Origin of the sequence: Tenacibaculum sp. (assembly GCF_048269885.1) — a bacterium.
Lineage (GTDB): Bacteria > Bacteroidota > Bacteroidia > Flavobacteriales > Flavobacteriaceae > Polaribacter.
Map to the genome: position 1 here is coordinate 1 of NZ_JBLWTZ010000009.1, position 57,671 is coordinate 57,671.

At 32.1% G+C, this 57,671-nt stretch carries 58 protein-coding genes and 1 tRNA gene (1 of these 59 running past the window's edge); 31 read left to right on the forward strand and 28 right to left on the reverse strand.

Features of this window, described 5'->3' with window-relative positions:
* From ACN0WY_RS08280 to ACN0WY_RS08310, 7 genes are all read left to right on the forward strand, one after another.
* A partial coding sequence (locus tag ACN0WY_RS08280; protein WP_417800059.1) for a JAB domain-containing protein occupies nucleotides 1–372 on the forward strand: 372 nt, incomplete at its 5' end.
* Between the two features lie 547 nt (nucleotides 373–919).
* Entirely contained in the window at nucleotides 920–1,828 is a 909-nt protein-coding gene (locus ACN0WY_RS08285; protein ID WP_417800060.1) for a hypothetical protein, read from the forward strand.
* 139 nt (nucleotides 1,829–1,967) lie between these two features.
* A complete protein-coding gene (locus ACN0WY_RS08290) occupies nucleotides 1,968–2,363 on the forward strand; it encodes a hypothetical protein (protein WP_417800061.1) in 396 nt (131 codons plus the stop codon).
* A 3-nt stretch (nucleotides 2,364–2,366) separates the two neighbouring features.
* A complete protein-coding gene (locus ACN0WY_RS08295) occupies nucleotides 2,367–3,104 on the forward strand; it encodes a CsgE family curli-type amyloid fiber assembly protein (RefSeq protein WP_099216676.1) in 738 nt (245 codons plus the stop codon).
* Between the two features lie 11 nt (nucleotides 3,105–3,115).
* Nucleotides 3,116–3,532: a curli assembly protein CsgF gene (locus ACN0WY_RS08300; RefSeq protein WP_099216677.1), complete on the forward strand. Its 417-nt coding sequence runs from the start codon at nucleotides 3,116–3,118 to the stop codon at nucleotides 3,530–3,532.
* A gap of 30 nt (nucleotides 3,533–3,562) precedes the next feature.
* Nucleotides 3,563–4,912, forward strand: coding sequence for a CsgG/HfaB family protein (locus tag ACN0WY_RS08305; RefSeq protein ID WP_417800062.1), 1,350 nt, complete (start codon nucleotides 3,563–3,565; stop codon nucleotides 4,910–4,912).
* Between the two features lie 11 nt (nucleotides 4,913–4,923).
* A complete protein-coding gene (locus tag ACN0WY_RS08310) occupies nucleotides 4,924–6,423 on the forward strand; it encodes a carboxypeptidase regulatory-like domain-containing protein (RefSeq protein ID WP_099276387.1) in 1,500 nt (499 codons plus the stop codon).
* A gap of 868 nt (nucleotides 6,424–7,291) precedes the next feature.
* Here the strand turns inward: ACN0WY_RS08310 and ACN0WY_RS08315 are convergent.
* Together ACN0WY_RS08315 and ACN0WY_RS08320 are read right to left on the reverse strand one after the other, a co-directional pair.
* Nucleotides 7,292–7,365: transfer RNA gene (locus ACN0WY_RS08315), tRNA-Ile, on the reverse strand.
* Between the two features lie 53 nt (nucleotides 7,366–7,418).
* Complete coding sequence (locus ACN0WY_RS08320) at nucleotides 7,419–8,390, reverse strand: polyprenyl synthetase family protein (protein ID WP_417800063.1); 972 nt, start codon at nucleotides 8,388–8,390, stop codon at nucleotides 7,419–7,421.
* A 126-nt stretch (nucleotides 8,391–8,516) separates the two neighbouring features.
* Between ACN0WY_RS08320 and ACN0WY_RS08325 the strand changes: the two genes are divergently transcribed.
* The 6 genes from ACN0WY_RS08325 to ACN0WY_RS08350 all read left to right on the forward strand — a co-directional run bounded on the left by ACN0WY_RS08325 (nucleotide 8,517) and on the right by ACN0WY_RS08350 (nucleotide 16,140).
* The gene (locus ACN0WY_RS08325) at nucleotides 8,517–9,125 is read left to right on the forward strand and encodes a TetR/AcrR family transcriptional regulator (protein ID WP_330489325.1); all 609 of its coding nucleotides are present in this window, start codon (nucleotides 8,517–8,519) and stop codon (nucleotides 9,123–9,125) included.
* Between the two features lie 5 nt (nucleotides 9,126–9,130).
* Complete coding sequence (locus ACN0WY_RS08330) at nucleotides 9,131–10,543, forward strand: TolC family protein (protein ID WP_417800064.1); 1,413 nt, start codon at nucleotides 9,131–9,133, stop codon at nucleotides 10,541–10,543.
* A 14-nt stretch (nucleotides 10,544–10,557) separates the two neighbouring features.
* Entirely contained in the window at nucleotides 10,558–11,733 is a 1,176-nt protein-coding gene (locus ACN0WY_RS08335) for an efflux RND transporter periplasmic adaptor subunit (protein ID WP_330489323.1), read from the forward strand.
* Between the two features lie 16 nt (nucleotides 11,734–11,749).
* Nucleotides 11,750–12,121, forward strand: coding sequence for a four helix bundle protein (locus ACN0WY_RS08340; RefSeq protein ID WP_408026266.1), 372 nt, complete (start codon nucleotides 11,750–11,752; stop codon nucleotides 12,119–12,121).
* 13 nt (nucleotides 12,122–12,134) lie between these two features.
* Nucleotides 12,135–15,599: an efflux RND transporter permease subunit gene (locus ACN0WY_RS08345; protein ID WP_417800065.1), complete on the forward strand. Its 3,465-nt coding sequence runs from the start codon at nucleotides 12,135–12,137 to the stop codon at nucleotides 15,597–15,599.
* A 70-nt stretch (nucleotides 15,600–15,669) separates the two neighbouring features.
* Nucleotides 15,670–16,140, forward strand: a complete 471-nt coding sequence (locus ACN0WY_RS08350; RefSeq protein WP_417800066.1) for a regulatory protein RecX — start codon at nucleotides 15,670–15,672, stop codon at nucleotides 16,138–16,140.
* Here ACN0WY_RS08350 and ACN0WY_RS08355 read toward each other — a convergent pair.
* Complete coding sequence (locus ACN0WY_RS08355; protein ID WP_330489319.1) at nucleotides 16,127–16,651, reverse strand: hypothetical protein; 525 nt, start codon at nucleotides 16,649–16,651, stop codon at nucleotides 16,127–16,129. The genes ACN0WY_RS08350 and ACN0WY_RS08355 overlap by 14 nt on opposite strands.
* 183 nt (nucleotides 16,652–16,834) lie before the next feature.
* Here ACN0WY_RS08355 and ACN0WY_RS08360 point away from each other — a divergent pair, with 183 nt between their 5' ends.
* The 3 genes from ACN0WY_RS08360 (at nucleotide 16,835) to ACN0WY_RS08370 (ending at nucleotide 19,074) form a co-directional block, all read left to right on the forward strand.
* On the forward strand, nucleotides 16,835–17,800 hold the full coding sequence (locus ACN0WY_RS08360; RefSeq protein ID WP_417800067.1) for an NAD-dependent epimerase/dehydratase family protein: 966 nt from the start codon (nucleotides 16,835–16,837) through the stop codon (nucleotides 17,798–17,800).
* 112 nt (nucleotides 17,801–17,912) lie between these two features.
* Nucleotides 17,913–18,503: a thioredoxin family protein gene (locus ACN0WY_RS08365; protein ID WP_417800143.1), complete on the forward strand. Its 591-nt coding sequence runs from the start codon at nucleotides 17,913–17,915 to the stop codon at nucleotides 18,501–18,503.
* Between the two features lie 91 nt (nucleotides 18,504–18,594).
* Nucleotides 18,595–19,074 carry an ABC transporter ATPase gene (locus ACN0WY_RS08370; RefSeq protein ID WP_417800068.1) on the forward strand — a complete coding sequence of 160 codons (480 nt, stop codon included), beginning with the start codon at nucleotides 18,595–18,597 and terminating at the stop codon, nucleotides 19,072–19,074.
* Here ACN0WY_RS08370 and truB read toward each other — a convergent pair.
* From truB to ACN0WY_RS08410, 8 genes are read right to left on the reverse strand one after another with little or no spacing between them, the layout of a single operon-like run.
* Complete coding sequence (gene truB / locus ACN0WY_RS08375) at nucleotides 19,069–19,752, reverse strand: tRNA pseudouridine(55) synthase TruB (RefSeq protein ID WP_417800069.1); 684 nt, start codon at nucleotides 19,750–19,752, stop codon at nucleotides 19,069–19,071. The genes ACN0WY_RS08370 and truB overlap by 6 nt on opposite strands.
* Nucleotides 19,753–20,547, reverse strand: a complete 795-nt coding sequence (locus ACN0WY_RS08380; protein ID WP_330489314.1) for an undecaprenyl-diphosphate phosphatase — start codon at nucleotides 20,545–20,547, stop codon at nucleotides 19,753–19,755.
* 2 nt (nucleotides 20,548–20,549) lie between these two features.
* Nucleotides 20,550–20,792 carry a DUF3098 domain-containing protein gene (locus ACN0WY_RS08385; protein WP_330489313.1) on the reverse strand — a complete coding sequence of 81 codons (243 nt, stop codon included), beginning with the start codon at nucleotides 20,790–20,792 and terminating at the stop codon, nucleotides 20,550–20,552.
* A 7-nt stretch (nucleotides 20,793–20,799) separates the two neighbouring features.
* Complete coding sequence (locus ACN0WY_RS08390; RefSeq protein ID WP_417800070.1) at nucleotides 20,800–21,678, reverse strand: cell division protein FtsX; 879 nt, start codon at nucleotides 21,676–21,678, stop codon at nucleotides 20,800–20,802.
* 58 nt (nucleotides 21,679–21,736) lie between these two features.
* On the reverse strand, nucleotides 21,737–22,141 hold the full coding sequence (gene mce / locus ACN0WY_RS08395; protein WP_330489311.1) for a methylmalonyl-CoA epimerase: 405 nt from the start codon (nucleotides 22,139–22,141) through the stop codon (nucleotides 21,737–21,739).
* A gap of 30 nt (nucleotides 22,142–22,171) precedes the next feature.
* Entirely contained in the window at nucleotides 22,172–22,714 is a 543-nt protein-coding gene (locus tag ACN0WY_RS08400) for a hypothetical protein (protein WP_417800071.1), read from the reverse strand.
* A 2-nt stretch (nucleotides 22,715–22,716) separates the two neighbouring features.
* Entirely contained in the window at nucleotides 22,717–23,388 is a 672-nt protein-coding gene (locus ACN0WY_RS08405) for a hypothetical protein (RefSeq protein ID WP_417800072.1), read from the reverse strand.
* Between the two features lie 60 nt (nucleotides 23,389–23,448).
* Nucleotides 23,449–24,069 (reverse strand): DUF2589 domain-containing protein, encoded by a 621-nt coding sequence (locus ACN0WY_RS08410; RefSeq protein ID WP_330489308.1) that lies wholly within the window; start codon nucleotides 24,067–24,069, stop codon nucleotides 23,449–23,451.
* A gap of 597 nt (nucleotides 24,070–24,666) precedes the next feature.
* Here ACN0WY_RS08410 and ACN0WY_RS08415 point away from each other — a divergent pair.
* From ACN0WY_RS08415 to ACN0WY_RS08435, 5 genes are all read left to right on the forward strand, one after another.
* Nucleotides 24,667–25,359 carry a hypothetical protein gene (locus ACN0WY_RS08415; protein ID WP_417800073.1) on the forward strand — a complete coding sequence of 231 codons (693 nt, stop codon included), beginning with the start codon at nucleotides 24,667–24,669 and terminating at the stop codon, nucleotides 25,357–25,359.
* A 596-nt stretch (nucleotides 25,360–25,955) separates the two neighbouring features.
* A complete protein-coding gene (locus ACN0WY_RS08420) occupies nucleotides 25,956–26,705 on the forward strand; it encodes a sensor histidine kinase (RefSeq protein WP_330489306.1) in 750 nt (249 codons plus the stop codon).
* Nucleotides 26,706–26,756: 51 nt separating this feature from the next.
* A complete protein-coding gene (locus ACN0WY_RS08425; protein ID WP_099215718.1) occupies nucleotides 26,757–27,404 on the forward strand; it encodes a response regulator transcription factor in 648 nt (215 codons plus the stop codon).
* A gap of 21 nt (nucleotides 27,405–27,425) precedes the next feature.
* Nucleotides 27,426–27,821, forward strand: coding sequence for a 30S ribosome-binding factor RbfA (gene rbfA, locus ACN0WY_RS08430; RefSeq protein WP_417800074.1), 396 nt, complete (start codon nucleotides 27,426–27,428; stop codon nucleotides 27,819–27,821).
* Between the two features lie 38 nt (nucleotides 27,822–27,859).
* Nucleotides 27,860–29,062, forward strand: coding sequence for an ABC transporter permease (locus ACN0WY_RS08435; protein ID WP_417800075.1), 1,203 nt, complete (start codon nucleotides 27,860–27,862; stop codon nucleotides 29,060–29,062).
* 9 nt (nucleotides 29,063–29,071) lie between these two features.
* Here the strand turns inward: ACN0WY_RS08435 and dusB are convergent, their stop codons facing one another.
* On the reverse strand, nucleotides 29,072–30,073 hold the full coding sequence (gene dusB / locus ACN0WY_RS08440; RefSeq protein WP_417800076.1) for a tRNA dihydrouridine synthase DusB: 1,002 nt from the start codon (nucleotides 30,071–30,073) through the stop codon (nucleotides 29,072–29,074).
* Between the two features lie 65 nt (nucleotides 30,074–30,138).
* On the opposite strand from dusB, the gene ACN0WY_RS08445 reads away from it, so the two are divergent.
* The 4 genes from ACN0WY_RS08445 (at nucleotide 30,139) to lepA (ending at nucleotide 34,444) form a co-directional block, all read left to right on the forward strand.
* Nucleotides 30,139–30,891 (forward strand): prolipoprotein diacylglyceryl transferase, encoded by a 753-nt coding sequence (locus ACN0WY_RS08445; RefSeq protein WP_417800077.1) that lies wholly within the window; start codon nucleotides 30,139–30,141, stop codon nucleotides 30,889–30,891.
* Entirely contained in the window at nucleotides 30,872–32,263 is a 1,392-nt protein-coding gene (locus tag ACN0WY_RS08450) for a radical SAM protein (RefSeq protein ID WP_417800078.1), read from the forward strand. Before ACN0WY_RS08445 ends, ACN0WY_RS08450 begins: the two co-directional genes overlap by 20 nt.
* A gap of 10 nt (nucleotides 32,264–32,273) precedes the next feature.
* Complete coding sequence (locus ACN0WY_RS08455) at nucleotides 32,274–32,471, forward strand: hypothetical protein (protein ID WP_417800079.1); 198 nt, start codon at nucleotides 32,274–32,276, stop codon at nucleotides 32,469–32,471.
* Nucleotides 32,472–32,647: 176 nt separating this feature from the next.
* A complete protein-coding gene (lepA, locus tag ACN0WY_RS08460; protein WP_330489298.1) occupies nucleotides 32,648–34,444 on the forward strand; it encodes a translation elongation factor 4 in 1,797 nt (598 codons plus the stop codon).
* 114 nt (nucleotides 34,445–34,558) lie between these two features.
* Here lepA and ACN0WY_RS08465 read toward each other — a convergent pair whose 3' ends face one another.
* The gene (locus tag ACN0WY_RS08465; protein ID WP_330489297.1) at nucleotides 34,559–35,257 is read right to left on the reverse strand and encodes a zinc metallopeptidase; all 699 of its coding nucleotides are present in this window, start codon (nucleotides 35,255–35,257) and stop codon (nucleotides 34,559–34,561) included.
* A 94-nt stretch (nucleotides 35,258–35,351) separates the two neighbouring features.
* Here ACN0WY_RS08465 and ACN0WY_RS08470 point away from each other — a divergent pair, with 94 nt between their 5' ends.
* From ACN0WY_RS08470 to ACN0WY_RS08495, 6 genes are all read left to right on the forward strand, one after another.
* Entirely contained in the window at nucleotides 35,352–36,383 is a 1,032-nt protein-coding gene (locus ACN0WY_RS08470) for an asparaginase (RefSeq protein ID WP_330489296.1), read from the forward strand.
* Between the two features lie 252 nt (nucleotides 36,384–36,635).
* Nucleotides 36,636–37,349 carry a MotA/TolQ/ExbB proton channel family protein gene (locus ACN0WY_RS08475; protein WP_121146257.1) on the forward strand — a complete coding sequence of 238 codons (714 nt, stop codon included), beginning with the start codon at nucleotides 36,636–36,638 and terminating at the stop codon, nucleotides 37,347–37,349.
* Between the two features lie 9 nt (nucleotides 37,350–37,358).
* Entirely contained in the window at nucleotides 37,359–37,796 is a 438-nt protein-coding gene (locus ACN0WY_RS08480) for a hypothetical protein (RefSeq protein ID WP_099215732.1), read from the forward strand.
* A gap of 6 nt (nucleotides 37,797–37,802) precedes the next feature.
* Nucleotides 37,803–38,429 (forward strand): ExbD/TolR family protein, encoded by a 627-nt coding sequence (locus tag ACN0WY_RS08485; protein ID WP_417800080.1) that lies wholly within the window; start codon nucleotides 37,803–37,805, stop codon nucleotides 38,427–38,429.
* 17 nt (nucleotides 38,430–38,446) lie between these two features.
* The gene (locus tag ACN0WY_RS08490; protein WP_330489294.1) at nucleotides 38,447–38,917 is read left to right on the forward strand and encodes a biopolymer transporter ExbD; all 471 of its coding nucleotides are present in this window, start codon (nucleotides 38,447–38,449) and stop codon (nucleotides 38,915–38,917) included.
* A gap of 86 nt (nucleotides 38,918–39,003) precedes the next feature.
* Nucleotides 39,004–39,672, forward strand: a complete 669-nt coding sequence (locus tag ACN0WY_RS08495; protein WP_330489293.1) for a porin family protein — start codon at nucleotides 39,004–39,006, stop codon at nucleotides 39,670–39,672.
* Here ACN0WY_RS08495 and ACN0WY_RS08500 read toward each other — a convergent pair.
* From ACN0WY_RS08500 to ACN0WY_RS08570, 15 genes are all read right to left on the reverse strand, one after another.
* Nucleotides 39,667–40,266, reverse strand: coding sequence for a hypothetical protein (locus ACN0WY_RS08500; RefSeq protein WP_330489292.1), 600 nt, complete (start codon nucleotides 40,264–40,266; stop codon nucleotides 39,667–39,669). The genes ACN0WY_RS08495 and ACN0WY_RS08500 overlap by 6 nt on opposite strands.
* The gene (gene rpoN, locus ACN0WY_RS08505) at nucleotides 40,266–41,729 is read right to left on the reverse strand and encodes an RNA polymerase factor sigma-54 (RefSeq protein ID WP_330489291.1); all 1,464 of its coding nucleotides are present in this window, start codon (nucleotides 41,727–41,729) and stop codon (nucleotides 40,266–40,268) included. The genes ACN0WY_RS08500 and rpoN overlap by 1 nt, the downstream gene beginning before the upstream one ends.
* 83 nt (nucleotides 41,730–41,812) lie before the next feature.
* Nucleotides 41,813–43,246, reverse strand: coding sequence for an asparagine--tRNA ligase (asnS, locus tag ACN0WY_RS08510; protein ID WP_417800081.1), 1,434 nt, complete (start codon nucleotides 43,244–43,246; stop codon nucleotides 41,813–41,815).
* A gap of 166 nt (nucleotides 43,247–43,412) precedes the next feature.
* Nucleotides 43,413–45,776, reverse strand: coding sequence for an efflux RND transporter permease subunit (locus tag ACN0WY_RS08515; protein ID WP_330489289.1), 2,364 nt, complete (start codon nucleotides 45,774–45,776; stop codon nucleotides 43,413–43,415).
* A 96-nt stretch (nucleotides 45,777–45,872) separates the two neighbouring features.
* Nucleotides 45,873–46,427, reverse strand: coding sequence for a ribosome recycling factor (gene frr, locus ACN0WY_RS08520; protein ID WP_330489288.1), 555 nt, complete (start codon nucleotides 46,425–46,427; stop codon nucleotides 45,873–45,875).
* A gap of 47 nt (nucleotides 46,428–46,474) precedes the next feature.
* Nucleotides 46,475–47,185 carry a UMP kinase gene (gene pyrH, locus ACN0WY_RS08525; protein ID WP_330489287.1) on the reverse strand — a complete coding sequence of 237 codons (711 nt, stop codon included), beginning with the start codon at nucleotides 47,183–47,185 and terminating at the stop codon, nucleotides 46,475–46,477.
* Nucleotides 47,186–47,334: 149 nt separating this feature from the next.
* Entirely contained in the window at nucleotides 47,335–49,404 is a 2,070-nt protein-coding gene (locus ACN0WY_RS08530) for a T9SS type A sorting domain-containing protein (protein ID WP_417800082.1), read from the reverse strand.
* A 117-nt stretch (nucleotides 49,405–49,521) separates the two neighbouring features.
* On the reverse strand, nucleotides 49,522–49,788 hold the full coding sequence (locus ACN0WY_RS08535; protein ID WP_417800083.1) for a hypothetical protein: 267 nt from the start codon (nucleotides 49,786–49,788) through the stop codon (nucleotides 49,522–49,524).
* A gap of 62 nt (nucleotides 49,789–49,850) precedes the next feature.
* Entirely contained in the window at nucleotides 49,851–51,350 is a 1,500-nt protein-coding gene (locus ACN0WY_RS08540) for a T9SS type A sorting domain-containing protein (protein ID WP_417800084.1), read from the reverse strand.
* Between the two features lie 159 nt (nucleotides 51,351–51,509).
* Complete coding sequence (locus tag ACN0WY_RS08545; RefSeq protein ID WP_417800085.1) at nucleotides 51,510–54,095, reverse strand: ligand-binding sensor domain-containing protein; 2,586 nt, start codon at nucleotides 54,093–54,095, stop codon at nucleotides 51,510–51,512.
* Between the two features lie 482 nt (nucleotides 54,096–54,577).
* Nucleotides 54,578–55,546 (reverse strand): translation elongation factor Ts, encoded by a 969-nt coding sequence (gene tsf / locus ACN0WY_RS08550; protein WP_330489283.1) that lies wholly within the window; start codon nucleotides 55,544–55,546, stop codon nucleotides 54,578–54,580.
* 91 nt (nucleotides 55,547–55,637) lie between these two features.
* Complete coding sequence (gene rpsB / locus ACN0WY_RS08555; protein ID WP_330489282.1) at nucleotides 55,638–56,384, reverse strand: 30S ribosomal protein S2; 747 nt, start codon at nucleotides 56,382–56,384, stop codon at nucleotides 55,638–55,640.
* Nucleotides 56,385–56,526: 142 nt separating this feature from the next.
* Nucleotides 56,527–56,913, reverse strand: coding sequence for a 30S ribosomal protein S9 (rpsI, locus tag ACN0WY_RS08560; protein ID WP_047790000.1), 387 nt, complete (start codon nucleotides 56,911–56,913; stop codon nucleotides 56,527–56,529).
* A gap of 2 nt (nucleotides 56,914–56,915) precedes the next feature.
* Complete coding sequence (rplM, locus tag ACN0WY_RS08565) at nucleotides 56,916–57,371, reverse strand: 50S ribosomal protein L13 (RefSeq protein WP_330489281.1); 456 nt, start codon at nucleotides 57,369–57,371, stop codon at nucleotides 56,916–56,918.
* 190 nt (nucleotides 57,372–57,561) lie between these two features.
* Nucleotides 57,562–57,671 carry the final stretch of an OmpA/MotB family protein gene (locus tag ACN0WY_RS08570; RefSeq protein ID WP_330489280.1) on the reverse strand. 739 nt of this gene lie beyond the right edge of the window, so the window shows 110 of its 849 coding nt (coding positions 740–849); its start codon lies off the right edge, out of view; the stop codon is at nucleotides 57,562–57,564.

Consider the following 57,671-nt stretch of genomic DNA (forward strand, 5'->3'; position numbering starts at 1 on the left):
ATATTATGCCATAACCATCCAAGTGGTGAATTAAAACCTTCTGAGGCAGACAAAGATATTTCTGACCGTTTAATACAAGTAGGCATTATTGTGGATACTGAAGTGGTAGACCATCTTATAATATCTGAGAAGAGCTATCTTAGTTTTGGAGATATTGGGTTACTAGATGAACTTAAAAAAAGCACAAAATATGTACCCAAATACGTGTTAGAGCAGCGTCTAAAAAAAGAAGCTACTGAAATAGCTAAACGTAGTGAGAAAATAGAAATAGCTAAAGCTTTTAAAAGAAGTGGTCTTGATAATGAGTTAATCGCTAAAAACACTGGTCTTACGATTGAAGAAGTAAAAAAACTACGAGTGAAAAGGTCGTAAAACAAATTTCTAATTATAAGGTAACAAAATTAATTCGTTAATACTTTTATTTTCCCTAATCAGACTAATCGAATAAAGTAAAGAAGCAAAAAGACAAATACTACTTAACAAGAAATAAAAAACTTTTGTTTATTAGATAAAGTAACTTATTTTAAAGAAGAAAATACATTAAAAAAAAGGGGGATTCTCCCCTTTTTTTTAAATTAAGGATAAAGAAATGTAAAGCTAAAGGCTACGTTTATAGCGTGTTTTTGGCTTCTCTTATTCACTTTTTTTAAAAGTAAAGAAATCTTTATTGGTTTTTGAAACTGAAAAAATCGTATATTAGCTACGTTTAAACAGACAAACTATATATAGTTTCTTACAGTTTTATTTTAAACTGATGGATGTAATCACGGTTATCAAACTAACCTTTGCATTTTACCCCATAATTTTATCTTACCCTTATTTACTAGCATTCTCCCACAATAAGCATCATTACTATTTGTATGCTTGTCGTAGATAGAGTATGCTAAAAATTAACTAACGTATTTTAAAATTATCTATTATGAAAAAATTTTTATTAGCAGCTATTTTTTTAGCTTCAGGAACAGCTTTTGCACAGTTCGCTAATCCATTACCAACACCTAAAGCTAATTGTCTTGGATGTTCAGTTTCGCAAGTAGGACCTTCCTATGGAAATAGAGGAGCCGTAATTAACACAAGTTATGTAGATCAAACAGGACATATGAATGACGCAAGTGTTGTTCAAACCGGAGTTGGAAACCTGTCTAAAATTGATCAAGATGGTCAGAATCAAGGGTTTTCAGGAGGTTTGGGAAATGAAGCTACTGTATATCAAAGAGGAAGAAAGAACGAAACCGACATTAAACAACATGGAGATTATAACTCTGGTTTTGTAAATCAAGTAGGATATAAAAACTATGCACAACAAGATGTTGGTGTAGGTTGGGCAGAAAACAACAGAGCTTATGCTTATCAAACAGGACGTCAAAACACTTCTATTCAAAAACAACGTTATGATAATAATGTAGCTATTGTAGCACAATCAGGTAGAAGAAACTTTGCTCATCAAGATCAAAGCACAGGAACTAATGGTGCGCCAGGAAGTGTAGCGGGTATTTTACAAATTGGTAATTATAATAAAGCTAAACAAGTTCAAAGAGGTAGCTTTAATATAGATGGTATTGCTCAGTTTGGCAACGGAAATGTAGCTTCTACAAATCAATCTTCAAATGGAGGTTTAAATATTTCTGGTATTGCACAAACAGGTTGGGGTAACAAAGCTTGCGTTGATCAAAATGCAGATGCAGGGGTTAACTTAAGTTTAATTAGTCAATTTGGTGTAGAAAATCATGCTTCTGTTATTCAAGATGCACAAGGTTCTGGAAATGCTAGTTTTATTGGACAGGCAGGTTACATGAACAAAGCTTGTATTGAACAAACAGGATTATAAACTTTTAATTAAGCAACAAAGATAAGGGAGAATGGGAGGGTTTTCTTTTCCTCTCCCTTATTAATAAGAAACTAAAGTAATGATGCGAAGGATAAAAATGACATTGTGTATAATCCTATTAATATTTAGTTTAAAAGCTATGACACAACAAAATACATCTACTTACTTTGTGTCTGTACCTCAAATAGGAAGTGATGCTTCTTTTCTGGTTTTAGAAAAAAATATCAACTCATTAAATAATTTACAAGATTATGATAAATCGATTGATAATTATGATTTGTCAGTAAATCAGTTAGGAGTTAATAATGTTGTAGAAGTAAAAAACGGAATGAATGACATACAGTTGATATGGCAAAAAGGTAGAGATAACTATTATAATTTTATAGATTATTATAATAATTCACCAACAAAAATAAATGCTCTTCAAGAAGGTAATGCAAACTCATTGCTTATTTATGGAACAAACTCTTTGATGGAAAATGTAAAAATCATTCAAAAATCTAATTATAAAACAATTATAGTTAGGAATTATTAAAAAATGTTAAGGTTTATTTTTTTTAGAAACGTTTTAAAATATGTCACTCTATTTTTACTGTGTACAACTACAAGCTTTGCACAAGAAATAAGCAATGTTAAAGCTAAAATACTTATTCTTAAAAAAGATAATTTTATAACTGTAAAAGCAGAAGCTGAAAACGAAGGAGTGTTGTTTAAAGATGAGCTTAATTATAACTTATTAGTACTAAAGAAGAATAAAGAAGGAAACTATTCTAACAATAAACAATCGGGAGAATTTTCTTTAAAACCTAACGAGAAAAAAGAGCTTTCAGTAATAAGATTGAGTTTAAACCCTGATGAAGAATTAAGAGCTTATTTATTTATAAAGCACAGGAAAAAATTGATAGATAAAGACACTCTAGTAATAATACCTAAAAAGGTAGGCGTGATAAATAAAGAAAAAATAGATGAGTCTAATTTTGTATTAAAAGGATTGGTTATTGAAGAAGCAATAACAAAAATAGGAAAAGACTTTTATGATTTTTTTTATCAAGAGTATCTGCTCTCAGGCTTAAAATATCCTTTTATCATAAAAATAAAAGAAAAACCAGGATTAAGAAGAACTACAGTTTTAATTATTGAAGCTGATGATAAAAAGATTTTTGAGTTCATGACTATGCCAGGAGAAGATTTTCTTAAGCGAGCTGTTAAAGCATCTTTGGTAAGATTAAGTAGTTATTCAAAACAGAGAAACACATTATTAAGTTATAAAATTTAAAAAAGTGAATTATGAAAATAGCAACCAAACTTATAACAATAGTTTTTTTTTTACTAAGCTCATTTGCTTTTTCACAAGAACTAGTTTATAAACCGGTAAATCCATTTTTTGGAGGAAATAATCCATTTGGATATCAGCAAATTTTGGCTTCAGCTAATGCACAAAACGACTTTCAAGAAGAAGGGCAAGATCCTTTTCAACAACCTTCAGATTTAGAGAATTTTACAAATAGCTTAAACAGGCAATTACTAAATTCATTGTCGCAAGACCTATTTCAAGAACAGTTTGGAGATCAAGGATTAACTGTAGGAACTTACGTGTTTGGATCTTTAGTAGTAGAAGTTACACCTACAAGTGGAGGGTTATCAGTGAATATTTTAAACACACAAACTGGTGAACAAACACAAATAATAATACCAAACAATTAAAATAAAACGATTAACTATAACTTAAATTTTATGAGAAAACTATTACTCAAATTATTGTTCTCTTTATTAAGTTTTATCTTGTTTTCTAGTTGTGGAGCATACCTTAATCAGCCATTTCAAACAACGAATGCTAGAATAGGAGAAAACACCTCTTTTCAAAACGATTTAATTAAAAACATTCAACCTGTCGAAAAAATAATCGTAGGAGTTTATAAATTTAGAGATCAAACAGGACAATACAAGCCTACTGAAAACGGTTCTACATTTAGTACTGCGGTAACGCAAGGAGGTACATCAATTTTATTAAAATCATTAGAAGAATCAAAATGGTTTACTCCAATAGAAAGAGAAAATATCGCTAACTTATTAAATGAACGACAAATAATAAGGTCAACAAGGCAAGAATATCAAGGAGTTAACTCTACAAAAATGCCACCATTACTTTTTGCTGGAATCATTTTAGAAGGAGGTGTGGTTTCTTATGATTCTAATATTATTACAGGAGGTTCAGGAGTTCGATATTTTGGAGCGGGAGCATCTAATCAATATAGACAAGACAGAATAACCGTTTATTTAAGAGCCGTATCTACATCAAACGGACAAATTTTAAAAAATATTTACGTATCAAAAACAGTACTCTCTCAAGGAATTTCAGCAAACTTATATAGATATGTTTCTTTAAGAAGGTTGTTAGAAGTAGAAACTGGAGTAACCAAAAATGAACCTATGCAATTAGCTGTAAAAGAAGCTATAGATAAAGCAGTCGAACAGTTGATTATAGAAGGTGTTGTAGATGGTTTATGGACTCCTCAAGGAGGTAATACGGTTGTTAATCTCTTTAAAAAAGAATATTTAAAAGAAAAAAATGAAGCAGATAATACTTTATTATTTAATAGAAAACAAGAAAAAAGAAGGGCTACCAATTCAATGAGTGTTATGGGAGGAACTTCAATAATTTCTGGTGATTATTCAAATCCAGTTGCAAGGTTTGGGTTTGACTTAAAATATAGGTACTTTTTTAAGGATCCAAGATTTAGTTTCGGAGGAAGTATAGGGAAGTTTTCACTAGAAAATGAAAGGTCTTTTGAAAATACATTTTTAACATCAAGTCTATTTTTAGAATACAATATGTTGCCTTATGATAGGTTAACACCTTATGCGTATGTTGGGGTTGGATCGGTTTTAGAAAAAAACCTAGATAACCCTATGTTTAAATTTCAGTATGGTCTGGGATTAGAGTATTTAATAACCAATAAAATAGGTTTAACTCTTTATGGAGAAAACTATCTTTTAAGCTCAGATAATTTAGATAAGTTAGTTAGAGGAAAAAGAAACGATTTTATTTGGAGAATAGGAGCAGGTATAAATGTTTATTTTTAAGAAAAAAAGTAATGAAAAGCATAATAAAAATAACAATACTTTTAATGTGTGTAACCTTATTTAACTGTAGTGAAGATACTGTGGATTTTGTTGAATTTGGTACTATTAAAGGGCGTGTAGTTAAAAAGAGAAGTTTTGAACCAATAGCTAATGCTAAAATAACATTGTCACCAACCAATAATACAACTTTTACAGATGAAGATGGTTACTTTTTAATGGAGGATGTACCAGCACAAGACTACTCTGTAAGCGCAACTAAAGAAGGGTATTTAACAGGTTTTGAACCTGTAGGTTTAGGAGCAGAAACAGAAATTAATGTAGTTTTTGAATTAGATATCGAAACCGCTTTAAACGACCCGCCAACTGCGCCAGAATTAAGAGCTCCAGTTAATGGGATAGAAGATGTAAATAACACGGTAGAGTTAAGCTTTAAATCAACTGATCCAGATGAAGATGAAATAACATACAGAATAGAAGTTAAAAATGACTTAAATAATGATGTAATATCTTTTGAAAATATAAAAGACACTTTGTATACAGTAACCGATTTAAAATTTGGAGTAAAATATTTTTGGCAAGTTGCTGCTTCAGATAATATTAATGCAGAAGTATTAAGTACTGTAAGTACGTTTAAAGTGACATCAACACCTGATAATAGATACTTTTACACAAAACAAGAAGCAGGAAATAATGTTATTTACTCAGGAGATTATATCAACGAAGCACCAATAAATGAACTTTTGTTAACTTCCCCAACCACAAACTCTTGGAGACCTAGAAAAAATTCAGCAGCGAATTTGGTTGCCTTCTTACGGACAGACAATAACGAAACTCACATTTATACAATGAATACAGATGGTTCAGATGTTCAAAAAGTTACTTCTAATGTTCCTGTAGTTGCGTTTGATTTAAACGAAGTTGATTTCTCTTGGTCTTCAAACGGAGATCGAATCATATATCCGCATTACGATAAATTATATTTGATAAATAAAGATGGAAGCGGTTTACAGCAAATATATCAAACAATAGATGGTAATTACATTACTGAATGCGATTGGAGTAATGATGAATCTAAAATAGCACTGAAAACCAATAATACAAGTGGGTATAATGTACAAATCTATACGATTGATATGACAGGAAATATAATTGACACTGTTTTAACAGGAGTACAAGGTGGTGCAGGAGGAATTAATTTTACAATAGATGGAAGCTCGCTGTTATACACTAGAGATGTTTCTGAATATGAATCGAGTAATTATAGACTACTAAATAGTCATATTTTTTTATATGAGTTTGCTACGGCAGAAGTTACTGATTTATCAGAAGGAAAAGCTAATGGAACAAATGATTTAGACCCACGCTTATCACCTAATGAGGCTGAAATTATCTTTGTGAATACATCCAATGATGGAATTTCCACAAGAACAATTTATAAAGTACCTTTTAGTGAAGGATCTACAACAAGAACAGCATTGTTTGAAAATGCTACAATGCCAGATTGGGAGTAAAAGAGAACTAACAATTACTGAGAGAGCGAGCGTTAAAAACGTTCGCTTTTTTCTTGGTTAAAACTTAATAATAGTAATATTTTATCATTGATTATAAAAAGACATGAAGAATTGATTACTGGTTTTAAAAGAGTTTGGGATAATTATTATTTTAATTGGAGGTGAAATTGCTTTTGCTATTGAAGTTAAGGAGTTTTTTGGGTTTGATAATTAATTTAATGTTAGTATTAGAAAATTAAGGAGAAGTAAAAGCAAATAATTCAATTTAAAAAACATCTATTTTTAACTAATACTTACTTACAACAAATCACCACAAAACTTACCCTTAAAAAAAACAAAACACTATTAATTAGTTGATTAAAATTGCTTTTGTGATCCAGAGAGTTTCCGTTATCAAAGAAAAAAGTGTGTTTGTAGCTCTGCGAAAAAGATATTGACAGACTTTTAATCATGATTTTATAACGATAAAAAATTAGAAGATTGTAGAGATATAGTTATTATTGGTTTTTGGGTAGGTTTAAGAGTCTCTGACTTTCTTAACTTACTTGAAATTAACACGGATGATAAATTTATAACCGTTTAACATAAAAAGACAAAAAAACTCATCAGGGATTAAAGTGGTTATTCGTTTACATCATAAAATCAAAGGAGTAATTAATAAAAGGGGAATACTAAGAGTGATAACAGATGTAAAACCTTAATTTGTGATGTTTTTTGGAAAAAGAATAAAGGATAGGGATGGTTAATTTAAAAAATAAAGAAGCGAAACTAAAAAGGATAAGGTGTTTATTTATATTTTTTCTTTCCCCTCTGCTTTCCTTGTTGAAAAACAAACCCTTGAAAATCAGTGTTTTCAAGGGTTTAAAAGTGGTCCCACATGGGCTCGAACCATGGACCCCCTGATTATGAGTCAGGTGCTCTAACCAACTGAGCTATAGGACCCGTTAAATTTGGATTGCAAAAATAAAAACTTTTTTAAATAAAAACCTATTTTTTTACACTTTTCTGTTCATTAAATTTTTTCCAAAAGCACGTAACCCCTCTTTGTGTTCATTAGAAATGTTAAGGTAATCTAAGCTTTTAAATGACTTATCTGTGTAGTACTCAATAAGTTTGTGTGTCTCCTCTGGAATGTTATTTTCTTTGAAAATAGCCGAAACAGTAGCAACTTTTTCAGGGTTATTTTTTTGTTTTCCGTTGTAAAGATTTAGTAAATTTTCTTTGTCAGCATCACTTGCTATTTCTAAAGCTTTTAAATAAAGAAATGTTTTCTTATTCTCGATGATATCTCCTCCAACTTGTTTTCCAAAAGATTCAGGATCACCAAAAGTGTCTAAGTAATCATCTTGCAATTGAAAAGCAATACCTAGATTTAATCCATAGTTGTATAAATGTTGGGCTTGTTCTTCATTTGCTTTTGCAACAATAGCGCCCATTTTTAAAGCAGCAGCAACTAAAACAGAAGTTTTTAATGTAATCATCTTAATGTATTCATCAATAGTTACATCATTTCTTGTTTCAAAATCAACATCTAATTGCTGACCGTCACAAACCTCCAAAGCAGTTTTGCTAAATAATTGTGCTAGCTTTTGAAAAATTATAGGCTCGTAATTTTCAAAATATTGATAGGCTAAAATAAGCATGGCGTCACCAGACAAAATACCGGTATTGATATTCCATTTTTCATGTACAGTCTCCTTTCCTCTTCTTAAAGGAGCATCGTCCATTATGTCATCATGTACTAAAGTGAAATTATGAAAAACTTCAACAGCAAATGCGGCAGGTAAGGCTTTTTGGTAATCGTTAGAAAAAACATCAGCAGCAATTAAAGTTAACATTGGGCGAATTCTCTTGCCTCCTAATCGTAAGATGTAGTCTACTGGTTCGTAAAGGTTTTTAGGTTCTCTTGTAAATTTTTGAGATTCTAAAAAAGCAATAAAGTCTGATTGATATGATAATATGTCCAAATTTGAAAATTTTTGTAAAAATAAGGTAAACATAAATTTTAGCTACAACCTAATGTTAAAAAAAGATTAAAACTCTGGAAACTTTTTTTGTTTCTAGAGTTTCCTGTTGTACATTTGCAAACAATTATGAGAAATAAAATAATTAATAAAGCAGGAGAAATGTTTTTAACCCTTGGGTTTAAGAGCACAACGATGGATGATATTGCGAAAGAGCTTGGAATGTCCAAAAAAACATTATACAAGTACTTTTCAAATAAAACAGCCTTGGTAGATGCTAGTACAGAGTCGGTTCACAACACAATAAGCGAAACAATTGATACTGTTAAGGGGCAGAATTACAATGCTGTGGAAGAAGAATTTGCAGTAAAAGCAATTTTTAAAGAAATGTTTAAAAATGCAAAAACTTCACCGATGTATCAATTAAAGAAGTACTATCCAGAAACGTACACAAAACTCATAGAACGGGAGGTATGTATGTTTCGAGATTGTAATATAGATAACATAAAAAAAGGAATAGAGCAAGGTTTGTACAGAGCAAACATCAAAGAAGCGCTCTTAGTGAATTTTTATTTTACACTAGTTTTTGGAGTGTTTGAAAGTGAGTTGTACAGTAACGATATGCAAGAGGTTATGGAGATTGAGTATGAAATTTTAGAGTATCATATTAGGGCAATAGCGACTCCTAAAGGAGTACAAGAATTAGAAAAACAATTAAAAAATATAAACAAAAACTAAAAACAATGAGGAAATACATATACGGTGTATTTGTGTTCTTTTTTACAGGGTACCTATCTGCTCAAGAAAAAGAAATGAGTTTATCAATGCAAGAGGCGATTGATTATGCTATAAAAAACAGTTACGACAACAAAGTGTCCTTAAACGATATAGAAGCGGCTAAAAAGAAAAAATGGGAAACAACTACAATAGGTTTACCACAAATTAATGGAAAAGTAGAGTATCAAAATTGGATAAAGCAACAAGTGTCTTTATTACCAGTTGCAGCTTTTGACAATACTCAAAGTACCATAGATATTGTAGAGGAATATTTTGATGGGGCTATAAGAAATGGAAAAGAAGTAACAACGCCAACAGGTTTTATTCCTTTGAGATTTGGAACAAAACAAACAGTGAATGCATCAGTAACATTATCTCAGTTAATTTTTGATGGTTCGTATTTGGTAGGCTTGCAATCAGCAAAAACATATTTAAAAATCTCTGAACAAGCAAAGGAAAAGACAGAATTAACCACTCGTGAAGCCGTTATCAATGCTTATGGAAATGTATTGGTTACTGAAAAATCAATTGAAATTTTAGAAAACAATAAGAAAATATTAGAGAAAAACTTGAATGAAACTCAAAAAACCTACGACAATGGGTTAACCGAGTTAGAAAACGTAGAGCAATTGCAAATTACGTTAGGAAATGTAGAAAGCAACCTAAGAAATGCTGAGCGATTGAAAGAAATTGCATATCAAATGTTAAATGTTTCTTTAGGAAATTCAATAGATACCAAGTTAACATTAACTTCTACCTTAGATAATTTAGTAATCGATAATACCGATTTAAGCTTATTAGCTACTCAATTTAATATCGATAATCATATCGATTTTAAAATAGCTCGAAACGATAGAGAAAGTAAGCGTTTGTTAATGAAGTTAGAACAAAGTAAAGCTCTGCCAAGTTTATCAGCCTTTATCAATTACGGAGCTAATGCCAACTCAGATGATTTTAATTTCTTAGATAGCAATCAAAAGTGGTTTGACTATTCATTATTTGGAGTAAGTTTAAATGTGCCTATTTTCAGTAGTTTCGGAAGAAGTTCAAGAACAGCACAAGCAAAAATAGCATTAGAAAACGCTGATATCCGCTTAGAAGAAGCAAAGCAGAAGTTAAACCTACAAGTAGAAAGAGCTAAAAGTGAGTATCAATTAGGAATTGAAAACTACGAAACAGCTAAGAAAAATTTAGCATTAGCAGAACGAATAGAAAAAAAGCAACAAATAAAGTTTTTTGAAGGAATTTCTTCAAGTTTTGATTTACTACAAGCACAAAATCAGTTATACACACAACAAAATAATTATGTGCAATCAATGTTGAACGTAATTGCTAAAAAGGCACAATTAGAAAACGCATTAAACATACCACTAAAATAAAATCAACTATAATAATGAGAAGAATATATTCACTATTCGCTATTACATTGCTTTTAGCCTCATGTGGAGGTAAAAAAGAACAGTCTGTACAAGACGTAATAGCATCTAATGATTTAACTAAAATTAGAGAGAAAAAAGCATCGTTAGATACACAAATGCAAACACTATCTGATGAAATTAAGGTTTTAAACAACAAGATTTCAGAATTAGATACCAACAAGAAAGTTCCGTTAATTACAGTACTTTCTGCTAAGGAAGAGGTTTTTGATCACTATTTAGAATTACAAGGAGCAGTACAAACAAAACAAAATGTACTTATCTATCCTGAAATGCCAGGGCTTTTAACACGTATTTACGTAAAAGAAGGTCAGTACGTTAAAAAGGGACAAACCTTAGCGAAAATTGACGATGGAGGTTTGGCTAATCAATTAGCGCAAATAGAAGCACAAGCTGCATTAGCAGAAACAACGTATAAACGTCAAAAACGTTTATGGGAACAAAAAATAGGATCTGAAATTCAGTTTTTACAAGCTAAAACTAACTATGAAGCACAAACCAACGCGGTTAGTCAATTAAGAAGACAGTTAGCAAAATCGGTCATCACAGCCCCTTTTTCAGGAGTAATTGATGATGTAATTAAAGAGCAAGGAACAGTAGTAGCACCAGGAATGGGGTCTGAAGTTTTCAGAATTGTAAACTTAAAAAACATGTATATCGAAACAGATGTACCTGAAAGCTATATTACTTCTATTAAGAAAGGAAAAAATGTTGAGGTTGAGTTTCCAGTATTAGGAGAAAAGTTAACTTCTAAAATTCGTCAAGCAGGTAATTTTATTAATCCAGCAAATAGAACGTTTAAGGTAGAAGTAGGTGTGCCTAATCATGAAGGTAAGATTAAACCTAATTTAACAGCTAAGTTGAAAATAAATGATTACTCTAATGAGAAAGCAATTTTAATTCCGCAAAGTATTATTTCAGAAAATGCTAATGGAGAACAATATGTGTATGTGGTAGAAGACTTAAAAGATCAGGTTGGAACCGCTAAACAAACAATTATAACTACAGGAAAAACACAAGGAGATATTATTGAAGTTCTAAGCGGAATCGAAAACGGAACAAAAATTATAGAAGAAGGAGCTCGTAGTGTAAAAAACGGACAAGAGGTTAAGGTGTTAGCTGTTAGTAAATAGTTTTTTAGTCGGTAGAATGAAAGAGATTAAATTCCAGTTCGAAGATTTAAAAGTGTATCAAAAATCACTTGATTTTGTAGATATTGTTTATAAAGTTAGCAATACGTTTCCAAAAGAAGAAAACTATCGATTAACATCACAATTCATAAGGGCAGCCACTTCTGTTGCATTAAATATTGCAGAAGGCTCAGGAGATACAAACCCGCAATTTTCTAGATTTTTGCAAATAGCATTAGGTTCTGTTAAAGAATGTGTGGTTTGTGTAGCAATCGCTAAAAATCAAAAGTATATTTCAATAGAAGAAGAAAATAATTTAAGAGAAAGATTAGAAGAATTATCAAAGATGATAAGCAGTCTTCAAAAGTACCTTAAAAACACTAACGACTAAAAACTAAAGTCTAATGACTGAAAAACAAAAAAAACAAGTAGATAAAGAGTTTGGTTTATCCTCTTGGGCAATAAATAATAAAACAACTATCTACGTAATGATGGTTATGATACTTATAACAGGTATTTCTGCCTTTTTAAGTATGCCAAGAGAAAATTTCCCAGAAATTAGAGAAACCAAAATTTATATAAGTTCTCTGTACCCAGGAAATACAGCTGAAGACATAGAGAAGCTAATTACCGACCCGTTAGAAGATAGACTTAAAACGGTAAGTAATGTAGTAGAAATAACCTCTACATCTCAAGAAGACTACTCAATGGTGGTCGTTGAGTTTGACGAAAACATCTCAGTAGATCAAGCTAAACAAAAGGTAAAAGATGAAATAGATCAAGAAACGTCTGGAGAAGATTGGCCTACGTTTAACGGAGCGAAAGTAGAACCGAATGTTTTTGAATTAAGTATTTCTGAAGAAATGCCAATTCTAAATATCAATATCTCGGGAGATTATCCTGTAGATAAATTAAAAGAATTTGGAGAGTATCTAGAAGATGAAATTGAAGATTTACAAGAAATAAAAAAAGTAGATATCCGCGGTGCTGAAGAAAAAGAAGTTGAGGTAGCTGTTGATATTTACAAAATGATGGCAGCGCAAGTAAGTTTCCAGGATGTAATTAATGCAATTAACGGAGGTAACTTAACAATGTCTGCAGGTAATTTAATTGCTAGTGGACAACGACGTACTGTTAGAATTTTAGGAGAAATTGAGGATCCACAAGAATTACAAGATTTTGTAGTAAAATCAGAAAAAGGGAATTCAATTTACCTTAAAGATATTGCAAAAGTTTCTTTTAAAGATAAAGATAAAACTACGTATGCTCGTGAGTTTGGAGAAGCTGTAGTAATGCTGGATGTAAAAAAACGTTCAGGAAAAAATATGGTAGAGGCTGCTGAAAAAATTCAGAAAATTGTAGAAGATACCAAAGCCAATATATTTCCAAGTAATTTAAAAGTAACCATCGCTAACGATCAATCTTCAAAAACGATTGGTCAAGTAGATGATTTGGTAAATAACATCATTTTTGGGGTTATCCTGGTAGTATTAGTGTTAATGTTCTTCTTAGGGTTTAAAAATGCCTTATTTGTTGGGTTTGCAATACCAATGTCAATGTTTATGTCATTAATGATATTGAGTTGGTTAGGATATACCATGAACACCATGATTCTTTTTGGGTTAATTATGGGGCTAGGAATGTTGGTAGACAATGGTATAGTGGTTGTAGAAAACGTATACCGTTTAATGGATGAAGGAATGCCCAGAATTGAAGCCGCTAAAAAGGGAATTGGAGAAATTGCATTTCCAATTATTATCTCAACATTAACTACGGTGGCAGCCTTTGTTCCATTAGGAATGTGGCCAGGAACCATGGGGCAGTTTATGATTTATTTTCCAGTAACATTATCTGTAGTATTAGGTTCTTCATTATTTGTGGCGATCTTCTTTAACTCAGTATTGGTGTCGCAGTTTATGAGTGTTGAGGATAAAAATATGCCCTTAAGACGTATTATAATTTTATCGTCAGTAATGGCGGTGATAGGGCTATTAATAGCACTTTTAGGAGGAACGTATAGAGCGCTAGGAACGGTAATGATATTTACAGCAATCATGTTGTGGGTGTACCGATTAGCTCTACGTCCTTGGGCAAATCGTTTTCAAAATACGGTGTTACCACGTTGGGAACGTTTTTATGAAAGAATGTTAAGAGCAGCTCTAAGAGGCTGGAGACCATACATTATTTCTTTAGGTACGTTTGTTTTATTATTTATTGCTTTTGGAGGTTTTGGAGCCTCAATAGGAAGTCAACGTACAAAAGTTGAGTTTTTCCCAGACAATACACCAAATCAGATTATTGTGTATATCGAATACCCACAAGGAACGGATATTGAAAAGACAAATCTGATAATGAAAGATTTGGAAGAGCGTGTGTATAAAGTCTTAAATTCACCAGAATATATAGATAACGGATATAATTTCTTAGTAGAAAGTGTAGTGTCTCAAGTAGGAGCAGGATCTGGAAACCCACAAACAGATGGAGGTTCTACAGCAGAAATGCCTCATAGAGGAAAAATTACTGCTTCCATGCGTGAGTACAAATACCGTAGAGGAGCAGACAGTAAAGAGTTACAACGAAAAGTTACCGAAGCCTTAAGAGGAATTTACCCAGGGCTAGAAATTTCTGTAGAAAAAGAAGCGGTAGGTCCACCAGCAGGATATCCTATCAATATTGAGTTGGAAGGAAATGATTATGCTGAATTGATCAATACTGCTGAAAAGATGCGTGACTTTATCAACTCAAAAAGTATTGCAGGAATTGATGAATTAAAGATTGATGTAAATAAATCTAAACCATCAATGTTAGTAAATGTTGATCGTAAAAAAGCTGGAGAATTAGGCGTAAGTTCATCGCAAGTAGGAAACCAATTGCGTAATGCTATTTTTGGTTCGAAAGCGGGTATTTATAAAGAAGATGGGGATGACTATGATATTTATGTTCGTTTTAATAAAGAAAACAGGTATAATAAAAGTGCAATTTTTAACCAAAAAATTACTTTTAGAGACATGTCTTCAGGTACCATTAAAGAAATTCCTGTGTCGGCAGTAGCCAAACAAACAAATACCTCAGGATTTAGTGCCATTAAGCATAAAGATGTAAAAAGAGTGGTAACCGTATATTCAGCGTTAGCTCCAGGATATACAGATGCAGCTGCCATTGTATCACAAATTCAAAATGAAATGAAGACGTTTACTGAACAACCAGATTCAGTAAAAGTTGACTATACAGGACAAATTGAAGAGCAAAACAAACAAATGGCGTTCTTAATGAAAGCATTTTTTGGAGGGTTAGGGTTAATTTTCCTGATTTTAATCTTCCAGTTTAACTCTGTTTCTAAGCCCGCAATAATTATGCTAGCAATCTTCTTGAGTTTAATAGGAGTATTTGGAGGATTAATTATCACGGCAAAACCGTTCGTGATTATGATGACCATGATGGGAATTATTTCGCTGGCAGGTATTGTGGTAAACAACGGGGTAGTACTGCTCGATTATACTCAGTTATTAATTGATCGTAAAAAAGTAGAACATGGATTGTCATCTGATGAGTTTGTAGATGTACATACTTTAGGAGAAGCTATTATTAGAGGAGGAAAAGCACGTTTACGACCAGTACTTTTAACGGCAATCACAACCATTTTAGGGTTAATTCCATTGGCAACAGGTTTAAATATTAATTTCTTTACCTTAGCTAGTGAGTTGAATCCACATATATATGTTGGAGGGGACAATGTAATTTTCTGGGGTCCATTAGCATGGACTGTTATTTACGGATTATTCATAGCAACTTTCTTGACATTAATTGTAGTACCGATATTATTCTACTTAATCACCAAGTTTAAAATGTGGTTACGTAGCGTTTTATAATTGATTTTTTGTTAACTGTAAAAAGGGTTAAAAGTAATTTACTTTTAACCCTTTTTTATATTTTCGTGCTATGAATAAACCGGTTTTTACAGTTGAAGAAATAAAGAGAAAGATAGAGCATTACTGTGTGTATCAAGATCGATGTCATAAGGAGGTAGAAGAAAAACTGAAAGAATACCGTTTAATTCCAGCAGCCAGAGAACATATTTTATTACACTTATTAGAACATAATTTTTTAAATGAAGAACGCTTTGCCAAAAGTTTTGCAAGGGGAAAGTTCCGAATAAAAAAATGGGGAAAAGACCGAATTGTTAGGGAGTTGAAATTTAGAGATATTTCTGTGTATAACATAAAATCAGCTTTAAAAGAAATTGATGAAGAGGAATACATCAAAACCTTATATGAGTTGGTTGAAAAAAAGAATGAGTCCGTATCCGAAACCAATCATTTCAAACGAAAAAAGAAAATTGCAGACTACCTCTTGTACAGAGGGTTTGAAAGTAATTTAATTTACGAAGCCTTAAAAACTATTGATTCTTAAATAAGCTATCAAGGTTTATTTCACTATCAAATTGCTTCTTAGTGTAAACTGTGTTAATCTTATCGTTAACACTGCTAAAAAGCATCATAATTTTTTCAACCTGACTGTTAACTTGTTGCGCAGAGATAGAAGGAATAAAAGTCATGTCTGCTAAACGTAAAGTTTCATTTTCAAAAACATTAATACGAGCTTTAAAAGCAGGTGTTTTTAGCGACTCTATATTCAAACTATCCTTAAATTGCTTGGTAAGTGTTTGTAACTCTAAAGCATTGTTTAAAGCTTCAGTAGGACTTGTATTTTTTAATTCCTGCAAAAAATCTTCAACAATAAAGTATTCTTTCCAAGGTTTGATTTCATCAACGTATTTTTTATTTATTTCAGAGTAATCGGTATGCTTAACCGAAATGTTCATTTCAGTTTTAGTAGGGAATTCTTCTTTTTGCACACTCTTTTTTTTACAAGAAGTAACTAAAATAAATAACGAAGCAATAACCAATAAAAAACGACTCATTTTCATAAAAAAATTAAAGGATAAAAGTACATATTTTACTTGGCATTCTTTACAGAATTCAATTAGAAGTTTGAAATCAATAGATTAGGAGTCTCTTTTGTAGATAGTTAAAAAAGAACAAATGCTTTTTGCGAAATCTTAAATTTAATAACTTTGCAAACATGTATTTTTGAATAATTTAAAATGAGTGAAACGATATTAATTTTAGGAGCTTGCGGGCAAATAGGAACAGAACTAACCCAAAAATTACGCACTATTTATGGCGTAGATAATGTAATAGCTTCCGATATTAGAGAAGGGAATGCAGAAATGATGAGTTCAGGGCCTTTTGAAATCATCGATGCGACCAATCAAGAACAAATTTTAAATGTTGTTCAAAAATATACAGTAACCCAAGTGTATTTAATGGCAGCTATGCTATCGGCAACTGCAGAAAAGTATCCCTTAAAAGGTTGGGATTTAAATATGACTTCGTTATTGGCGGTGTTAGAATTGGCAAAAGAAAAACACATTGAAAAGGTGTATTGGCCTAGCTCAATGGCGGCTTTCGGACCCACTTCACCCAAAATGAATACACCACAACAAACCATTATGGAGCCTTCTACGGTTTATGGAATAAGTAAAGTTGCAGGAGAACATTGGTGTAATTATTACCATGATAAATATGGAGTAGATGTACGAAGCATTCGTTACCCAGGAATTATAAGTTGGAAAACCTTACCAGGTGGAGGAACAACTGATTATGCGGTTGATATTTATTTTGATGCGTTAAAAAAAGGAACTTTTGAATGCTTTTTGTCAGAAAATACACGTCTCCCAATGATGTATATGGACGATGCTATCAATGCAACTATCCAGTTAATGCAAGCAGATGAAGAGAATATTAAAACAAGAACTTCATACAATTTAGCGGCAATTAGTTTTACACCAGCTGAAATAGCTACTGAAATTAAAAAATACCTTCCAGAATTTACCATCACATATCATCCAGATTTTAGACAAGCGATTGCTGATAGTTGGCCTCAAGTAATTGATGATTCAGCAGCAAGAAAAGACTGGGGATGGAGACATCAGTTTGATTTAGCCTCTATGACTAAAGATATCATTACTAATTTACAAGCAAAAACTCAAGAGTCAGCAGAAGTGTAAGGTGTTGTTTTTGTTTTCGTCTATGTTATTCAAGTTTTATAGTGAATGGTAACTTAAGTTACCTATGATTCATTATGAATAAAATACTTGTTGTAATAACAATACATTTATGATGAAAAAAATTATTCAAAATAGCTTAGAAAAAGCGTTTTCTTATCAAGAGTATAGAGAGTTGGTAAGTAATTTGTTGGCTCAAGGAAAATCTACCGGACCCAACCAATCAGATGATTTATTAAATTATAGCAAGTTGAACGATAGGCGTATGAAGCGTTTAGATAAAACGCTACAACTAACCGAAGAAACACTTGCTAAAATTAAAGATGTAAAAGAACCACAAACTTGGTTAGTGTTGACTGAAGGATGGTGTGGTGATGCAGCACAAAACCTACCTGTAATTAATAAAGTAGCAGAAGAAAATCCAAACATCAATTTAAAATTAGTTTTACGAGATGAAAATTTAGAATTGATGGACGAATTTTTAACGAATGGAGGGAGGTCAATTCCTAAGTTAATTGCTTTAAATAAAGAGAATGAAGTAATCAATACGTGGGGACCAAGACCTACCACAGCGACTAAAATGGTTGTTGATTATAAAGAGAAACACGGTAGCTTGGATGCTGATTTTAAAACAGATTTACAAGTTTGGTACAATAAAAACAAAGGAGAAAATACACAAGAAGATTTAGTATCAATGCTTCAGTAATAAAGTACATAAAAAAGCTAGAAATTCCCCTTTTTGACAAAAACAAAAAGGGGAATTGTTTTCTGTATCTTTGTGCCCATAAGGAATAAATATGTTTGTAGAGTTTAGTAGTTTATCAGAAGAAGCAAAGATTTGGGTATATCCATCAAGTCGAAAATTTTACCCGCAAGAAATTGACGGTCTAAAAGAAAAGTTACATCATTTTGTAGATGGGTGGAAGTCTGAAGAGGCTGCTTTCAAAGCTTCTTTTGAGCTGAAATATGACCGTTTCATTATTTTTTCTGTTGAAGAAGGTTCTGCATTAACGAATGCAGACATTGATAAACAAGTAGCATTTATTTTACAACTACAACAAGAATATGAAGTGGAGCTGTTAGATAAGATGAATGTGTGTTTTAAGCAAGGAGAATTTATTCAGTACAAAGAAGTCAAAGAATTTAAAAAGTTGCTTAAAAAGAAGTCTGTATCAGCTAAAACCATCGTTTTTGATAATTTGGTACAAACTAAAATAGAATTAGAAAATTATTGGGAAGTGCCAATTACAGAAAGTTGGTATAGTCGATTTTTATAAGTTTTCTACAAACTCATCAACACTCAACGCATTATCTACAGAAAAGTTTCCAATCTTAGTTCTTCTTAAAACAGCTAAATGTGCTCCAGAATTTAACGCTTCTCCGTAATCATTAGCAATAGAACGAATATAAGTTCCTTTACTACACACAATTCTAAACTCAACATTAGGGAAATCAATTTTGGTAATTTCAAATTCGTTAATTTCTACTTCACGAGCTTTAATTTCGGTGGTTTCACCTTTACGAGCTAATTCATATAAGCGTTTTCCGTCTTTTTTAATGGCAGAAAAAATAGGTGGTTTTTGCTGAATTTTACCAATAAACTGTTCTGTAGTTTTATGTAGTAATTCTTCTGTGATATGTTCTGTAGGAAACGTTTCGTTAATTTCAGTTTCTAAATCGTAACTTGGTGTGGTAGCCCCCACAACAAACGTACCTGTATATTCTTTTACCTGTCCTTGATATTCGTTAATGTTTTTGGTTTGTTTACCAGTACAAATAATTAACAAGCCAGTAGCTAAAGGGTCAAGCGTTCCAGCATGTCCCACTTTAATTTTTTTAATATTAAAATGTTTACGAATATGCCAGCGAAGTTTATTCACTACCTGAAAAGAAGTCCATTCCAAAGGTTTATCAATCAATAAAACCTGTCCGTTTTTGTAATCTTCTGCAGTCATCTAGAAAAATAAAGAGTAGCCAATAGCAATTAAACCTACAATAGCACAGTATAATGAGAAGTATGATAATTTACTCTTTTTAACTAGGGCTATCATCCATGTACACGCTAATAATCCCGAGATAAAAGCTGCAATAAATCCAGCAGACAAAGGAACAATTTCTGAGCTCTGAAAATTAATATCTCCACTTAAAATATCTTTCGCTACTTTTCCTAAAATTAATGGTACCACCATTAAAAAAGAAAAACGAGCAGCTTTGGTTCGGTCTACACCTAACAATACCGACGTTGAAATAGTAGCTCCTGAACGTGAAATTCCAGGTAACATGGCAATTGCTTGAGAGATTCCTATAATTACTGAGCTTTTAAAAGAAACACTTTTGTTCGTATTCTTCGCTTTATCTGCTAATAAAAGCAATACAGCCGTTACTAAAAGCATAAAACCTACTAATAATACTTTCCCTCCAAAAAAACTTTCCAATTCTTTTTCAAAGGCTAAACCAATTACCACAGCAGGAATCATAGACAGCACTATTTTTACAGAAAATTGCATTTCCTCATTCCATTGAAACTGAAATAATCCTCTAAAAATTTCAGCAATTTCTTTTCTAAACACTACAATAGTACTTAATGCTGTTGCAGCATGTAACACTACGGTGAAAGTTAAGCTTTCTTGAGGCACAGAAGTGTCTCCAAATAAAGCTTTAGCTAATTCTAAATGACCACTAGAGGAAACGGGTAAAAATTCAGTAAGACCCTGGATAATTCCAAGGATAATTGCTTCTAATAAATCCATGCTTATTGTTTAGGATTGGCAAAAATAGCATAAATTTCTATACCCAATCCAATAATGACTAAGGTAGGAGCTAAACGAATTCTGCGCCAACTATAGATTTCTGGATTGAACACATTAGGATCATCACTACCGCCACCTGCCATTAAAATAAACCCTAAGGCAATTACAGCAATACCAATAAGCATAATGATATAGTTTCGTTTACCGAATAGAAATTCTTGTTTGGGTGAATTGTCTTTTTTCATAAATATTTTAGTAATACAAATCGTTGGTTTGTAAATTTAAGAATCGTTGTGTAGCAAAGAAGGTACTAATCCACGTAATGAAAAATGCAACCAATATAACTCCTCCAGCTACATATCCTAAAGCAATATAATCTGTAAGTAATTCTAGTGTAGGAATGTATTTGTCTACATAATAAATTAAAATACCTAAGCCACTTATTGCTATAAAAGCTCCTAATAGTCCTAGTTTTATACTTTGCCAAATAAAAGGTTTGCGAATAAAGCTTTTTGTAGCACCTACCATTTGCATGGTTTTGATATTGAATCGTTTTGAGTAAATAGACAATCGGATAGAGCTGTTGATTAAAATAATAGCAACCAACCCGAAAAAACCACTTAACACCAATAACCAAAAGCTAATGCGTTGGATGTTTTTGGTTAGTAGTTGTACTAATGGTTTGTCGTAACTTACTTCAGCAACAAAGTTGTTTTTATCAAAAGATTTTTCAAGTTCACTCATTTTTTCAGGAGTAACATAATCAGCTTTTAGATAAATGTCAATTCCGTTTTTTAACGGATTATCTCCCAAAAACTGTAAAAAATCTTCACCTAAATCTTTTTTATACTCTTTGGCAGCGTCTTCTTTAGGAATATAAACCACCTTATTAACAAACTCTTCTTTTTTAATAGACTCTTTAAGGCTTTTAATGTTTTTATCAGCAACTTCATCTTTTAAGAAAAGTGTCATAACTACTTTTTCCTTAAAGTGATTTGCAACTTTTGTTGATTTTAAAAGGACTAGACCTAAAACACCAATCATAAAAAGTACAAGTGCAATACTTACTACTACAGATATGTATGAAGATTGTAATCGGCGTTTTTGAAAAGAATCAAAAGAGGTTGTCATTAGTAAATACTGATTTTAAGGCGTTGCAAGATACAAATATTTAATTTTTAAATACTTCCTATTCTTCTATCTCTTGACATAACTCAATAAGTACACCATTGGTAGTTTTAGGATGTAAAAAAGCTACTAGTTTATTATCGGCTCCTTTTTTAGGGGTTTCGTTTAAAACTGTAAAACCTTCATCTTGTAAACGCTTAATTTCTTCTTTTATGTTATCAACTGCAAAAGCAATGTGATGAATTCCTTCTCCTTTTTTTTCTATAAACTTGGCTATAGGGCTATCAGGCTTTGTAGCTTCTAACAATTCAATCTTATTAGGGCCAGATTTAAAAAATGAAGTTTTGACTCCTTCGCTAGCAACTTCTTCAATTTTATAATGTGATTCTCCAAAAAGAGAAGCAAATAAAGCATTCGATTTTTCTAAATCTTTAACAGCGATACCAATATGTTCAATTTTGTTCATAAGGTAAAAGTAAAAAATATAGCGAACTATCTATAAACTTTCTAGCGCTATTTTTTCAGCCATTATAATAAGTACATCCGACTGGTTTATCATTGAGAGAATTTGTGAACTAATCCCTTTAAGTTGTTCATGATTGCAACAAAACTTCCAAACTTGTTCTAGGAATTGCGTAAAATCTTCACTTGTATCGTATTTAAATTGTTTGGTTTGATAAATAACAGCTAAAAGTTGTTCTATTAAGGTTGTTGAATTATTTAATACAGTAGCATAGGGAGTGTATACTTCCCATAAATCGTGTTGAGCTTCTGTTAATGTTGATGCTCCTAATTGTAAAACCTCTTTTTTCTTATTTCTACTATTTGGGATGAATGAACTTAACACAGCTCTTTTTACGGCAAACATAGATGACTCTGGTAAGTTAAGCCCCTTTAATACATCTTCTGTGGCTAACAACCAATCGCGAATATTTTTAGTGCTTTGTGTATTTTTTTTCTCAATTTGATTCGCCAACTCATGTATTTCATTCAATTGAGTTTTGAGTTGATTGGTTATTTTGGTAATCGATTTTCTCATGACTATTCTGGTAATAGTTTGGTTTCTCTTACACCGTCTTCATTTTCTGAAGTATACCATTCCATACCTTCTTCATTTAATGTCATTTTAATCTGAACAATATTTTCAGGTTTGATTTCATTTAGTTTATGAGCCTCTACAATAACTTTCGTGTTTTTTTGGGTTATTTGCCTACTTTTAATAGATGGTCTTAATTCTGAGTTAAGCTTTTTAACTAATACATCATAACTGACTTTTTCATTATAAATAGAGATAAATTCTTCAGATAATTGTTGTGAAAATCTTGATAATACAGGGTCGATTTCTCCAGTTGCTTTTATGTTTTTTTCAAGTTCATCTGTTCTTTGTGCTATTATTGAACGAAGTATAGTAGACGTTTTTCTATCAAAAGAAGTAATTTTTGAAGCATCTTTTAAGATTGTATAGGTTTGTGAATTGAAAGCAACATTATCAATAGGTTCGTAATCGGCTTCATAAGTTTCTTCTAATTCTCCAATCGCTACAGGAATGGTGAGTTCAATATTTTGCGCTTTAAAACGAGGAATAGAAAAATGTTTCAAGAGTTCATGACGTGAAAACTTTTCAGCAATTTCTAAAGATTTCAAATCAGACATTAAGCGTGCCTCTGCGATGCTGGTGGCAATTCCACCCAAGTATTCATTTAAATTTACCATAATAAAAAGTTTTTAAAATGAGGTTGTACGGTTTGGTACGGTACAACCTCGTTATAAATGTTAAGCTACAGCAGCAATACTGTCTTCTAACATGTTTAAGATTCTACTCAATCCTTCTGGTAATTCATCGTTTACGGCACGAACTTTTACCCCAAGGTTGTATGTCTTATCTACTTTCACACCTTGAGAGGTGTTTCTTTTGTACGAAGCAGAAGCTTTAAAGTTTACAATTTTGTAATTGATTCCTAATTCTGCACTAGCAGCAAACTCAGAAGACACATTTCTTGTTTCAGTAGAACTCAAACGAGCATTAAAATCAATGTTAATTTCATCAATACGAATTGATGGAATGGTAAGCATCGTTAAAAATGGTACTTTAATTTCAATTTCACTTTCAATAAAATTACTACTTACATCTGTACTTGATGGTAATCCTTCATCAGTCAATTGCTGAGGTGTTTTTCCAAGATGTGGATTGGGAACTGACTTTTTATAGTTAAAATCTACATAACGTAATTCATCTGGAGTAGCAGGGTCATTGTCTTTTTCAAATCCTACTTCTTTAATAAAATTTACAGTGGCCATTGAAGCTGCTGTTTGTGCTTGTATGGCAGCTTGTAAAGGACCTCCAACATATACGTTGAAGTCTAAACTGTTTAATTCTGGAACTAAATTTGGCATATTTTTTATTTTGTCTACCTACTCTGTTTATTATGAGGCTTTTCGGTGTTCGCCTAGTATTTCGAAATAACTGAAGACAAAATTGAAAGAATTTTAGAGTAGAGTTTCGAGGAGTAGAACTGTAAAAGTGTTGTGATAGCCCTAGGTTTTAAAGGTGGTTTTTCTCCTGCGTATTTTAGGAAATAAAAGTTTTGGTTTTATGTAGTTATTATTATTAGATTTGAAATGCTATGAAAAATTTAATAAAAATCACTTCTCTATAATATTGTATTACAGGTTGTTTATGTGTTTTCGAAAATTACGAGTAAAATTTTAAGAACATTTTTTTAAATATTCCAAGTAAAAACTCTTTTTCTGTAGTGAAATTAGTGTAGAAAGGATGGTTAACTTTTTTTACAAGAAAAAAAACAAGAGTTTATGTCATGAAAAAACAAGAGTTAAAACATTTGTAGAGGCAAGGGGTTTTTCCTGTTTGTGGGTTGTAGAATCTTGAGTAACCAGTTGATAACTTAGGTTTTAAGGGGTTTCTGTACGATTCTGTTTTTTTTATTAAGAAATAAGCCTTTATATTTAGAAAATCAAAAAATCAATTTTATTATGAAAAACACTAACCAACTTAAATTAGTATTGTTAACTCTTGTAATGAGTTTTGCTATTTCATGCGATAAGATCAATGGCAATAAATGTGATTGCGACGATTGGCAATCTCAAGTGCCAGAAGGCACTTTTTGTTACTCTGATGAAGGAAGAACAAAGGAAATGCTAAACTACAAGGAAGTTATTCAAATGCTATCAAGTTATGATAGAACAAGAATAGCTCCGCTAGAAGAAGCCTTAGGGTATGAGGATACACGTGCTAATACATTCGATTTTGTACAGTTTAAAAAGTATTTAGGACACGTAGAAAATCTGAGTAAAAAAGCAAAAATTAAAATTACGGGAATTAGTTTTATCTCTACAGCCAAAGAAAATCATAAGGATACAGGGAAAAATTATAGTAGTTTAATTTACATTCCTACGACTACAATTAATGGAGAACAAATAGCTTTTGATCCTGTGCAATCTGCAAAACAAGGAAAATTAGTAACGTTTAAAGAAATGCTAGAAAAGCATGGGTATAAATGGATATATAATACGAGAGAAGAGTTTGAAAAAGGGAAGAGAGACGATTACAATTATAGAATCAAAACAGTGAGAGAAAATAAAGCTGGATTTATGTTTGCTTCACCTCTATATAATGAGTTGTTAAGTGGAGCAGGAAACTATGGACAACTTTCTCCTCCGTACTAGTTTTATTATTTTATGACTCAGTTTGATATTCCTTTATGCTCACAGTTGGCTGTAGCTACGTTAAGCTTCTTTTTATTATTAAAAAGGAAAACCTATTTTATGAAGTTATTAACGCTTTTGTTAATAGTGACGTTTTTAACAGAAATAATTGGGAGTTATTATATAAAAGCAAGGGAGTCAAGCTTTTTTCTTTATTATGGATATACTTTTTTTCAATATATTGTTATTTATTTTCTGTATAAAAATCTGATTAGGGATAAGAAATGGTTGAAAATACCAGAGTTATTGATGGCTGTTTTTGTAGTTACATGGTTATTTGTTTTTTATTTTAAAAATATATTTTATTACCTAGTAATTATTGGATCGTTTAATGTAGGTGTCTTAGTTTTTTTATACTTAAGAGAATTGCTGCTATCTGATGAAATAATAAACTATAAAAGATTATTACCTTTTTGGGTTTCGGTAGGTTTTTTAGTTTTTCATTTACCGGCGATTCCGTTTTTTAGTTTTTGGACCTACATGAAAAATAGAGATTTATTACCAATTCTACATTCGTTAATTGTTTTAATGAATGTTATTATATCCTTTGGGTTATTATGGAGCAACAAGAAGGTAGAATATTAATAGTCACTACAATAGTAATTGTTATCATTATTGTTTTTTTAGTGACATTATTTACGGTGTTTCAACGCCGTAAGAATAAACTGTTGCAAGAGCGGGATAAAAATAAAAAACGTTACGAACGAGAAATAGCTGAGACTCAAATAGAAATAAGAGAAGAAACGTTAAGAAATATTAGTTGGGAGTTGCACGATAATATAGGACAACTCCTAACTTTAGCTAAAATACAGTTGCAACACGCTTCTCCTGAAAACATGGGAGAAATATCTGAAATTATAGCAAAAAGCTTAACGGAGGTAAGAGCCTTGTCAAAAATAATTAACCCCGATTTTATTAATAATATAAAATTAAAGGACGCATTAAATTTAGAAGTAGAGCGATTTAATAGACTAAATTATATTGATGCTAGGTTAACAATTGCAGGAGAAGAACAGGAGATTAATCAAAAACATGGAATAGTTATTTTTAGAATCCTTCAAGAGTTTTTTTCTAATACAATAAAGCATTCTAAAGGCTCTAAATTAGAAGTTTTTTTAACCTACAGAGACAATTCAATAGAGGTAAAAGCTCAAGATAATGGGGTGGGTTTTGACATGGAAAGAGTGAGGTTGAAAGGCCTAGGTTTACAGAATATAAAAGCTAGAGCTAAGCTTATTAATGCAGAGACAAAGTTTATGTCGGAACCCCAAAAAGGAACAAGTTTAATAATAAATTACTATATTTAAAGAACCTTAGTGTATTTCCCCAACAACTAAATAACCAATATAACTCAAGAAATTATGAAATACTCAGTTGTTGTTGTAGATGATCATACGTTATTATCACAAGCTATAGAAGGTATGGTAAACACTTTTGATAAATTTAAGGTGCTTTACACTTGTAAAAACGGTAAAGAGGTTGAAGAAAAGTTCTTAGCATCACCTAAAAACATACCTGATTTAGTTTTAGTAGATGTCAATATGCCTGTGATGAATGGTATTGAGACTACAGAATGGATAGTAAATAACTATCCACAAGTTCATGTGATGGCATTGTCTGTAGAGGATGCTGATGGAACCATTTTAAAAATGTTAAAAGCCGGCGCTGTAGGGTACTTGCTAAAAGATACCAAAAAAGAAATCTTAGAGAAAGCATTATTAGAAATGATGGATAACGGGTTTTACCACACCAAAAACGTAACCACATTATTGTTAGATTCCGTTTCAGGAAAAAATTCAAGAAACAATTTAGCGTTTAAGGACAATGAAATAACTTTTATGAAATTAGCATGCTCTGAATTGACCTATAAAGAAATAGCAGAAAAAATGTTTTTAAGCCCAAAAACTATTGATGGTTATCGAGACAGCCTGTTTACCAAATTAAATGTAAGAAACAGAGTGGGCTTAGTTATGTATGCCATAAAAAATAAAATTTACACTCCGTAATTTTATGCTTAAATTTGCAACATGGAAGAAACAAATAGACAGCGAAAAATAGCAGGAGTGTTGCAACAAGATTTAGTAGACGTTTTACAACGTGCTGCTCAAGATGGAATGAAGGGAGTGATTATATCGGTTTCTAAAGTTTCGGTTACTGCCGATTTGGGTGTTGCAAAAGTATACTTAAGTGTTTTTCCTTCTGAAAAAAGAGATGAAATTATTGAAGGCGTAAAATCTAATACTCCTTTAATTCGCCATGAATTAGCTCAGCGAACAAAAAATCAATTACGAAGAATGCCAGAATTGCTGTTCTTTGGAGATGATAGTTTGGATTATATTGAAGACATTGACAAGTCTTTAAAAGGAGAAGATATAGACCCTATAAAAAATCCAGATGTTTTACCTCGTCGTCAAAAACGTTAATAATTTTTGTTACTTTGGCTAGCTAAATTCATGAATGCTTGAACTTTCCTTTATACATAGCTAAGAGATACTTGTTTTCAAAAACAAGTACCAATGCAATTAATATAATCACAGCAATTGCTGTTTTTGGTGTTGTAGTTGGTACCTTGGCTTTGTTTGTTGTATTATCTGGTTTTTCAGGATTAAAAACGTTTAGTGATTCATTGCTTAATGCTTCTGATCCAGATATAAAAATTACTGCATCTAAAGGAAAGACTTTTCTGTACTCTCAAAAAATAGATAGTATTTTACAGCAAAATAAAGAGATAGAAGTGGCTTCAAAAGTAGTGGAAGAGCGTGTGTTTTTAAAATACAAAAACAAAGAACACATAGCTCAAATTAAAGGAGTAGACTCTAATTATTCAAAAATTATTCCGATAGATTCTCTGCTAACAGTAGGAACTTGGATTGATGAAGCATATAAGAATACAGCAGTAGTAGGGTACGGAATATCGTATAAATTATCATTAGGGATTTTTAATTTTGGAGAAGCACTTCAAATTTTAGTACCAAAACCAGGAAAAGGATTTATTAATGCTAATAATGCTTTTCGATCTGTTTCAACACAAATAGTAGGTGTATATACAGGGGCAGAAGAATTTCAGAACAAATATGTGTTTACTGAAACTTCACTTGCTCAAGAACTGTTAGGATATAACGATAATGAAATTACAGGTGTTGAGCTTCGCTTAAAAAAAGACGTAGATCTTGATGCATTTCAAAAGGGTTTACAAACTGTTTTAGGAGACGAATTAAAAGTGCAAAATCGTGCGCAGTTAAATACGTTGTATTATAAGGTAATTAATACTGAAAACTTTATCTCGTATTTAATCTTTACATTAATTGTTGCCATTGCTTTGTTTAATGTGATAGGGTCAATCATTATGATGATTATCGATAAACGTCAAAACCTAAAAACCCTTTTTAATTTAGGAAGTAGTATAGACGATATAAAAAGGATATTTGTATTGCAAGGTTTTTTATTAACACTTGTGGGAATGGGGATAGGAATTTTTCTAGGTGTAATCCTAGTAATCATACAACAACGTTTTGAGCTGTTAATGATTACACAAAATTTAGCATACCCAGTAGAGTTTAAGTGGTCAAACTTACTAGTAGTAGTTGTTACAATTTCAGCTTTAGGATATTTAGCAGCAAAAATTGCAAGTTCTAGAATTTCAAAAAGTTTTATTGAACGATAAAACGTTGACTTATCCTATTTCAGGAATTGTTGCATTTCCAAACTTAGTTTGTACCTCGTCAAACGCAGCAAAAACATCTTTAGGATCATCAGAAGTAACCATTTTCATTCTGTGCTCTTTAAAATGTGGAATCCCCTTAAAATAGTTTGTGTAGTGTCTTCTTGTTTCTACAACACCTAAATGTTCACCTTTCCAATCTATAGCCATTTCTAAATGACGGCGTGCCATATCAACACGTTCAGAAATTGTTGGTTTAGATAAATGTTCGCCAGTTTTAAAATAATGTTTCACTTCATTAAAAAACCAAGGATATCCAATAGAAGCACGACCAATCATACAACCATCTAGTCCGTATTTGTCACGCATTTCCATAGCTTTTTCAGGGGAATCAACATCACCATTTCCAAATACTGGAATATGCATTCTAGGATTATTTTTCACTTCAGCAATAGGGGCCCAGTCAGCATTACCTTTATACATTTGAGCACGTGTACGCCCATGGATAGAGATAGCTTTACATCCCACATCTTGTAAGCGTTCGGCAACTTCAATAATTCGAATAGAATCATGGTCCCAACCCAAACGAGTTTTTACAGTAATAGGTAAGTTGGTATGTTTTACCATGGCCTCAGTAAGAGAAACCATTAAGTCAATATCTTTTAAAATTCCAGCCCCAGCTCCTTTAGAAACTACTTTTTTTACTGGACAACCAAAATTGATATCGATAATATCTGGATTCGTTTTTTCAACAATCTCAACCGAACGTAACATAGAGTCTAGATTAGCACCAAAAATTTGAATCCCAACAGGACGTTCTTTTTCGTAAATATCTAGTTTCATTACGCTTTTAGCTGCATCGCGAATTAATCCTTCTGAAGAAATAAATTCAGTATACACTACATCTGCACCGTTTTCTTTACATAAAGCTCTAAACGGTGGATCACTCACATCTTCCATTGGTGCTAACAATAGCGGGAAATCAGGAAGTTCTATGTTACCTATTTTTACCATGCTGCAAAGTTACTTTTTTTTGAGTAATTATGTATATTTCACTTTTTAACTCATAAACTTTTTTATTGGAACTTCCTTTTGAGTCTACTTTATTCGGTTATACAGTTAATATTCATCTTGTTCTAGAATATTTAGCATTTTTTTTAGCCTTTCGTTATTATGTTTTCTTACGTAAGAAAAGGAAAGATTATATTTCTTCCAATAACAGATTGTCAATTATTTTAGGAGCTGCTATAGGAGCTTTTATTGGTTCTCGACTAGTAGGAGTGTTAGAAAATCCCTTAGTAACTTTTTCAGTAAAAAACGTCATTCAATTATTGAATGTAAAAACTATTATGGGAGGTTTGTTTGGCGGTTTAATAGGGGTAGAATTAGCAAAAAAAATAATAGGAGAAACAAAATCATCAGGTGATTTGTTTGTGTTTCCTATAATTGCGGGGATTTTTATAGGGAGAATAGGGTGTTTTCTTTCAGGAATAAATGAGTTTACCTATGGAGTAGAAACTAAATTCTTTTTAGGAATGGATTTAGGGGATGGAGTGTTAAGACATCCAGTTGCACTATATGAGTTGGTGTTTTTAATAATGCTATTCATAAGTTTAAAATACCTACAAAAGGAATACGTTTTACAATCAGGAGAACTTTTTAAGGTTTTTATGTTGGCATACTTTGGTTTTCGCTTTTGTATAGAGTTTTTAAAACCCAATACCTTTTTTGTACTAGGGTTAAGTACTATTCAAATACTATGTATAGTTTGTTATGTATATTACACGAAATTTATAATTCTAAAAATAAAAAATGCCAGAAAGAAAATATAACTACTATGATTTTACATTGAGCTTATGCCCTGAATGTTTAAAAAGAGTAGATGCCAAAATTGTTTTTGAAGATGATAAGGTGTATATGCTTAAACGTTGTAGAGAGCATGGGAACTCAAAAGTGTTGATAGCTGATGATATTGAGTATTATAAAAATATCAGAAACTACAACAAACCCAGTGAGATGCCTTATACGTTTAACACAAAAACAGCTTATGGATGTCCTTACGATTGCGGTTTATGTCCAGATCATGAACAACATTCGTGCTTAACCGTTGTTGAGGTTACTGATAGATGTAATTTAACTTGTCCTACCTGTTATGCTGGTTCATCGCCCACCTACGGACGCCATCGGACCTTAGCAGAAGTAAAAGCGATGTTAGATGCTGTGGTGAAAAATGAAAAAGAACCTGATGTAGTCCAAATTAGTGGAGGAGAGCCAACGATACATCCTGAATTTTGGGAAATTTTAGACTATGCAAAATCACTTCCTATCCGGCATTTAATGTTGAATACTAACGGAATTAAAATAGCGAAAGATCTTGCTTTTGCAGAACGATTGAAAACCTATACGCCAGATTTTGAAGTTTACTTACAGTTTGATTCCTTTGAAGATAGTGTGCTAAGAGAGTTAAGAGGAGCAGACTTGAACAGTATTCGAAAGCAAGCACTTGATAACTTGAATAAGTTAAATTTATCAACAACTTTGGTAGTTACGCTTCAAAAAGGATTAAATGATCACGAAATAGGGAAAATTATCGATTATGCTTTGCAACAAAAGTGTGTGAGAGGGGTTACGTTTCAACCAACACAAATAGCGGGAAGGCTAGAAAGCTTTAATCCTGAAACGGATAGAATGACACTTACTGAAGTTAGAAGAAAAATAATGGAACAAACTGATGTTTTCAATACTGACGATTTAATTCCAGTACCGTGTAATCCTGATGCCTTGGTAATGGGGTATGCTCTTAAATTGGGAGGAGAAGTATTTCCGTTAACTAGATATATCAACCCCAATGATTTGTTAGATAATAGTAAAAATACCATTATTTACGAGCAAGATGAAGCCTTACACGGAAAAATGATAGATTTATTTAGTACAGGGAATTCTGTTGAGGTGGCTGAAGAAAATTTGAAATCAATCATGTGTTGTTTGCCTAATATTGACGCACCAGAGTTAGGGTACGATAATTTATTTAGAGTTATAATCATGCAATTTATTGATGCTTATAATTTTGATGTACGAGCGGTAAAGAAATCATGTGTACATATAGTTGATAAAGACAATAAAATTATTCCTTTTGAGACAATGAATCTATTTTACAGGGATGATAAAAAAGAGTATTTAGAAGCGTTAAGAAAAGAAATATAAGAAAAAAGATATGGTATTTTTAGAAGTAGGTGACCTTTCAGGCTTATTTGTAATTATAGGTTTAATTATGTTTGGACCACCTATATTATTTGCTGTTATTGGCGCAGCTATCAGAAAAAAAAGTAAAACAGCCTCAAAAATTTTTTATATACTAGCTGTTTTGTATCTGATAATTGGACTAGGCATATGTGGTGGTGTACTTAGTTAAATAAGTTAAAAATGATGTTTAATTTTCGCTATTTATTTTGTTTGTAGTAGCCTGCAAATAAAGTATCTTTGCAAATTACAAGTAGTTAGAATTACGACGAATGAATCCATGCTAGATATTGAGTTGACAAAAGTTTATGTTACATGTCTGGCAATGGCTTGAGAAACTTTAGATTGATGAAGAACATTAGAAATTTTTGCATTATTGCACATATAGACCATGGTAAAAGCACCCTTGCAGATAGATTGTTAGACTATACGGGGTCAGTTACTGAGCGTGAAAAACAAAATCAGTTACTTGATAACATGGATTTAGAACGTGAACGTGGAATTACCATTAAGTCACATGCTATTCAAATGGATTATGTGTATGAGGGGGAAAATTATATATTAAACCTAATTGATACGCCAGGTCACGTAGATTTTTCTTACGAAGTTTCTCGATCAATAGCAGCTTGTGAAGGAGCATTATTAATTGTAGATGCGGCACAAAGTATACAAGCACAAACGATTTCTAACTTATACCTAGCGTTAGAAAACGACTTGGAAATTGTTCCAGTATTAAATAAAGTAGATTTACCTTCAGCTAACCCTGAAGAGGTAACAGATGATATTGTTGATTTATTAGGATGTGAGCCCGAAGATGTAATTCACGCAAGTGGAAAAACAGGATTCGGAGTAGATAATATTTTAAAAGCGATTATTGAAAAAATTCCTGCGCCTAGTGGAAATCCTGAAGCCCCTTTAAAAGCCTTGATTTTCGATTCAGTATACAATTCATATAGAGGAATTGAAACTTACTTTAGAGTAATTGATGGTTCCATCAAAAAGAATCAACAAATAAAGTTTATGGCTACTGGTAGACAGTATGGAGCAGATGAGGTAGGAACTTTAAAACTAAGCCAAGTTGTAAAAAACGAGATTAAAACAGGTGATGTAGGGTATTTAATTACAGGGATTAAAGCTGCAAAAGAAGTAAAAGTAGGAGATACTATTACCGATTTTGCCAATCCAACGACTGATAGAATTGAAGGATTTGAAGATGTAAAGCCCATGGTATTCGCAGGAATTTATCCTGTAGATACTGAAGATTATGAAGAGCTTCGTGCTTCGATGGAAAAACTACAGTTAAACGATGCTTCCTTGGTATTTCAACCAGAAAGCTCAGCAGCACTTGGGTTTGGTTTCCGATGTGGATTCTTAGGAATGTTGCACATGGAAATTATTCAAGAGCGTCTAGAACGTGAATTTAATATGACGGTAATTACTACGGTTCCTAACGTAAGTTACCATGCATTTACGAAGAAAAACCCAGATGAAGTTATTATCGTAAATAACCCATCAGATTTACCAGATCCTTCAAAATTAGATAGAGTAGAAGAACCATTCATCAAAGCTTCAATCATTACAAAGGCTGATTTCGTAGGACAAGTAATGTCACTTTGTATTGAAAAAAGAGGACAGATTGTAAATCAAACCTATTTAACTCCAGAGAGAGTGGAGTTGATTTTTGATATGCCATTGGCAGAAATCGTTTTTGATTTCTATGATCGATTAAAAACAGTATCTAAAGGATATGCGTCGTTCGATTACCACCCAATAGGAATGCAAAAATCAAAGTTAGTTCGTGTAGATATGTTACTGAATGGACAAATCGTTGATGCGCTTTCAGCTCTATTACACGATAGCAATGCGTATTCAATAGGGAAACGTATCTGTGAGAAGTTAAAAGAACTGATTCCAAGACAACAATTTGATATTCCTATTCAAGCAGCAATTGGAGCAAAAATCATTGCTCGTGAAACAGTAAAAGCTTTACGTAAAGATGTAACTGCAAAATGTTATGGAGGAGATATTTCTCGTAAACGTAAGCTTTTAGAAAAGCAGAAAAAAGGTAAAAAACGTATGCGTCAAGTAGGAAATGTAGAAATTCCACAGCAAGCGTTTATGGCGGTATTGAAGTTGAATGACTAGTTTTTTAGAAACTAGAATAAAGAAACAAGAACATAGAAAAATCCCCGTTTTGATAAAATCAAAACGGGGATTTTAATTATTGTATTATCAAATTTCCAAATTGGTATATTGAATTTAATCCCTATTCCCTAAGACTTGCAAAGCCCAATATAATAGCATTGCTAAAGATCCTAAAGCAGCTACTAAATAAGTCCTTGCAGCCCATTTTAAAGCATCTTTAGAGCCTGCTAGCTCTTCACGGGTAACCATGTTTTTGTTTTCTAACCAAGCCAAAGCTCTATTACTTGCATCATATTCAACAGGTAAGGTAATAAAACTAAAAATAGTACCTAAAGCCATAAAAGCCAAACCAGCGAGTGCAATATAAAAACCAATACCCGTACTACCAGAAGCAGCTCCGAAAGCAATTCCCCCAATTACCATCCATTGAGAAAAACGTGAGGTAATACTTACCATAGGTACTAGTTTAGAACGCATTTGTAAGTATTGATAAGCTCTGGCATGTTGTACAGCATGTCCAACCTCATGTGCAGCAACAGCAGCCGCGGCAGCATTTCGTTGGTTGTATACAGCTTCACTTAAATTTACAGTTTTGTTTTGTGGATTGTAATGATCTGTTAATCTACCAGGTGTAGAAATTACTTGAACATCAGAAATTCCATGGTCAGCTAGCATTTTTTGAGCAATTTCAGCACCACTCATTCCATTTCGCAAATGAACTTGAGAGTACTTTTTAAACTTGCGTTGTAAGGTATTACTCACTAACCAACTGAAAAGAGATATAATACCAATTAGAATATAAAATCCTATCATAAGCTATATAGTTTTAAAATTTTGTATCATTTTTGTTGGTTAAATTTACAACATAAATTATTCCAAATTATTAACGGTATAAAAAAATGTCAAAATGGCAAATCAACCTAAAATTTTAATAGTTTACACAGGAGGAACTATTGGTATGGTTAAAGACTATAATACAGGAGCATTAAAAGCGTTTGATTTTAGTCAAATATCTAGCAAAATTCCAGAATTACAGCAACTTAATTGTGAAATCAATACGGTATCGTTTGAAGAACCTATCGATTCCTCAAATATGAGTGTGGATTATTATATACAAATAGCAGAAATTATCTCCGATAATTATGACAAGTTTGACGGGTTTGTAGTGTTAACAGGATCAGATACCATGTCATATACATCATCAGCAATAAGTTTTATGTTTGAAAACTTACAAAAACCTGTAATTTTTACAGGGTCACAATTGCCTATTGGAGATTTACGAACAGATGCCAAAGAAAATTTAATTACTTCTATACAAGTTGCATCAGCGTATGAAAAAGGAAAGCCAGTAATTCAAGAAGTAGGATTGTATTTTGAATATAAGCTATACAGAGCAAATAGAACTACAAAAATAAATGCCGAACAATTCGAAGCGTTTGCTTCTATGAATTATCCACCTTTAGCAGAAAGCGGTGTCCATTTAAACTTTAATTATCCGTTACTACTCAAATCTCAGGAAGATCAAAAAGAATTAGTAGTAAGGAAGAACCTTGATAATCATGTAGCTATTTTAAAGTTGTTTCCTGGAATAACAGAATCTGTAGTGAGAAGTTTTATGAACATTCCAGATTTAAAAGGGATTATTTTAGAAACCTACGGATCAGGAAATGCACCAACCGAAAAATGGTTTGTTGATTTGTTAGAAGAATCGGTAAATAAAGGAATTTACATTGTTAATGTAACGCAATGCAAAGGAGGAAGTGTAATCTTAGGGCATTATGAAACAAGTTCAGAATTAAAACGTATTGGCATCGTTGACGGTAAGGATATTACAACCGAAACAGCCATTGCTAAAATGATGTATTTGTTGGGAGAAAAGCTTTCAAAAGAAGAATTTACGCATTATTTTCAAACACCGCTTAGAGGAGAAATGGCTTAGTTTGTAAATAAATCGTTAATTTTGTGTTTGTAACTGCTTGAAATACTATAGAAAAGAGTTAAAAAAGGTGTGGTTAATAGAAATCCTATAGATTTTTTTTAATGTACCAACATTTTTTTGTTACTTGCCACTCTGTAAAATTAAAAGCGTAATAAGTACAAGTAAAGAATTACTTATTTGTAAAAAAATAAGATATTCATAGTAAAATTTGTATTTTTAACCCGTTAACTATTTAAAATTAATTATAACAAAATGAAAAAAGTAGTAAATATCCTAACTATTACAGGATTTATGTTTTTAGGAGCTATTCAATCAACTTATGCTCAAGAAGCTGAGAAAACTTTTCACCAAGAGTTAAAGCAACGTTTTATTGAAGGAGACCCTAAGTTTATGGGAATTGTATTGGTAGCCTTAATTTTAGGTTTAGCTATTGCAATTGAAAGAATTATTTATTTAAACATGGCTACAACTAATACTAAAAAATTAGTAGCTAGCGTTGACGAAGCATTAAGTTCAGGTGGTGTAGAAGCTGCTAAAGAAGTTTGTAGAAATACAAAAGGTCCTGTTGCCTCTATTTTTTATCAAGGTTTAGAAAGAGCTGATGAAGGATTAGATGCTGCTGAAAAAGCTGTAGTAGGATACGGTGGAGTACAAATGGGATTATTAGAGAAAAACGTTTCTTGGTTATCTTTATTTATCGCATTAGCACCAATGTTAGGATTCATGGGAACTGTAATTGGTATGATTGATGCATTCGATAGAATTGCTGTAGCAAATGATATCTCTCCAGCAGTAGTAGCAGGTGGTATTAAAATTGCATTATTAACAACAGTATTTGGTCTTATCGTAGCAATTATTTTACAAATTTTCTATAACTACATTATTTCGAAAATTGATAGTATCGTTAACAACATGGAAGACGCATCAATCTCTTTAATCGATTTATTAGCTAAGTATAAAAAATAATCAATCAATATGAATAGTAAAATATTAACATTACTAGTAGCTGCAATTTCACTTATAGGTGCTGCATTGTTTTTAAATGTAGCAAGAATAGATAAAGAAGATGTAGAAGCAGTATCAAGTGCTGTTTCTCCTTTAGTAACTTATTCTTACTGGTTGTTGATTGGAGTGGTAGTAACAGCTGTTGCAGCCTCAATGTGGGGAATGTTTAAAAACCCTGCAGCATTAAAAAAGGTATTATTAGGTGTTTTAGCATTAGCAGTTCTTTTTGCAGTGTCTTATTTCTTGTCTTCAGATGCACAAGTAATTGGAGCAGATGGAGGAGAATTAGCAGCTCAAGGAAGTACATCTAAATGGGTAGGAACAGGAATTACATATAGCATTATCCTAGGAGGGATTGCTGGTGCATTCTTTGTTTGGGATTTATTAAAAGGAATCGTTAAATCGTAAGTTAATATGGCAAGAAGAGAAAACCCAGAAATTAATGCAGGTTCGATGGCAGATATTGCCTTCTTGCTACTTATCTTTTTCCTTGTAACAACTACAATGGATGTTGATTCAGGTATCCCTAAAAAGTTAGCTGAAAAAACTGATGTACAGCCACCAATTATTAAAGAAAAAAATATTTTTCAAGTTAGTATCAACCGAAATAATCAACTTTTAGTTGAAGATCAGGCAATGGAGTTGAAAGACTTAAAAGATGCGGCTATTAAATTTATTGATAATGGTGGGGGTATTGGGAACCCAATGCCAGGAATGGAAGCAGGAACTACTTGTAATTACTGTAAAGGTGATAAAGATCCTGAGTCATCAGATCATCCAACAAAAGCAGTAATCTCTGTTGAGAGTGATAGAGGTACTGAGTATGGTACGTATGTAGCTGTACAAAATGAGTTGTTAAGAGCTTACACAGAGTTGCGTAACAGATTATGCCAAGAAAAATATGGTATGAGCTTTACAGAGTTAGAGCAAGCTTTTAAAGACAGCGCAAGAAAAGATGAGTCATTAAGAAAGAAAGTTGAAGATATCAAGGCGAGTTACCCTCAAATTATTTCCGATACAGACCCAACAAATGTTCAATAATAGTAAAACAATAGAGTATGTCTAAATTTAAAAAGAAGAAAAAAGGATTGCCAGCAGTATCTACGGCATCTTTACCAGATATTGTTTTCATGTTATTATTCTTCTTCATGGTAACTACTACCATGAGAGAAACAGATTTACAGATTGATTCACCTCGTTTACCAAGTGCAAGTGAAGTAAAAAAGCTTGAGCGTAAAAGTTTAGTGAGTACAATTTATGTTGGTAAAGCTAAAGACCCAAAGTATGGTACAGGATATAACAGAATACAGTTAAACGACAAAATAGCTACTCCTGAAGAAGTACCGTCGTTTATTTATCTTGAAAGAGATAATGTTTCTGAATTAGAAGTACCATTTATGACAACTTCTATAAAAGCAGATAGAGAATCGAGTGTAGGTACCTTAGCCGATATTCGTGAGAAGTTAAGAGATGTTAACGCTCTTAAATTAAGTTTATCTACTCACAAGGGAGATGTTATTAAGAAGTAATTACTTTTAAATAAAACAAAAAGAGCAATCAATAGATTGCTCTTTTTTTATACCAAAAAGGTATCTTTATCGTTAGATAATTATCTATGAAGTATATCGTAAGTTTTTTAGTGTTTTTTCTGTCGTTTAGTGTTTTTTGTCAGAAAGATTCTTTGCAGTTAGGAGATAAGTATTGGGAAGATCAATTGTATATTGATATTACCTATAACTTATTACAAGACCAGCCAGAAGGAGTAGGTAGAACGAGCTTTTCTTACGGACTTGGAGCAGGTTATATGAAAGACATACCCTTTAACAGGAAAGGAAGAACCGCTATTGCCATTGGTTTAGGCTATAGTTATGACTCTTTTAGCCATGAATTAAAAGTATTAGAAGGAGATGTAAAAGAGTACGAAACAGACCCTGCTATATCATCAAATAAAATAAAACTTCACAATTTAGAAGTGCCTATTCAGTTTAGATGGCGCTCTTCAGATGCAAATACCTATTCTTTTTGGCGTTTTTACGCAGGATTGAAAGTTTCTTATAATTTGAGTAATACTTTTAGGTATGATTCTCCCACGGGGCAAGTTAGTTTTTCAGCTGTTGAAAAGTACAATAAATGGCAAACAGGAGTAACTTTATCTGCGGGTTACGGCACATTTAATTTCCATGTATATTACGGATTATCACCAATGTTTAAGGATGTAACTTTAAATGGAAAATCAATAGACAGCAAAATAGTTAAACTGGGGCTAAGTTTTTATTTATTATAATATATAATACGCTATAAAAGGGCTACATAAGCCAATAAAAAAGCCTAAGTATACTTCTCTTACATTGTGGGCTTTTAAATACAGTCTAGAGCTAGCAAGAAGACCAGCTAATAAAATAAAAGTTATAATAACAGGAAGTACATAAACAGTTTGTATTTGTTGGAATAACAAGAAATAGCCAACAGCGACTCCCATAGATAGCAAATGAAGGCTTCCTTTGATATTAAAGGGAAATAGTAAATATATTAAGCCTAAACCAAATACAGTTCCGTAAAACAGGTAACAGATATCTTTTACAATACTCATGCTGGCAAACATTTTTCCTAAAATTAAAAATAAAGTCATCATAAAAAAAATAGGAAACTTCCTTTCACGGATACTGTGTACTCGAAAAGATTTTATATAACCAAGAGATTTTAAAAAAACTAACAATAACATTGGTATAAAGTAGGTAGCTACAAAAACTATTGCCAATATTGTGTATTGCTGTTGTTTGTTTAAATTGATTGGCGATAACAAGAAATACAAAATAATCCCTATAGTTGGCATTACAATAGGGTGGAGCACGGTTGATATGAATTTATGCCAATGCATTAAATTTCTTTACGTAATCTTGCGACAGGAATGTCTAATTGTTCACGATATTTAGCGACTGTTCTTCTGGCGATAGGGTACCCTTTTTCTTTTAAAATTTTAGATAACTTTTCGTCGGTAAGAGGTTTTCGCTTGTCTTCCTCTTTAATAACTGTTTCTAGGATTTTTTTAATTTCTCTAGTTGATACATCTTCTCCTTGGTCGTTTTTCATCGATTCAGAAAAGAATTCCTTAATCAACTTTGTACCATAAGGTGTAGAAACATATTTGCTGCTAGCAACACGAGAAACTGTTGATACATCCATACCAATTTCATCAGCAATATCTTTTAAAATCATAGGTTTTAACTTACGTTCATCCCCCGTTAAAAAATACTCTTCTTGACGATGCATAATCGCATTCATAGTTACCAAAAGGGTCTGTTGTCGTTGTTTTATAGCGTCAATAAACCATTTTGCAGCATCTAATTTTTGTTTTATAAACAGTACCGCATCTTTTTGTGATTTAGTTTTCTCTTTAGCATCTTGGTATCCTTTTAACATGTTGTTGTATTCTCTCGAAACATGCAATTCTGGAGCATTACGAGCATTTAACGTTAAGTCTAAGTTGCCATCAATAATTCTTATTGAAAAATCAGGAACTATTTGCTCTGCGATTTTATTATTTCCAGCGTAAGAACTTCCAGGTTTTGGATTTAACTTGCTTATTTCGCTAATAACCTCTTTTAATTGTTCTTCAGAAATACCGAATTTTTCTAGAAGCTTCTTGTAGTGTTTTTTTACAAAATGATCAAAAGCCTCTTCCAAAACTCTTATAGCTAGTGCCCTGTTTTCACTTTCAGATTTAGCTTTTAATTGAATAATTAAACACTCTTTTAAATTCAAAGCACCAACACCAGTAGGGTCTAACTTTTGAACAACATTTACCAAAACACCTTGTACCTTTTCCTCATCAGTAAAAACATTTTGGGTAAAAGCTAAGTCGTCAACCAAATCTATAATATCTCTACGGATATAACCGCTATCATCAATACTACCTACTAGAAATTCAGCAATAGCTCGTTCTTCTTCATCAATTCTAAAAGTATTTAATTGATTTTTTAAAGATTGATGAAAACTAGTACCAGCTGCATAAGGAACCTGTTTGTCTTCATCATCTGATGAATAGTTGTTGGTTTGTGTTTTATAACTAGGGTATTCATCATCGCTTAAATACTCATCAATGTTTATGTCTTCAGCATCTATTTTTTCATTGCCTGAATCGTCATAATCAACATCATTGGCTAAACTATCCTCAAAATTTTCAGGCTCGTCTTTACCAGTATCTAATGCGGGATTCTCTTCAATTTCTTGTTTCAAACGTTCTTCAAAAGCTTGCGTAGGCAACTGAATTAACTTCATCAACTGTATTTGTTGTGGAGATAATTTTTGAAGTAATTTTTGATGTAAACTTTGTTTTAGCATATATACAAAGATATGAAATAGGACAAAAAAAATCGCCATTCGTAAAGGAATGACGATTGATATTTATAAGTTTTATGTTTTTTTTAAAACTCAGCGTTTTGTGGTGTTCTTGGAAAAGGAATTACATCGCGAATATTACTCATTCCAGTAGCGAATAAAACTAAACGTTCAAAACCTAAACCAAAGCCAGAATGAACAGCTGTACCAAACTTACGAGTATCCAAATACCACCATAACTCTTCTTCAGGGATATTTAGTTCAGCCATTTTTTCCTTTAAAACCTCTAAGCGTTCTTCTCTTTCAGAGCCTCCTACCATTTCTCCAATTCCAGGGAATAACACATCCATAGCACGTACGGTTTTACCGTCTTCATTCAAACGCATGTAAAACGCTTTTATATTTGCTGGATAATCAAATAAAATTACAGGGCATTTAAAGTGCTTTTCTACTAAATAACGTTCGTGTTCAGATTGTAAATCAACCCCCCATTCGTTAACAGGAAACTGAAATTTCTTCTTCTTATTAGGCTTCGAGTTTCTTAAAATGTCAATAGCTTCTGTGTAGCTTACTCGTTTGAAGTTATTGTCTACAACAAATCGTAATTTTTCTAGTAGGCCCATTTCACTACGTTGTGCTTGAGGTTTGGTTTTTTCCTCTTGTGCTAAGCGATTGTCTAAGAAAGCTAAATCGTCTTTACAATTCTCTAATACATAGTGTAATACGTATTTAATAAAGTCTTCAGAAAGATCCATGTTCGCATCTAAATCGTTAAAAGCTACCTCAGGTTCAATCATCCAAAATTCGGCTAAATGACGCGTTGTATTTGAATTTTCAGCTCTAAAAGTAGGACCAAAGGTATAAATTTTACCTAAGGCCATGGCATAGGTTTCACCTTCTAACTGACCAGAAACGGTTAAGTTGGTTTCTTTTCCAAAGAAATCTTTAGAATAATCAATTTCACCTTCTTCGTTTACAGGAGCTTTGTTTGCTTCAAACTGAGTTACTTTAAACATTTCACCAGCACCTTCAGCATCAGAACCTGTAATAATTGGGGTATTTACATAGTAAAACCCATTTTGCTGAAAATATTGGTGTACAGCAAATGATAATGCTGAACGCAAACGCATTACAGCACTAAAAGTATTCGTTCTTACGCGTAAATGTGCATTTTCACGTAGAAACTCTAAACTATGTTTTTTAGGCTGAATTGGATACTCATCAGGATTAGAATCTCCTAAGATTTCTATACTTGTTACTTGAACTTCTACTGTTTGTCCTTTACCTTGACTTTCAACTAAAGTACCTTGAATGCTTACCGCAGCTCCAGTATTTATTCTTTTTAATAAAGTTTCGTCGGTATTTTCAAAATCTACAACACACTGAATATTATTAATAGTAGAACCGTCATTTAGAGCAATAAAACGATTGCTTCTAAAAGTTCTTACCCATCCTTTTACGTGTACTTCTTGTAAAAATTTGTCAGATTGTAATAAATCTTTAACGCTACTTCTTTTCATGTCTTTATATCTTCAATAAAATCAAGCAAAGATACTTTTTTGCTGTTAATAAGCAATAAAGAGAACCAAGAATAAAGAGCTAACTTTTACCAGTTAAGCTCGATAGAAAAAAGAAGTGCTTTTAAGTGCTTATAGCTCCTCTAGAGCATTGGTAATTAAGTTCAAATTATTTGTCTTCTTTTGGGGGTAATATTTTAAACTTAGTTTCTTTTAAAACGTTCTTATTTGCGATTCTTTTCTCAAAAGAAAGTAGTAGAGAAGGTAACAATAGTAAGTTTGAAACCATAGCCAATAATAATGTAATTGAAACTAAACCTCCTAATGCGATGGTGCCTCCAAAACTTGAAACGGTAAACACTAAAAATCCAAAGAAAAGCACAATTGAGGTGTAGAACATGCTGACTCCAGTTTCTCTTAAAGCTGAGTAAACAGCAGGTTTTATTTTCCAGTTATTGGCTAATAATTCTTGTCTGTATTTTGCCAAAAAGTGAATAGTGTCATCTACTGAAATACCAAAGGCTATACTAAAAACTAATATGGTAGAGGGTTTTATAGGGATGTCAAAGAAGCCCATTAATCCACCAGTAATGAGTAGTGGTAGCATGTTAGGAATTAGTGAAATTAAAATCATTTGAGGTGAACGGAACATCCACGCCATAAAAATTGAGATTAATAGGATGGCCAATGATAATGAAATAACCAAGTTTTTTATTAGGTAGTTGGTACCTTTTAAAAAGACTAAGGCTTTACCTGTTAATGAAACGTCAAAATTTTCACTAGGAAACTGTTTGTTAATAACGGCTTGTAATCGCTCTTGGATAACATCCATTTTATCGGTTCCTATATCTTTCATAAAGGTAGTGATACGTGCATAACGTCCAGTACTATCAACAAAGTTCTTTAACATTCCAGAATTGCTATCAGAATTTTTTGTATAAGAGAAAATATAACTTTTCTCCTGACTTGTTGGAAGTTGATAGTATTTAGGATTTCCGTTATAATAGGCTTGTTTAGAGTATTTAACAAGGTTTGTGACAGAAATAGGCTTGGATAATTCAGGAAAAGTTTCAATAGTTTCGTTAAGTTTTTCCATCTTTTTTAAAGTAGAAAGCTTCATAACACCTTTTTCTTTTTTGGTGTCTATTAAAATTTCCAGAGGCATGATTCCTCCAAACTCATGCTCAAAAAACTTAATGTCTTTATAAAATTGTTTCCCTTTTGGCATGTCTTCAATCAAACTGCCTGATACACGAATCATATATAACCCAATCATACTAAAAATGATTATGGAAACTGTGGTAATGTAAATAGCAATTCGTTGTTTTTTTACCATGCGTTCCATCCAAGAAACAACATTTCCCATCCATTTTTTTTCCAAATGGTTTAAGTGTTTTTTCTCAGGAAGCGGCATAAAACTATATATAATCGGAATAATTAATAGCGCAAGAACAAAGATACTAATGATGTTTACAGAGGCCAAAACACCAAACTCTCGCATTAGTCTACTTTTAACAAATATAAAAGTAGCAAAACCAGAAGCGGTAGTAATGTTGGTCATTAAAGTGGCATTTCCAACTTTTGAAATTACCCGTTGTAATGATTTTGCTTGGTTTCCGTGTTTTTTTACTTCTTGTTGATACTTATTAATTAGAAAAACCGCATTAGGTACACCAATTACAATGATTAAAGGTGGAATTAAAGCTGATAATACCGTAATTTCATAACGGAATAAGCCCATAAAACCAAAAGCCCAAGTAACTCCGATACTTACTACTAGTAAGGTAATAAAAGTTGCTCTGAACGAACGAAAAAAGAAGAAAAAGATGATGGCAGTTATTAATAGTGCTCCAATAACAAAAATTCCCATCTCATCAGTAATATTCTGAGAGTTTAAGGTCCTAATGTATGGCATACCAGAAACACGAACGTCTATTTGATGGTCTTTTTCAAAAGAGTTTATGGTTGGAATTAACACATCAAAAACAAAATCCTTACGAATAGGTGTGTTTACGATGTCTTTATTTAAATAAATGGCTGTTTGTAAAGTACCTTTATCGTTGTATAATAGGTTGTTGTAAAACGGGAGTTTTTCAAAAAGTTGCTTTTTAATATTTTTGATTTCTGCATCGGTTGAAGGTGCTTCTTCAAAAAGTGGTTCAACAACAAATTTTCGTTGCTTTCTGTCGGCTTTTAATTGTTGAACATCAGCAACAGAAACGGTAAAGTCTACCTGCGGTAAACTGTCTAAATCTTTAACAAGTTTGTTCCATGCATTAAATTTAGTAGGGGTAAATATTGTAGAATCTTTTACACCTAAGATAATGAGGTTTCCCTCTTCACCAAAAATTTCTAAGAACTTATTGTATTCAATGTTAACCTCATGGTCGGTAGGAAGTAAATTCGCTTCTGTGTAGGAGAAGCGCATATATTTCATCTGAGTGACTAAAAGCCCTGTAATTATAGCAATAGTAATTAAAACTAAGTAACGATTTCGCAATAAGAACCCTGCGATTTTAGTCCAAAAAGTCATCCAAAAAAAATTTCAGCAAAGTTATGTTAAATGAATTAATTAAACGAAAAAAAGAGCGTCATATGACGCTCTTTTTTAACGATTTCTTAAAAGAAGTTATACTGTCATAATTTCTTTTTCTTTAACAGCGAGCTTTTCATCAATTACTTTTACATAATTGTCAGTTAATTTCTGAACATCTGCCTCAGCATTTTTCTTCATATCGTCAGAAATTTCTACCTTTTTAATTTCGTTATTTGCATCTTTTCGAGCATTACGAACACCTACTTTAGCGTGTTCAGCTTCGGCTTTAGCTTGTTTCGCTAATCCTATACGACGTTCTTCTGTTAACGGAGGCACATTAATAATAATGTTTTCCCCATTGTTCATTGGATTGAATCCAATGTTTGCAAGCATGATAGCCTTCTCAATTTCTTGTAACATATTTTTTTCCCAAGGTTGAACAGATATCGTTCTAGCATCAGGAGTGTTTACGTTTGCAACTTGTGATAATGGCGTTTGAGAACCGTAGTAATCTACCATAATTGTGCTTAACATAGCAGGAGTAGCCCTACCAGCTCTAATTCCTGCCAATTCTTTTTCTAAGTGGCTAATGGCTTTATCCATAGCCTCTTTTGTCGAATCTAAAATAAAATCAATCTCTTCGTTCATTTTGTTCGTATTTAAAACCTCAAATAAGTTGAGGGTAACTTTTCGGTTTATTCGTTATCAACTATTGTTCCAATGTTTTCTCCAGAAACAAGCTTTAAAAGATTTCCTTGCTTGTTCATGTCAAAAACAATAATTGGTAATTTGTTTTCTTCGCTCAAGGTAAAGGCTGTCATATCCATTACTTTCAGTCCTTTTTCAATAACGTCTTTAAAAGTAATGTTTTCATATTTAACAGCATCTTTATCTTTTTCAGGGTCAGCTGTATAAATACCATCAACACGGGTACCTTTCAAAATAGCATCTGCATTAATTTCAATAGCTCTTAATACAGCTGCTGTATCGGTTGTAAAATACGGATTTCCTGTTCCTCCACCAAAAATTACTACGCGTCCTTTTTCTAAGTGACGATTAGCACGACGTTTTATATATGGTTCTGCAATTTCTTTAATTTCAATTGCAGTTTGTAAACGCGTGTGAATTCCTTGATCTTCTAAGGCACTTTGTAAAGCCAATCCATTAATACAAGTAGCTAACATTCCCATATGGTCGCCTTGTACGCGGTCCATACCTTGGCTAGCCCCTGCAACTCCTCTAAAAATATTTCCACCACCAATTACAATGGCTACTTCTATTCCTTTATCTATAACTTGTTTTATCTCTTGGGCATACTCTTTAAGTCTGTTTGGGTCAATTCCATATTGACGTTCACCCATTAGTGCCTCACCACTTAATTTTAAAAGAATTCTTTTGTATTGCATTTGTTTTGTTGAAAGTTGTGCAAAATTAATGAAATTTTTAAGAAGTGATTTAAACTTTTTTTGAAAACCTGAATTATTAAAGAATTAAACAAAAAGAGGTTGCCTTTACTTTTTAGACAACCTCTTCTTACATTTAGAAATTTTTATTTTTATTCTTTGATTATTTTTTCTGAAAACACTTCTCCTTCAATAGAGACTTTTACTATATAAGTCCCTGATTTTTTTCTAGAAATATCTATTTCTGTCGGGTTTTCTTTAAAAATAGTTCCTTTATAAATTAGATTTCCTGATAAATCTATCACCTCTAAGACTCCTTCTTTTTCATTATTTGTCATAGAAACGTTAAAGATGCCTTGATTTGGGTTGGGGGCAATTACCATTTCTTTCTTGGTTTCACAATCATACCAGAATAAAATATATTCATCATCCCAATTTGGACCTACAGCAAATTGTATCATATAAAATGTTTGATTATCAAATACCAAATTAAATGGAGGTTGTGTCAAATCTATATTATTAGGAGCTTGTCCTTGAATCCAATCAGCAAAAATAGGACTGTTTGTATTACTCCAAGAAGCTGGGTCAAATGGGGCAACAGAAATAAAATATCCATCTTCACAAGTACTCAATGAACCGTCAAGAGCCACTCTGCCACACATTGCTGGTATAGTCATAGGTCCGTATGGAGTATTTGGAACATTGTAATAATTAGTTATCCCTAACATGTTGACTACTGCTTGAGAACCAGTAATATCGCAGCAATAGTCTTCTTTGTATTCAAAATGAATATAATGATGGCATTCTGTTCCATCAGGAAAAGTAAATATAATTCCAAAAGAGTAAATACCTTCTTCAGTTACATGTAGGGTAGTATTGTTTTCATTGGGTATTGTTTGGTTATTTAAATCCCAAAAAATGGTATTGACGGTTATATTATTAGGAAGATTTTCTACACGTAGTTCTTTGGTTTTACAATCCATTACCAATTTTAAATCATCAGGACAACAGTATTTTTTATTAATATGGATAGTATCAGACACTGATCTACAACCTTCTACAGATACTTTGACAGTAACTTCTCCTTCAGTAATTGAAGTCATTAAGGTTTCTCCTCCTTGTTGAATAACTTGACCGTTATGAAACCAAGTAATGGTATAATTTGAGCCGTCAAAACCCTGATTTAATATGTTAATATTACCAATGGGGTTTTGTCCACATTCTATAGTAATATCGTTTCCTAAATTGGGTTGAGGAATTTCATCCAATACGTTAATGGTATGGTTAGCTGTACACCCATTTTCATCGGTAACTATCAACGTGTGTATTCCTATTTGAGATGGTGTAAAACACATATTTTCTCCTTCTAGCACAGATGTTGGAAACGGAATGTTTTGTGTACTATACCATTGGTAAGAGTAAGTAGAACCACTAGGAGCTATGGGGCCGCATATTTCTTGGAAAGTACTACACATAATTATTTCATTATAAATGATTGTGTCCGTTTTCTCATATATACAAAAATTATCAAAAGCAACATAGCGACTACCATTTAAAACCGTACTACTTCTAGTTATGAATATATGATCGATTCCATTCGAAGGAAAGTTAACAGAATTGGTTGAAAATGTTAAAGTTTCTTGTTGTTTGATTCCATTTGTATTATTTGGTACGGATATAGTACCTAACAATACAGTATTGTTTAGACCGTATAGTTCTAAATTAGTAGGATTGTGTGACGATACAGGTGGACTTGTTATTGAGTTTGTTGGGTTATACACACCATAAACACCTACTTCTGAATCTCCCCATCCTGCCAGTGAAGCGATATCAAATGATAAATTATAGTCACCAGAGTTAGGATAAATTGTGATTGAAGTGTTATTGTCACCTAACTTTACAGACATTCCTTCCCTACCATTGGCGGTATGCCATACTCTATTATCAATCCAAAAAGATGCATAATTTCCATCTGCTGGATCTGGTAGGGAAAAGGAATTAGGTGCTTGATTCTGATCGTATAAATCAGCTTGACTTCCAATTATCCATATAGGACTCCAATATACTGCTAGATCAATATTATTTGACGTGTTAGTAGGAGGTGTTGAGGTTAATGCGAATTGCCCATTTTTAATTAAGTTACCATTTTGACAACAGTTAAGCTGACCATATAAATGAATACAAGTCGTAATGAAAATAATTGCTAAGAGTTGTTTTTTCATAATTCAAATTTTATAGTTTATGATTTAATTTTTTTTTAATTTTAAAAATTAAGCATAGGCTATACTTTTCTTTGTTTGGGGTAACTATTAAAAAGGTCGCCAATAAAAAACAGTTTGCTATAAAATTACTTTAGTATTACTAAAATTCTCTAGACAATCTAAATTTTCATGCCAAAACAGATCCCCTAAAGGATTTACCCTTATCAAATCCATATCTCCATCTTGGTCTAGATCTGTTAAATGAACTTTAGGTACTTTTGTTATATTTTGAGAATAAATATTTTGTAATCCACTAAATGAGGTTTGACCTCTTATGGGCAAAAACAATATAAATAATAAAAGTATTGTTAAAAGTTGTGAAAATTGAATGGGTTTAGTTTTCATACAGTTGTTTTTAATTTTTTAATTAGGTAAAGAGGAGAATTTTATTAAGGCAGCATGTATAGTTATTCTTTAATTATTTTTTCTGTAAACTTATTAGAGTCACTCTTAATATTTAGTATATAAACCCCCTTTTTCAATTGACTTAAATCCAATATTTGTTGTTTTGATTTTAAAGAAAGTTCTACTTTTTTTATTTTATTTCCTAGATGATCAAAAATGGAATAAGAAATAATATTTTCATCCTCTAATCGTATTGTAAGTTCATTTTTTACAGGGTTTGGGGAAATTGTTAGTTCATTAATATCGCTTGTATTATTTTCTTTTAGAGAAATTTTATTTTCAATTTTTTTATAAATAGGAATTGAAATACCTTCACCGTAATTAAAAACCATTAAGTATAAACCTTTTTCTACAGTATCTCCTTCACCTTGCGAAGGCACGTCAATAGGAGTTAAACTAATAGCTTTTAAATCACGTATAATTGGTTCCATAGGTTTACACGGATCCCCACCCCCAGGAGAATAAATATACCCAGGAGGGCACGGACTAGTAGTGGTAGGTTCACCATTACAATCATCTAACGAAATAGAGGTAGAATTTAATACCCAAACATAATGTGGAATACCATTTTCATCTATATAGCTAAGTTCTGAATTATAATCCATAAGATATAAAACACAATCTAGGATATTTGTGGATGTACTTGCATATATTCCAAATGGATTATCAACACCTCCTCCAGACTCATTTTGGGAATATTGTTGACCGTTACACGTTAGTGGTGATGAAAGGGAAGCGTGAGCATTCATTCTGTTTAATGCAGCTATAAATGACAAGTCACAACCTTCTCCTGCATAGCCATTAATTTGGTTAGTGAGAACATTTAAATCATTTTTCCATGGTCCCATTCCTAAGGCTACTTTATACATTCCGTTGTCAAAAAAATAGGTTTGTGGAGATTCTCCTTGAGAATAAGAATGATATTGATCAATAAGAGCGCTGCTAAGATTATTAGCACTAACCTCTATATAGTATGGTACTTGTATGCCTTCTTCTTCATCAAAATAATCCCAAGCCTTTCTTAATTTTAATTTATAGGAATTATTATTAACATTTTCTATTATTTCCATACCATAAGCATAGTTGTCACCACCAGATGTTTTTACACAAGTGGGTCTATTGCAATTGTTATAAATCCATACTGGGTCACCATTTATAGGCATAGCATCTATATTAAGAATAGTTGTATTTGTTTTAGATATACCTAATATTTTGTATGAATATGCCCAATTATTATAAATATCTTTTCCTATTTTAATATAATTTTCACCACTACCAGTTTTATATGTTTTAATGATTTCCTTATCTAGGATTACATTTATAATCCAATAATCAACACGGCTATTTTTGTGCATTACCAAATACCCGTTACTTTCTTGAGGAACAGTTCGAATAAATTCAGATTTTTGTAAGGCAGATTTAGCTCCAAGATTACGTTCTATTTGTGAATTCATTGATACAAAGGTCAATATACTTAGGGTTAAGATTATTTTATTTCTCATAATTAAAATTTTTTGATTGTTATTGTGCCAAATCTATTTTAATCATAAAAAATGAACCTTGATTTTATAAGGTTTTGTTACCGATAGGTATTAAAATAGTTACCAACGAAAACGGGGTTGGTACGAATACTAGCTATTTTAGGTACGAACTATTCGCGCTTAAAAATGAATATTTTGTAAGTTTTTAAGGTAGCTTTGACTTACAGGAAGTTGTAGGTCATCAATTTTTAGTTTGTCTTTAGATTTAGAAGTAATTTTATCTATTCGAACTATATACGAACGGTGGATGCGTATATATTCAAGCTTGTCGGGAATATGGCTCAGGAATTTTCCAATATTCATACCAACCGTATGTGTTTTACTTTTTGTAAAAACATCAATATAGTTCCCTGAAGATTTTATATACAGTATATCTTGCGATTTAATGCGTACTTCATTGCCGTTTTCTTTAAAAGAAAAATAGATGTCTTCTTTTCTTTTTAAATATTTTAAGAATACTCGTAACAATTCTCTTACAATGTCTTTATTATAGGTAAGCACTCGTATTCTAAAGAATACATAAATCAGAAAAAAAATACCCAAAGCACAAATCATCTTAAACCAGCCTGTTTTCCATAATGGAGGAAGAATGGTGAAAGAAAATGTAACTGTTTTTTCTGAACAGTTTTTATTGTTAAAACACATTTTAATTTCGAAAGTATAGTGGTTAGGAGGGAGTGAAGAAAAGTGAATTTTTCTGTCTTTGGTAGCAGTCCAAAACTCTTGATTGTTTAACCTGTATTGATAATGTAAATCTCCCTTATTTGCAAAAGAAATACCTTCCACAATAAAATCAATTTCATTATCCTTGTAAGATAATGTGGCATTGTCTTTAATGCTGTCTTTCGGATTGTTATTTGTGTATGCTTTTTTTAGTTTAAAATAAGTGTTGTTAATTTTTTGGGGTGTGAGTTGGTTTTTTGAAAAAAAACATAATCCCTGTTTGGTTCCTGCCCAAACGGTATCGTTTATAATCTCAATATCTTCAATTTCATTACTCAATAACCCTCTTTTTTTATCAATTCCATTAACTTGATAATGATTTTTACTAAAAATAATTCTATTTAAACCTTTGTTTGTACACAGCCATATGGTAGAGTCATTTTCAATAGATATTTCATTAATAATATTACTATATAATCCGTTTTTTTCGGTGATATTGTATGTGTGATTACCGTCACTAATAACCAAGCCTGCATTTTGAGTAGCAATATATAAGGTCTTTTTATTTTTACTGACATCTACATCGTCACTTCTAAAATTAAAAAGCTCCGATTTTTTTGATAAAGGAGTAATTTCACCGTTATTGAATTTAAAAATACCTAAAGGGGTACCAAGAATAGTGTCTTTGTTCCACAAAGTTACATCATGCACTCTAAAAGGTAATTTGTTGTTTATGGCAATAAGTTTATTGTTTTTTATTACATGAAAGCATTTATGTCTAGAGACAAAAATAGTGCTATCAATGGGTTCGGATAGTTTTAAAATATGTCCTTTAAGCAATGTTTTTTGGTTAGAGATATTTACAAAACCTTTCGCATTATAAAGATAAGTTTCATTAGATACAGAATCGTGTTCAACTAATGCACGCCGGAAGCCTCTCGATGCATCTAGTGTTATAGAGTTTCTATTTTTTAATAATTTTAGAATGTCACCATTATTGTATCCAACCAAAAGCTCTTTATTTTTTGTTTTTGCAAGGTTATTCACATGGATGTTGGTTTGGTCGGCAATATTATAGATGTTTACGGATGGATTTTTAACGTAGTATATCCCAGAATTTAAGGTTGTAAACCAGAAACCTCCCTCGTGATCTATTAATAAGTCGGTTACAGATTTTCCTTTTAAAAATGATTTTAAAATACGACCTTTCTTATTTATGATTTTCCCTCCTCCAAACTCATAACCAATAAAAAAATGTTCACTGTCAATAACTTTTAGAGCTATTGGAGAGTACTTATCTTTTATGAATATCTTGTTTTTATTTACAATAGATACTAGGCTGTCATTTATAAAAACACCGGTCTTTTGAGGTGTTAACCAATCAGCCATGATACGAGCATGGATGTACTTCGCAGATATCCTTTTTTGTATGTTGCTAGTGTCATTTGTTGTGAAAAAAAAAGAGGTAGCTGCAAAATGCGGAGATTTATCAAGTACGATTCTTTTTTTAGAAGAGAACTTTGTAATAAAATAGTCTTCGGAGGCATAATTATTTTTGATCTTGCCTTCTGGATCTATAATTAATTCGCCATTTATGTAGTGACCACCTATGTGTAAATTATTCGCCGCATCGATATAAACACTTTTTATTACACTGTCAAAGAATAAGTTTTGGGCGAGTATATTGTTGTACTTATAGGGTGTAAACCCTTTAAATAGTTCATCAAAATAAAAAAGAGATTTGTTATGATAAGAATAACACCATATTTGTCCATTTTTTTGTGGATAAAAGCGAAGCACTACGTTGCCTGTTAAACCGTCATTAGTGTCAAAGTTTTCAAATTCGTAACCATTATATTTAGATATCCCTTTGTCTGTAGCAAACCAAATATACCCTTCTTTACTTTGGTAAGCGTCGTATACTTGAGAGCTTGGTAACCCTTCATCTACCCCTAATTTTTCATAAATAAATTCTTGAGCAAGGCAAACGGTGCTAATTAATGTAATTAATGAAAATATGAAGGTGTTTTTATAGCTGAGCATTAGGGAGGTAAAATAAGGTGTTCTTGGAAGGGTTATGAGGTGTTTTTCTGATGAAGTTTTATGACTAAACTTTAGGAAAGTTCCAATTTCTATAGAATAGATTTGAGAGCAGGTATCATAATGTGTTTCGATTTCATTTCAATTGTTTTAGGGGGCGTTTTTTTTAGCCACTTAAATGTATAAATTATTGATATATAATAGAAATAAATTTCAATTATTATGAAAAGTGTGGAGTGGATTTACCTATGAGTTTATAGGTATATAGGAAAAAGCCTTGTTAAATATGGATATTACAGTTGGCTAATTGGGGATGAGGAGTATAAGAAAATGCTTTTATTTGTAGCTTTTGAATAAAAAGCGATTGTTTAATTTTTATTTGATATAGCATAGGAGCAAGTGAATGGAAAGTAAAATAATAAAGGGTCTTCCAAAAAAAAACCATCCAAAAAATGGATGGTTTTATATAATATAATTGTTGAGAATTATCCTAAAGTAACTCTTACGAAGTTTTTAACTTCAACGTCACCATAAGAAGAAACATATTCAGCAACTGTTTTCTTTTCGTCTTTAATAAACTTTTGATCTAATAAACATTGTTCTTGATCTAAAGTTGTATTGTCAGAGATAAATCTTTCCATTTTACCTGGTAAGATTTTGTCCCAGATTTGTTCTGGTTTACCTTCAGCTTTTAATTGCTCTTTAGCTTCCTCTTCAGCTTTAGCTATAGCTTCCTCAGTTAACTGTAAACGAGAAACGAATTGAGGAACATTTTTTAAAGTTTTACCTAAACGTACTAACTCTTCGTTGTCTTTTTTAATCGCAGCGATTCTAGCTTCAGTTTCAGAAGCTACAAATGCAGGATCAAAATCTTTGTAAGATAAAGTAGTTGCTCCCATTGAAGCAGCTTGCATCGCTAAGTCTTTAGTTAACTCAGCAGCGTTATCTACAGCAGCAGTTAAACCTACCATTGCAGCAATTTTACCAACGTGAGTATAAGCTCCTACGTATGGTGCTTCAATTCTTTCGAAAGCAGTGATATCGATTTTCTCACCGATAACTCCTGTTTGCTCGATTAATTTTTCAGCAACAGTTACACCACCAAAATCAGCAGCTAAGAACTCTTCTTTTGTTTTGTGGTTAAAAGCGATGTCAACAAATTCTTGCGCTAAAGCTTTGAATGAATCGTTTTTAGCTACAAAATCTGTTTCACATGCTAATACGATAGCAACACCATATGTGTTGTCATCGCTAATTTTAGTGATTGCTACACCTTCAGTAGACTCACGATCTGCTCTTTTAGCAGCAATCTTTTGTCCTTTTTTACGTAAAATTTCAATAGCTTTATCAAAATCACCTTCAGCCTCTACTAATGCTTTTTTACAATCCATCATACCAGCTCCGGTAGTTTCTCTTAATTTTTTTACGTCTGCAGCGCTAATTTTTACTGACATTTCTATCGTTATTTTTTAGTTGTAAATATATTGTTGTACAAAGTTGTAAAAATTTAAAGGTTTCAATGTAATGAAACCTTTAAATTAAAAATTATTTTGCTTCTTCTTTTGCTGGAGCATCAGCTGTTTTTTCAGCTTTAGCTTTTTCCTTATCAGCTTTTCTTTCAGTTAAGCCTTCAGCAATTGCATCAGTTACATACGATAAAACTTTATCGATAGATTTAGAAGCATCATCATTTGCAGGAATTACAAAATCGATTGGTCTTGGATCTGAGTTTGTATCAACCATTGCAAAGATTGGAATGTTTAATTTTTGTGCTTCAGCAACAGCAATGTGTTCTTTCTTTACATCAATTACAAATAAAGCTCCTGGTAAACGAGTCATATCAGAAATTGAACCTAAGTTCTTTTCTAATTTTTCACGTTGACGGTTAATTTGTAATTTTTCTCTTTTTGATAATGCATCAAAAGAACCATCAGTCTTCATTCTATCAATAGACGTCATTTTCTTAACGGCTTTACGGATAGTAACAAAGTTTGTTAACATACCACCTGGCCAACGCTCAGTAATGTAAGGCATGTTTACAGCTTTAGCCTTTTCAGCAACGATATCTTTCGCTTGCTTTTTGGTTGCAACGAATAAGATTTTACGTCCTGAGTTAGCTATTTTTTGTAACGCAGCAGAAGCTTCGTCAATTTTAGCTGAAGTTTTGTACAAATCGATGATGTGAACACCATTACGCTCTGTATAAATGTATGGAGCCATGTTAGGGTTCCACTTTCTAGTTAAGTGTCCAAAGTGAACACCACTTTCTAATAATTCTTGAATGTTTGCCATTTTAATAAATGTGTTTACGTTCTGTTTTCGCAATATCTCAGTAGTTATTAAGTCTGAAATATTTAGATACTAAACTGTTAAAAATTGATTTGTAAATAACAGTCTCGAAACATTTAAATACTGAAACAAGTTCAGTAACATATTAACGTTTAGAGAACTGGAATTTCTTACGTGCTTTCTTCTGACCGAATTTCTTACGTTCAACCATTCTTGGATCACGAGTTAATAATCCTTCTGGTTTTAATACCGCTTTGTTTTCTTCGTTAATAGCTACTAATGCTCTAGTAATTGCTAAACGAATAGCTTCAGCCTGACCAGTAACACCACCCCCGTATACGTTTACTTTTACATCGTAAGCCTCTAAGTTTTCAGTTAACATTAAAGGTTGTTGAACTTTGTATTGTAAAGTTGGTGTAGTGAAATAGTTTTTAAACTCTCTTTTGTTGATCGTGATGTTTCCACTTCCTTGAGAAACATAAACACGAGCAACAGCTGTTTTTCTTCTACCTATTTTGTGTACAGTTTCCATAATTATTTAAGATCGTTAAGGTTAATAGTTTTAGGTTTTTGAGCTTCTTGACCATGCTCTGTACCTGCGTAAACATATAAATTTTTGTATAACGCGCTACCTAAACGGTTTTTAGGTAACATACCTTTAACTGCTTTTTCGATTAATCTTGTAGGATCTTTTTCGAACATTTCTGTTGCAGTTAATGATCTTTGCCCTCCTGGGTAACCTGTGTGACGTACATAAGATTTGTCGCTCCACTTTTTACCTGTTAGGTTGATTTTTTCAGCGTTGATAATTACAACGTTGTCTCCACAATCTACGTGAGGAGTATAATTTGGCTTGTACTTACCTCTAATAAGTTTTGCAACCTTAGAAGCTAGACGACCCAATGTTTGCCCGTCCGCATCAACTAAAACCCACTCTTTGTTTACGGTAGCTTTATTAGCCGATACTGTTTTGTAACTTAATGTGTTCATAATTACACGATTAGTTTTTGTTTATTAATAATTTAATTTATCCTTTAAAAAGGTCTGCAAATGTACGATTAATTATTTGATTGACAAATAGGGGGTTAGTTTAATTTTTTTGTCTATGAATTGAGTCAAGTTCAAAGCATAAAAAAAGCGTGCTTTAAGCACGCTTTTTTTATGTGTATGTTGTAAAAAATTATTCTACCTTTTGGTCTAATAAATCAAAGAACTGATTTAATCTTGGTAAGATAATAATTTTTGTACGTCTGTTTTTAGCTTTGTTAGCAGGACTGTTATTTTCTACTA

What these genes read in the sequence shown, in the direction of transcription:
- ACN0WY_RS08285 (WP_417800060.1), top strand. Translation starts at nt 920, where the DNA reads ATGAAAAAATTTTTATTAGCAGCTATTTTTTTAGCTTCAGGAACAGCT.
- ACN0WY_RS08290 (WP_417800061.1), top strand. Translation starts at nt 1,968, where the DNA reads ATGACACAACAAAATACATCTACTTACTTTGTGTCTGTACCTCAAATA.
- ACN0WY_RS08295 (WP_099216676.1), top strand. Translation starts at nt 2,367, where the DNA reads ATGTTAAGGTTTATTTTTTTTAGAAACGTTTTAAAATATGTCACTCTA.
- ACN0WY_RS08300 (WP_099216677.1), top strand. Translation starts at nt 3,116, where the DNA reads ATGAAAATAGCAACCAAACTTATAACAATAGTTTTTTTTTTACTAAGC.
- ACN0WY_RS08305 (WP_417800062.1), top strand. Translation starts at nt 3,563, where the DNA reads ATGAGAAAACTATTACTCAAATTATTGTTCTCTTTATTAAGTTTTATC.
- ACN0WY_RS08310 (WP_099276387.1), top strand. Translation starts at nt 4,924, where the DNA reads ATGAAAAGCATAATAAAAATAACAATACTTTTAATGTGTGTAACCTTA.
- ACN0WY_RS08325 (WP_330489325.1), top strand. Translation starts at nt 8,517, where the DNA reads ATGAGAAATAAAATAATTAATAAAGCAGGAGAAATGTTTTTAACCCTT.
- ACN0WY_RS08330 (WP_417800064.1), top strand. Translation starts at nt 9,131, where the DNA reads ATGAGGAAATACATATACGGTGTATTTGTGTTCTTTTTTACAGGGTAC.
- ACN0WY_RS08335 (WP_330489323.1), top strand. Translation starts at nt 10,558, where the DNA reads ATGAGAAGAATATATTCACTATTCGCTATTACATTGCTTTTAGCCTCA.
- ACN0WY_RS08340 (WP_408026266.1), top strand. Translation starts at nt 11,750, where the DNA reads ATGAAAGAGATTAAATTCCAGTTCGAAGATTTAAAAGTGTATCAAAAA.
- ACN0WY_RS08345 (WP_417800065.1), top strand. Translation starts at nt 12,135, where the DNA reads ATGACTGAAAAACAAAAAAAACAAGTAGATAAAGAGTTTGGTTTATCC.
- ACN0WY_RS08350 (WP_417800066.1), top strand. Translation starts at nt 15,670, where the DNA reads ATGAATAAACCGGTTTTTACAGTTGAAGAAATAAAGAGAAAGATAGAG.
- ACN0WY_RS08355 (WP_330489319.1), bottom strand. Translation starts at nt 16,651, where the DNA reads ATGAGTCGTTTTTTATTGGTTATTGCTTCGTTATTTATTTTAGTTACT.
- ACN0WY_RS08360 (WP_417800067.1), top strand. Translation starts at nt 16,835, where the DNA reads ATGAGTGAAACGATATTAATTTTAGGAGCTTGCGGGCAAATAGGAACA.
- ACN0WY_RS08365 (WP_417800143.1), top strand. Translation starts at nt 17,913, where the DNA reads ATGAAAAAAATTATTCAAAATAGCTTAGAAAAAGCGTTTTCTTATCAA.
- ACN0WY_RS08370 (WP_417800068.1), top strand. Translation starts at nt 18,595, where the DNA reads ATGTTTGTAGAGTTTAGTAGTTTATCAGAAGAAGCAAAGATTTGGGTA.
- truB (WP_417800069.1), bottom strand. Translation starts at nt 19,752, where the DNA reads ATGACTGCAGAAGATTACAAAAACGGACAGGTTTTATTGATTGATAAA.
- ACN0WY_RS08380 (WP_330489314.1), bottom strand. Translation starts at nt 20,547, where the DNA reads ATGGATTTATTAGAAGCAATTATCCTTGGAATTATCCAGGGTCTTACT.
- ACN0WY_RS08385 (WP_330489313.1), bottom strand. Translation starts at nt 20,792, where the DNA reads ATGAAAAAAGACAATTCACCCAAACAAGAATTTCTATTCGGTAAACGA.
- ACN0WY_RS08390 (WP_417800070.1), bottom strand. Translation starts at nt 21,678, where the DNA reads ATGACAACCTCTTTTGATTCTTTTCAAAAACGCCGATTACAATCTTCA.
- mce (WP_330489311.1), bottom strand. Translation starts at nt 22,141, where the DNA reads ATGAACAAAATTGAACATATTGGTATCGCTGTTAAAGATTTAGAAAAA.
- ACN0WY_RS08400 (WP_417800071.1), bottom strand. Translation starts at nt 22,714, where the DNA reads ATGAGAAAATCGATTACCAAAATAACCAATCAACTCAAAACTCAATTG.
- ACN0WY_RS08405 (WP_417800072.1), bottom strand. Translation starts at nt 23,388, where the DNA reads ATGGTAAATTTAAATGAATACTTGGGTGGAATTGCCACCAGCATCGCA.
- ACN0WY_RS08410 (WP_330489308.1), bottom strand. Translation starts at nt 24,069, where the DNA reads ATGCCAAATTTAGTTCCAGAATTAAACAGTTTAGACTTCAACGTATAT.
- ACN0WY_RS08415 (WP_417800073.1), top strand. Translation starts at nt 24,667, where the DNA reads ATGAAAAACACTAACCAACTTAAATTAGTATTGTTAACTCTTGTAATG.
- ACN0WY_RS08420 (WP_330489306.1), top strand. Translation starts at nt 25,956, where the DNA reads ATGGAGCAACAAGAAGGTAGAATATTAATAGTCACTACAATAGTAATT.
- rbfA (WP_417800074.1), top strand. Translation starts at nt 27,426, where the DNA reads ATGGAAGAAACAAATAGACAGCGAAAAATAGCAGGAGTGTTGCAACAA.
- dusB (WP_417800076.1), bottom strand. Translation starts at nt 30,073, where the DNA reads ATGGTAAAAATAGGTAACATAGAACTTCCTGATTTCCCGCTATTGTTA.
- ACN0WY_RS08450 (WP_417800078.1), top strand. Translation starts at nt 30,872, where the DNA reads ATGCCAGAAAGAAAATATAACTACTATGATTTTACATTGAGCTTATGC.
- ACN0WY_RS08455 (WP_417800079.1), top strand. Translation starts at nt 32,274, where the DNA reads ATGGTATTTTTAGAAGTAGGTGACCTTTCAGGCTTATTTGTAATTATA.
- lepA (WP_330489298.1), top strand. Translation starts at nt 32,648, where the DNA reads ATGAAGAACATTAGAAATTTTTGCATTATTGCACATATAGACCATGGT.
- ACN0WY_RS08465 (WP_330489297.1), bottom strand. Translation starts at nt 35,257, where the DNA reads ATGATAGGATTTTATATTCTAATTGGTATTATATCTCTTTTCAGTTGG.
- ACN0WY_RS08470 (WP_330489296.1), top strand. Translation starts at nt 35,352, where the DNA reads ATGGCAAATCAACCTAAAATTTTAATAGTTTACACAGGAGGAACTATT.
- ACN0WY_RS08475 (WP_121146257.1), top strand. Translation starts at nt 36,636, where the DNA reads ATGAAAAAAGTAGTAAATATCCTAACTATTACAGGATTTATGTTTTTA.
- ACN0WY_RS08480 (WP_099215732.1), top strand. Translation starts at nt 37,359, where the DNA reads ATGAATAGTAAAATATTAACATTACTAGTAGCTGCAATTTCACTTATA.
- ACN0WY_RS08485 (WP_417800080.1), top strand. Translation starts at nt 37,803, where the DNA reads ATGGCAAGAAGAGAAAACCCAGAAATTAATGCAGGTTCGATGGCAGAT.
- ACN0WY_RS08490 (WP_330489294.1), top strand. Translation starts at nt 38,447, where the DNA reads ATGTCTAAATTTAAAAAGAAGAAAAAAGGATTGCCAGCAGTATCTACG.
- ACN0WY_RS08495 (WP_330489293.1), top strand. Translation starts at nt 39,004, where the DNA reads ATGAAGTATATCGTAAGTTTTTTAGTGTTTTTTCTGTCGTTTAGTGTT.
- ACN0WY_RS08500 (WP_330489292.1), bottom strand. Translation starts at nt 40,266, where the DNA reads ATGCATTGGCATAAATTCATATCAACCGTGCTCCACCCTATTGTAATG.
- rpoN (WP_330489291.1), bottom strand. Translation starts at nt 41,729, where the DNA reads ATGCTAAAACAAAGTTTACATCAAAAATTACTTCAAAAATTATCTCCA.
- asnS (WP_417800081.1), bottom strand. Translation starts at nt 43,246, where the DNA reads ATGAAAAGAAGTAGCGTTAAAGATTTATTACAATCTGACAAATTTTTA.
- ACN0WY_RS08515 (WP_330489289.1), bottom strand. Translation starts at nt 45,776, where the DNA reads ATGACTTTTTGGACTAAAATCGCAGGGTTCTTATTGCGAAATCGTTAC.
- frr (WP_330489288.1), bottom strand. Translation starts at nt 46,427, where the DNA reads ATGAACGAAGAGATTGATTTTATTTTAGATTCGACAAAAGAGGCTATG.
- pyrH (WP_330489287.1), bottom strand. Translation starts at nt 47,185, where the DNA reads ATGCAATACAAAAGAATTCTTTTAAAATTAAGTGGTGAGGCACTAATG.
- ACN0WY_RS08530 (WP_417800082.1), bottom strand. Translation starts at nt 49,404, where the DNA reads ATGAAAAAACAACTCTTAGCAATTATTTTCATTACGACTTGTATTCAT.
- ACN0WY_RS08535 (WP_417800083.1), bottom strand. Translation starts at nt 49,788, where the DNA reads ATGAAAACTAAACCCATTCAATTTTCACAACTTTTAACAATACTTTTA.
- ACN0WY_RS08540 (WP_417800084.1), bottom strand. Translation starts at nt 51,350, where the DNA reads ATGAGAAATAAAATAATCTTAACCCTAAGTATATTGACCTTTGTATCA.
- ACN0WY_RS08545 (WP_417800085.1), bottom strand. Translation starts at nt 54,095, where the DNA reads ATGCTCAGCTATAAAAACACCTTCATATTTTCATTAATTACATTAATT.
- tsf (WP_330489283.1), bottom strand. Translation starts at nt 55,546, where the DNA reads ATGTCAGTAAAAATTAGCGCTGCAGACGTAAAAAAATTAAGAGAAACT.
- rpsB (WP_330489282.1), bottom strand. Translation starts at nt 56,384, where the DNA reads ATGGCAAACATTCAAGAATTATTAGAAAGTGGTGTTCACTTTGGACAC.
- rpsI (WP_047790000.1), bottom strand. Translation starts at nt 56,913, where the DNA reads ATGGAAACTGTACACAAAATAGGTAGAAGAAAAACAGCTGTTGCTCGT.
- rplM (WP_330489281.1), bottom strand. Translation starts at nt 57,371, where the DNA reads ATGAACACATTAAGTTACAAAACAGTATCGGCTAATAAAGCTACCGTA.